Below are 56,352 nucleotides of genomic sequence, written 5' to 3' on the forward strand. Positions count from 1 at the left end.
GGTGTCCCTTCAAGGCATCAAGAACTGGGGACGTTCATCCGTACGCGGGTGGGGACGTTCACGTGTACGCCGACACCGATGCCCAGTTCGTCGCCCGCCTCATCGCCGAAACTCTCAAGAAACCGGTGCGCGAACTGGGTCCGGCAGCGGCACGGAAACTCCTGGCGACCACACCGCCGGAGCAGCCCCTCACCCACCTCGACCGGGTGGATTGCCTGACCCTGCCCGCCCGCTCCGGCGAGCTCCGCGCCCGCCTTTACCACCCGGACGGCTCGCCGCCGTCCGCGGGCCCACGCCCGGCGCTGATGTATCTGCACGGTGGCGGATTCGTGCTCGGCACCCTTGACGGAGTCGACGAGGTCTGCCGCGCGATCGCCGCCCGGTCCGGGTGGGCGGTGTTCTCCCTGGAGTACCGGCTCGCGCCGGAGAACCCCTATCCGGCAGCGCTCGACGACTGCTTCGACGCGCTCGCCTGGCTGCGCCGGTCGGCTGCCGGGTTCGGCATCGATCCGGACATGATCGCCGTCGGGGGAGATTCCGCGGGCGGCAATCTGGCCACCGCACTCTGCCTCAAGCTTCGGGACCTCGGCCTCGCTCAGCCCGTGTCCCAGGTGCTGGCCTACCCCGCCGTCGACGATTCGTTCGCCACCCCGTCCTGGACCGAGTTCGCCGACGCACCCCTGTTGACCGGCGCGGACGCTCGCTGGTTCTGGGAGCAGTACCTCGGACCGGACCATGCGGGAGCGGTCGACCACCTCGCGGCCCCGATGCACGCCGAATCGCTGCGCGGCCTCCCGCCGGCACTCGTTCTCACCGCCGCGGTCGACCCGCTTCGCGACGATGCCGAGGCGTATGCCGAGAGGCTGCGGTGCGACGGCGTCGAGGTGACCGCGACCCGCTGCGTCGGCGTGTTCCACGGCTTCTTCACCGAGGTGGGCGTGTTCGCCAGGACGGACGAGGCGATCGCCCAGGTGGCGCGCCACCTGCGGGACGTCGCCGACGCGTGAGCATGCGCGGCCGCGCAACTCGATTCGCATTCGACTATTGACCGCCACTCGGGCCGCTGACTAGGCTGAGTTGGTCATACGACCAAGTCAAATGACTCATACGGGCTCCTCGGCGTACCGAGGGTGAACGGCCCCCCGCCGCAGCTGACGGCCGGATGCCGCCCGCGTTTCGACTACCCGAAGGCAGATGCATGACTGACAAGACTCCAGCCGCCGCCCCCGTCGTTGACGTCCTCTGTGTCGGTGCGGGATTCTCCGGCCTCTACGCCGCCTACAAGGTCGCCGAGAAGGGCTGGACATTCGCCGGATTCGAGGTCGCGCCCACCGTCGGCGGCACGTGGTACTGGAACACGTACCCCGGTGCGCGGTGCGACGTCGAGAGCGTCTATTACTCGTACTCGTTCAGCGAAGAGCTTCAGCAGGAGTGGACCTGGAGCGAGCGCTTCGCTCCGCAGGCCGAGATCCTCAGCTACATCGATCACGTCGCGGACCGCTTCGACCTGCGAAGGCACTTCAGCTTCAACACCCGGGTGACCTCGGCGACCTGGCTCCCGGACGAGAGCCTCTGGGAGGTGACCCTCGACTCCGGCGAGACCCGGCGGGGTCGCTATCTGCTCGCCGGCTCGGGAGGCCTCTCGACGCCCAAGGACTTCGACGTGCCGGGCCTGGAGAACTTCACCGGGACCACGGTCTCGACGAGCCGGTGGAACATCCCGCTGAGCGATCTGGCGGGCAAGCGCGTCGCCGTGATCGGCACCGGATCGTCCGCGGTGCAGTGCATTCCGCTCATCGCCGAGGTCGCCGAGCACCTCACCGTGTTCCAGCGCACCCCCAACTACGTCTTCCCGGCCCGGAACGCCCCGCTGTCGGCGGATGTCGTCGACGAGATCAAGAGCAGTTACGCGGCGATCCGCGAGGAGTGCCGCCACTCGCTCGGCGGCATCCCGGACCGCATCCCGGATGCCGCGGCGTTCGACGTCTCCGACGAGGAGCGGAGCGAGCGCTATGAGAAGGCCTATGAGCGCAGCGGATTCACCGGCGTCGGCGGCGAGTTCTCCGATCTGCTGACCGACGCGAGGGCCAATGAGACCGCGGCGGAGTTCGTGCGCGAGAAGATCCGCCAGATCGTCCAGGACCCCGAGACCGCCGCCGTCCTCGAGCCCCGCTTCCACGCACTCGGCGCCAAACGCAGCTGCTTCGGCACCGACTACTACGAGACCTTCAACCGCCCGAACGTCTCGGTGGTCTCCCTGCGCGACAAGCCCATCGAAACCATGACGAGCGACAGCATCGTCACAGCGGGCGGCTCCTACGAGGTCGACGCCATCGTGATGGCGATCGGATTCGACGCCTTCACCGGCCCTCTGTTCGCGCTCAACATCTCGGCCCCGGAGTTCGGCAGGCTGCAGGACGCGTGGAGCGACGGAGTCAGGACGTACCTGGGCATCATGACCGCCGGGTTCCCGAACTTCTTCATGATCGGCGGACCGCAGAGCCCGGCACTGGCGAGCAATGTCGTGGTCACGATCGAGCAGGCCGTCGGCTGGATCACCGATCTGATCGGACACGCGAGGGCGGAGGGCGCCGAAGTCGTCGAGCCGACGGCCGAAGCCCAGAACGACTGGGTGAAGATCACAGAGGACACGGTGAACCAGACGCTGTACGCGACCACCGACTCCTGGTACCGGGGTTCGAACGTGACCGGCAAGCCGACGACCTTCCTCGGCTATGTGGGCGGCGTCGGCAAGTACCGCCGGATGTGCACCGACCTCGCCAAGCACGGCTACCCCGGCATCGGGCTCGACGGCGCGACCGTCGCCCGCCGTATCGGCCGCATCGACGAGGAGATCGCATGAAGGTCGTGCACCAGCGCTATGTCGCCCACTCCGAGGCGCACTACGCGGGAAACCTGGTCGACGGGGCCTTCGGGCTGAAGCTGTTCGGAGACGCCGGCACGCACCTGGCGATCACCATCGACGGCCACGAGAGCCTGTTCGCCGGGTACGCGTCGGTCGAGTTCCTCGCCCCGGTCCGCGGCGGCGACGTCGTCGAGGCCGAGGCCCGCCTGGCGTCGAAGGGGACCCGAAGCCGGACCGTCGACTTCGAACTGCGCGTCATCTGCCGCACGGTCGACGACACCGGCCGGGCCGAAGTGCTGGCAGAGCCCATCGTCGCCACACGGGCACGAGGAACCGCCGTCGTTCCGGCCGGCGCCGGAACGACGGCACGGTGACCGTCGGGGGGAGGGCCCTCGACGCGTAGACGCACGTCGCGGTGGGGCGTTGTATCCCCCTTTCCAGGCAGGGAGTTCGGCCTGGCCCGGTCCGCGGCGATGCGGGATCAGCGGACCGGCAACGGTGGTCGCCGACGGCGACCACCGTTGCCGGTCCGACGGCGTCCTCGGCGCCACACGGCGGCCGGGCAGGATTCGGTCTCCACGATCGTCGGCGGCTGTACGTCGCCGCGCCGGCGCCTACGTCGACGCCGTGACCTACGAAGGTGGCTTCTGCGCCCCGAGCCGGTCGTCGCCGGCACGCGCTCCGGGGTTTCGGCTCGCTACTTCTGGGCGTGCGCGCCCAGGAGGCCCACCACGTTGAGGAACACGTACGCGCCGACAACGTAGAAGAAGACCCGCCAGGCAACGCCCTTCACCTCGGATTGGTCCCCACAGGCAGCTGGATCGTGGCCGGGGCAGGCACGACCGTGCCCGCCCCGGCCACCGCGTGCTACGCCGCCCTGCCCCTTCCTCCGACGTCCACGGCCTGTCGAGAAGGGCGCGGCGCTTCCGCAGACCTCCTGCTGCCGAGCCACCCGAGCAGGAAGGCGGCCGGGACGGAGATCAGGCCCGAGGTGTGGAACGGGTACCAGTCGAAGGCCATGTCCGGCCACAGCGCGTACTCGGTCCCGGAGACGGTCGGGGAGAAGAAGGTGAGGACGGTGCACAGCGCCAGTCCCCCATACACGGACCACACCAGTCCTCGGCGGTTGAACCCCGGCCAGAAGAAGGAGTAGATCAGCACGGGGAAGACGCAGGACGCCGCGACGCCCAGCGAGAACGTGACCAGGAACTCGACGGGATAGCGGTGGACGGAGGCGGACAGCGACACCCCTCCGACACACAGGACGGCGACGCCAACGCGAAGGGCCCACACCTCGCCCGTAGCGGTGAGGGGGCGCTTCGTCCGGGTGAGGACGTCGTGCGTGAGAGAGACCGCGGCGGCGAAGCTCACGCTCGTCACGGCCGTCAGCACGGCGAGGAACGCCACACACGCCACGACGGTGATGAGGACCACGCGTGCCGTCGATCCGTGGTCGAGGACACCGGAGGCAAGGAGGATCGGGGCCGCCTGACCGTTCGCGTCGACCGCGCCGATCGCCTCGCCTCCGACGACGGCCGCCGCCGCGAATCCGGTCGTGATCAGCAGGAGGTAGAAGGCGCCCGTCAGTCCCACGGCGATGCTCGTGGCCCGTCGGGCCGCCCGCCCGCTCCGTGACGCGGCGACACGGAGGATCAGGTGCGGCATCATCGCCATGCCCAGGACCACGACGACGTGGTCGCTGATCGTATTCAGCGGGCCGAGGCCCGCCGTGTGCGCCCAGAGCCCCCGGCTCAAGTACCTGTCCGGAGCCGCGCTCTGCTCCACCGCAGCCGAGAGCAGGCCGGCGGGGCTCCAGGAGAACTTGTGCAGGGCGAGCAGAGTGACCACCGCGAGCGTCACCAGCGTGACGGGCACCTTGACGACCTGGACGAAACTGGCGCCCCTCAGGTCGGCCACCGCGGCGAAACAGGCCACGAGGCAGCCCATCAGAATCGTGCAGGCCACCTGGGCCCTGTCGCTCGACATGCCGATCAGCAGCGCCGCGCTGATGCCGGCGGCCCGCAGCTGGACGATGAGCAGCGGGATCGTGATGACGAGCGTCACCACTGCCGCCGCCGTGCGCGGTCCCTGGCCCGACGCCCGCAGGGAGAAGAGGCCACCGAGCGTGTAATGACCGCTGTCGCGGATCTTCCGGGCGAGGAGGAGCAGGACACCGAGCGCGATGACGCTGTCGACGGCGGAGGCGAGCCCGTCATAGCCGAAAAGGGCGATTGCCCCCGACGTCGCGAACAGGGTGACGACGGTGATGTACTCGCCCGCCAGGGCAAAGCCGTTGAAGGCCGGCGAGAGGGACCGGTCGGCGGTGTAGAGCGTTTCCGGACGTTCGTCCGGGCTCGCGAGGGTGAAGGTCCACAGCAGGTACAGCCCGATGAAGATCAGGAAGGCGCTGATCACGGGGCCCCTGGCGGCCGAGCCGACCGGATCGAGTACGCCCGAGCTCAGGAGGAGCGGAGTCGTCACCGGCTCACCATCCCGACTCTCGTACGGCGGCGGGCGGTTGGGAAGCCGGTGACCGCTCACCGGGATCGCACAGACGCGTGGACCGGTTCTCGTACCACCACGCACTGCCGAGGAAGACACCGAGTTGCAGGAGGCCCCATACGACGCCGAGCGTGAGGCGTCCGTGCACGTGGAATCCGGTGAGCGCGGTGGAGCAGGACAGCGCGACGCCGATGCCGAGGGGCACCGCGTTGACGTTCAGGAACGTTCGCCCGACGTGCCGGTCGGCGCCCTCCGGGCCGTCACCGCGTCGGGGCTCGGGCGGTCGGGCGGCAGGAGCCGGGACGGAAGGGAAGCGCACGGAGCCTCCGGGTAGTTGGGGTGATAGGTGAAGTGACGGCGACCGGTTCGGGACGCGGGGCTCCGGCGGACGTCGGCGTATCGCCCTGCGCCGGGCCGTCCACCGGTCGGGGGTCCCTTGCCGCCGACGGGTCGGGCGGTGCCGTCGGTTCTACGGGCCTTACGACTCCGTCAACCCCCGCGCCGCCGCGCCCAGGAACACGCCGGCGGCTGCCGGAGTGGCGACCCGCCGGTCGTCCTCAGCCGCTCTCGGTGGCGGCGATCCACGCGTCGTAGAACGGCGGCATGCTGGAGGCCGGCCGCGTGAAGTGCGGGGAGCGCTTCTCACGGAAGGCCGACACCCCCTCGGCCCCGTCGCCGATGCTGGAGTAGAACATCGCCAGGGACTCCACCCGATGCGCGTCCTGCGGCCGTTCCAGAGTCGCGTTGCGGACCGTCATCTGCCGGGTCAGCGCGGTGGCCACGCGCGAGCGGCCCAGCGTCCATCGGTCCGCCAGCGCGCGAGCCTCCTTCATCAGGCGCTCGGGGTCGTGGACCACGTTCGCGAGGCCGGTGGCTTCAGCGGCCTCCGCGTCGAGGATCTCGGCGGAGTACAGCAGGTCCAGCGCCGTGGGCAGGCCGACCAGACGGGGCAGGAACCAGGTCGAGGCGGCCTCCGGCGTGATGCCCAGCCGGCCGAAGACGAGGCCGAACCGCGCGGTCGTCGACATCAGCCGGGCATCCATCGCCAGCGTCATGGTCGCCCCGATCCCGACGGCGGGACCGTTGATCGCCGCGATCACGGGCTTCCGGCACGCATGGATCGCCAGCGTGACCCTGCCACCGGTGTCCCTGACCCGGCGGATATCCGGGCTGTCCAGATCGCTCATGTCGGCGAACGTGGGCGTGCGGGACTCGTCGAGCCCGAACACGTTGCCGTCCGAGCCGAGGTCCATGCCGGCGCAGAACGCCTTGCCCGCACCGGTGACGATGACGGCCCGCACGTCGTCGTTCTCGTTCACCTCGGTGAACGTCCGCTCGAGCTCCCCGGCCATCGTCGGTGTGAAGGCGTTCAGGCGGTCCCGCCGGTCGAGGGTGACGGTGAGGACGCCGTCGTCGATGCCGTGATGAAGGGTGGTCCAGGTCATCAGGGGGTGCTCCTGCTTCGTACGGCGGGCGGCATGGCCGGGTTCATCCGCGGAGGTCGGCGAGCCGACCGATGATCTTCTCGGCGTCGGCCACGATGCCGCTGACGATCTCGTCGCAGGTGGCCACCGACTCGATGAGCCCCTGCGCCTGACCGGCCCACCACAGGCCGTCGTCCATGTGCCCCTGCTCGAGCACGCGGGTGCGGCCCCGGGCGCCGGAGGCCAGCTCGGCGACGTCCTCGAAGACCGCTCCTGGACGCTTCGACCGGGCGACGATCTCCTCGGAGATCGCGTTGCGCGCGACCCGACCGGTGTTCCCGAATTCCCGGAAGACCAGCTGGGTGGCCCGTTCGTCGTTGGCCACGATCTGGTCCTTCACGTTCTGGTGCACCGGCGCCTCCGCACTGGCGACGAACCGGGTGCCCATGTTCACGGCGCAGGCCCCGAGCGCGAGGGCGGCGGCGAGACCGCTGCCGTTCGCGAAGCCACCGCTGGCGATGACCGGGATGTCCAGCCGCCGCACGGCAGCGGGAATGAGCACCAGGCCGGGGATGTCGTCCTCGCCCGGGTGCCCCGCGCACTCGAAGCCGTCGACGCTGACCGCGTCCACGCCGAGGCTCTGCGCCTTGACCGCGTGCCGCACGGCCACCGCTTTGTGGATCACCTTGACACCCGCGGCCTTGAAGGCGGCCACATGCTCGGCCGGGTTACTGCCGGCCGTCTCCACGACCCGTACGCCGCTCTCGATGATCGCCGCCCGGTACTCCGCGTAGGGCACTGGCTTGAGGGTGGGCAGGATGGTCAGGTTGACGCCGAACGGCCGGTCGGTCATCTCGCGGCACCGCGCGATCTCCCGCTCCAGCTCCTCCGGCGTGGGCTGGGTCAGCGCCGTCAGGAAGCCGAGCGCGCCCGCCTCGGCCACTGCGGAAATGAGGTCCGCGGTGCCCACGCCGGTCATCCCGCCGCAGACGATCGGATGATCCACTCCGAACAACTCGGTGAAGGTATTCGAAATCATGAGTGAGGCCGGCCAGGGCCCTCTCCGTTCTCCAGCCGTCGCCGTACGCGAGCCCCACGGCGACCTCCCTGTCGCCGTCGGCTTGGCAGGCCGAGAGCGAGATTCGATCTCGAATCGGATTTGAGTTTAGAGCTACCTGGTGAGGAACTGTCAAGGTCCCACCGGGGGCGCGAGCGCCCCAGCCGTCCGCTGAAGCCGCCGCCGCCAGAGGCGACGGCCTCGCCACCCGCTGGGCCACTGCCGTCCGCACAGGCGGGCGACACGCTCCTTGGATACGTTTCACTCATGGAGAAGGACGTCTCCGCATTGCTCGGCCGCCTGGCGCATGAGCTGAGACCACGCTCGAATCAATGGGCCGACCTCCTGATGGAGCGCATGCGCGGCGAGCTTCCCGAACTGTGGCAGCACGAGGGCCTCGCTCAGCTCGCACTGAGGGAGACGGCCGACCACGTCACGGCCTTCCTGGACGCCCTGGAGCACGGCCGCGACGTGACCGAGGCCCAAGCGCCCGCCTCCGCCCTGGAACTCGCCCGCAGGTTCGCCGAGGGCGGGGTACCGATCAGCAAGCTGCTCCGCGCCTACCGCCTCGGGCACGTCGGCCTGCTCGAGCTGCTGCAGGAAGAGGCCGCCCGGCTCACTGACGACTGGCAGCTGTCCAACGCCACGACCCTCCGGCTGATCTCAACGGCATTCCACTACGTCGACCGCAGTTCGGAGCAGGTGGTCGCCGCCTACCAGGAGGTACGCGACCGACGGATGCAACGCAGGCTCATCCTGACCAACGAGGCGAGCAGGCGGATCGGGACCACACTCGACACCGCCCGTACCGCCCAGGAGCTGGCGGAGGTCGGCGTCGACCACTTCGCCGACCTCGTCACCATCGACCTCCTCGACTCCGTCCTCCGCGACGGGGAGCCACAGCCGCCCACGGACGCACCGGTGCTGCGGCGCATCGCCCAGCGTTCCGTCCTGGACAACTCTCCGGACTCCCCGGTCGGCACGGGTCGCTCGCACACCTACCCGGCAGAGTCGGCGCCGGCGGAGGCACTGGCCACGGGACGGCCCATGCTGCTACGGGTCACGGCACCGGACGCCCCCGCTCCTCCGTCGGCGCCGCTCGGCCTGCCCGACTTCGGCATCCACTCGGTCCTGCTGCTGCCCCTGCACGCGCGGGGGGCCACCCTGGGCCTTGCCCAGTTCGCCCGCGATCGCACCGCCGCGCCGTTCGACGACGACGATCTTCTGCTGGCACAGGAGATCGCGGCTCGGGCGGCGGTGTACATCGACAACGCCCGCCGGTACACCCATGAGCACACCACCGCACTCACCCTCCAGCGCAGCCTGCTACCGAAGGGCCCGGTGGAACATTCCGCGGTCGAGACGGCCTCCCGCTACCTGCCCAGCGGGTCCCGAGCAGGCGTGGGCGGTGACTGGTACGACGTGATCCCGCTGTCCGGCGCCCGGGTCGCCCTCGTCGTGGGGGATGTCGTCGGGCGCGGCCTGCACGCCGCCGCCACCATGGGCCGCCTGCGCACCGCCGTCCGCGCCTTCGCCGACATCGACCTGATGCCCGACGAACTCCTCACCCATCTCGACGACGTGGTCATCCGTCTCCAGAAGGAGGAGGCCCGCGAGGACGCCGAGATCAGCGCCACCTGCTTGTACGCGGTCTACGACCCCGCCACCCGTCTCTGCTCCCTCGCCAGCGCCGGGCACGTACCACCGACCGTGGCGACTCCCTCGGCCGGTTCCAGGGCGGTCGACTTCCCGGACCTGCCCATCGGTCCGCCGCTGGGGCTGGGCGGACTTCCGTTCGAGACAGCCCAGTGGGAACTGCCGGAGGGCAGTCTGCTCGCCCTCCACACCGACGGCCTCATCCAGGGCCGTGCGCGCGATGTGGGCGCCTCGCTGACGCTGCTGAGCGACGCCCTCGCACAGGGGTCACGGTCCTCGATGTCGCCGGACGAGATCTGCGACCGGTTGCTGACCACCTTGCTCCCGGGACGCCCCGCCGACGACGTGGCGCTCCTGGTCGCGCGCACCCGGGCACTCGACCCCAGCCACGTCGCCACGCTGCACCTCCCCTCCGACCCGGCAGCCGTCTCCGGCGCCCGCCGCTTCACGACCGAGACACTGACCGCCTGGGGACTGGACGAGCTCTCCTTCGCTACGGAGCTGATGGTCAGCGAACTGGTGACGAACGCAATCCGCTACGGCAAACCACCCGTCCACCTGCGGCTCATCTTCGAATCCACCTTGACCTGCGAAGTCTTCGACACCAACAGCACCGCCCCCCACCTGCGCCGCGCCCGGACCTTCGACGAGGGCGGCCGCGGCCTACTGCTGGTCGCCCAGCTCGCCGAGCGCTGGGGCACGCGACATAGCCGCGAGGGCAAGGTCATCTGGGCGGAGCAGGCGCTCGAATAGCCGCGCCTGTCGTCACCGGGCGCCGCCCATCACGCCGCGGCCTCAAGTGGGCCTCATCGACGACAAGAGCTTGACGGCATTTCTTTACGAGTTAAACTAGAACTCAATTCGAGGTCGACTCTCGTCCGCGAAAACCTCCGGGCCGAGCCGGAGGCCGCGACCCTACGCCGGGCCAGGCCGTCACCTTCCCGACCGCGCGCCGGGACGGCCGCGCGGTCACGACGACGCCACGGTGGGCACGCCGTAGGCGTCAGCCGCGCCGCCCTGGCCCTCCGGAGGCGTACGTCTCGAGGTAGGCGGTGACGAGGCGGCGAGCTTCGGCGATCGTGGCGTCGTCACCTGCCGGAGAGCGCCGGAACGCAACATCGAAGAGCCGACTGCCCACCTCGAAGGCGAGCAGCAGCGGCAGCACGGGCGTGCCGGCGGGGACGAAGCCCCGCTCGACAAGGTGGCGCCAGAGCCGCTCCGCCTGCGCCTCGTCGAAGGCCCGCACCAGTTCGTCGAGCGTCTCGTGGCGTCCCGCGAACCACAGTTCCGTGCAGCTCGAGTGCCGACGGAAGTAGTCGAGATGCAGGTCGATCATGACGTCGACGGCCTCGGGCAGCGTCTGCGCCCTCGGGTTGTCCAGGGCGGCGCCGATCAGCGCGTCGAGCTCGCTCATGTGCTGCTTCAGGAGCTCGGCGTCGACCTGATGCCGGTCGGGGAAGTAGTGGTACATGGAGGCGGTCGGGATGCCCGCACGTTCACCGATGGCCTTGAGCGTGGCGGCCTCGTAGCCCTGCTCGTCGAGCAGTGCCGCGGCGGCGTCGAGGATGGCGCGCCTGCGCTCCTTCCCGCGGCGCTGTACCACGGTCGGGCGAGTCGATGGCGGGGTCGTCGGTTTCTTCTCGAACACGATTCGAGATCGTATCAGTAACGCTCCCGATTTTCACGTGAACCAAGGTTGACAGGTCCCGTACGGCCCGTAGAGTCGAATCCGAATCGAGATCGATTATGCGTCTCGGCCAGGCACCGGTCGCGAAAGGTGCGGCCGCGCTTGTCCACGGCGATTTCCGCCCGGGCGACGTGCTGATCGACGGTGACGATCGGCGCCGTGCCGTCATCGGCGGGGAGATGGCCACGGTGGGCGACCCGATCACCGACCGGGCACTGATGCCGCTCCATGCCTGGCTGGTCGGCTCCAAGGTCGCGCTCGGCGCCGGACTCGTCCCACTCAAGGAACACTGAACATGCACTTCGCCTTCGACCCGCGCACCGAACTGCTCCGCGAGAATCTGCTCGACCTGATGTGGAGTCACGTCCACGCGGCGGAGCCGGTGTTCCAGCAGCAGCTCAGCGCTCTCGACGACCGCTGGGCCTGGGACTCGGTCCCGGTCCTCGGCGACCTCCAAGCCGAGGCCCGCCGCCGTGGCCTCTGGAATCTCTTCCTCCCCGGTGACGTTGGGGGCGGCCTGACCAACCTGCAATACGCGCCTCTCGCCGAGATCAGCGGCCGCTCGCCGGAACTCGCGCCCGCCGTCCTCAACTGCGCGGCTCCGGACACCGGCAACATGGAAGTGCTCTCGATGTTCGGCACCGAGGCACAGCGCAAGGAGTGGCTGGAGCCGCTCCTCGCCGGCGAGATCCGTTCCGCGTTCGCCATGACTGAACCCGACGTCGCCTCCTCCGACGCCACGAACATCGCCACGTCAATCGTGCGTGACGGCGAGGACTACGTGATCAACGGCCGCAAGTGGTGGATCACCGGAGCGATGAACCCCAACGCCCAGGTGTTCATCGTGATGGGCAGGACCGACCCCGAGGCCGACCGGCACCGACGGCAGTCGATGGTCCTCGTACCCCGGGACACCCCCGGCCTTGAGATCAGGCGCGCCATGGAAGTCTTCGGCTACGACGGCCACGACCACGGCGGCCACGCGTAGATGGTGTTCCACGACGTACGCGTACCGACCTCGAACCTCATCGGGCAGGAAGGCGACGGATTCGCGATCGCCCAGGCCCGACTGGCCCCGGGACGGATCCATCACTGCATGCGCTTCATAGGCGTCGCCGAGCGGGCCATCGAGCTGATGTGCGCCCGCGCCGAGGAACGCGTGGCCTTCGGCAAGCCGCTCGCCCGCCAGGGTGTGATCCGCGACTGGATCGCGGAGTCCCGGGTGCGGATCGAGCAACTGCGCCTCCTGGTGCTCAAGACCGCCTGGCTGATGGACACCGTCGGCAACAAGGGCGCCCACACCGAGATCCAGGCCATCAAGATCGCCACGCCCCGGACGGTCCAGTGGATCCTCGACAAGGCGATCCAGACCCACGGCGCGGCCGGCCTCTCCGTCGACTTCCCGCTCGCCCGCGCCTACGCCGGCATCCGCTCCCTGCGCTTCGCCGACGGTCCCGACGAGGTGCACAAGAACGCCCTCGCCCGCGCCGAACTCAGCCGAAGGGCCGCGGCGGGCGACGGTCGAGCGGCGGGAGTCGACACATCGCAGCACCTCATCACCGCGGCCAGGAAGCACCCGTGACGAGCGGCCTCCAGCCAGACCCCGTCCGCGGAACCAGCGGCTGTGCGTGGTGCCCGTCGGCGATCTGTTCCATGCGGTCTCGGCCGGGCGGTCAACAAGCGAACTGTGCCCACCTCGGCGTGCCCCGAGCACCCGGTCCATGCCCAGCCCGATCCTGGGCGCCCGTCGACCGCTCAAGGCGAGTTGGTCCCAACTTGTCCCCGAAAAACGATCAAGGGGCCGTTTCAGATTGCTCTGAAACGGCCCCTGACCTGCGACTCTTTCGAGTCGGGACGACAGGATTTGAACCTGCGACCCCTTGACCCCCAGTCAAGTGCGCTACCAAGCTGCGCCACGTCCCGATGCGCGGTGACGGGTGGTGTTCCCGTGTGTTCGCGCAGGTAGAACACTACCTCACGCCAAGCCGTGCGAAGTCGGTGCCGGACGGGTCATGTTCAGATGGGAGGGTGAACGAGACGCGAGAGCAGAGCGGACGCGACCGCGATCCGGAGGGCCGGGCGCGCAGCGCGCGGCCGCGGGACGGCCTGGGACGCCCGCTGCCGTACGGGGCGGACGGGGTCGCCCGCCAGCCGGAGGGCGTGGTGCGCACCCCGGAGGAGACCCTGCGCGAGGCGCAGCGGCTGCTGGACGCGGGGATGCCGTTCCACGCGCACGAGGTGTTCGAGGACGCGTGGAAGTCCGGCCCGGAGGCGGAGCGGGCCCTGTGGCGGGGGCTGGCCCAGCTGGCGGTGGGGCTGACGCACGCGGCGCGCGGCAACGCGTCGGGAGGTGCGACGCTGCTGCTCAGGGGCGCGGGCGGGATCGAGGCGTACGCCGGGGCGCGCCCGTACGGCATCGACGTGACCGGGCTGGTGGCCTGGGCCCGGCAGCTGGCGGACCGGCTGGCCCGCCACCCGGAACCGGTTCCGGCGGCGGCCTCGGCACCCCGGCTGCGCGGCGGCTGACTTCAGGCCGGCTGGAGGAGGTCCCAGCGGTTGCCGTACAGGTCCTCGAAGACCGCGACCGAGCCGTACGGCTCGTGGCGCGGCTCCTCGAGGAACCGGACGCCGGCGGCTGTCATCCGCGCGTGATCCGCCGTGAAGTCGTCCGTGTGCAGGAAGAACCCGACCCGGCCGCCCGTCTGGTCACCGACCCGCTCGCGCTGGTCGCCGTCCTTGGCCCGGGCGAGGAGAAGTGCGGTGGAGCCGGTGCCGGCTGGGCGGACCACGACCCAGCGGGAGCCGTCGGAGCGCGGTGTGTCCTCGATCAGCTCGAAGCCCAGGGCATCGGTGTAGAAGCCGATCGCCTCGTCGTAGTCCCGGACGACGAGAGTCACCAGCGCGATATGAGCCATGACGTCATTCTGGCTCACCCGTGACGAGGACCGCTTCGAGCGTGCGGGGGCCGTGGACGCCCTCGACCCGGTCCAGCTCGATGTCGCTGGTGGCCGAAGGGCCCGAGATCCAGGTGAGCGGGCGGGTGGGGTCGAGGCGTTCGAGGGCCTGCGGTACCGAGCCGACGACCTGTTCCGGTACCCGGATCACGCAGATGTGGTGATCCGGGACGAGGGTGATCCGGCGACGGCCCTGGTCCGGGCTGCCGTCCAGGACGAGGGTGCCCGTCTCGGCGATGGCCACCGCACACCCGGTGACGACGCTGTCGACGGCGTCGAGCTGGTGCGGCGTCGCGTCCGCGCGGTCGTCGACCCGGACCGGGCCGGCGGCCGACAGCCACCGGGGCGGCAGCCCGGGCGGCACCAGGACCGTCCGGGAACCGCGCTCGGCGAGCAGCCGCGCGAGCAGTGGCGCCAGTCCGGCCGCGTCCGTGCGGTGCACGACCGCCCGGTAGTCGGCGAGGTTCTCCGCTAGCAGGTCGACGGTCTCCGCCGTGCCACGGTCCCCGTGGACGGGGAGATAGTCGCGCGGCACCGGCGTGCCGTCCCGCTCCACGCCGTCCAGTGCCCGCCGCACCCGGCCGAGCACGCGTTCCCTGCTGTTCACGTGGTACGTCCCTCGCTCCGGGTGCGCCGCCACCAGTCGCGGAACGACTCCGCGGGCAGCTCGGGCAGTTCACGGGTGGCGCTCCAGGCCCGGCCCGGGCGGCCGGGCAGCCGCCTCGGGTGGATGCGGCGGGTACGGGACGCCAGCCGCTCCCCCGCGCGCAGAGCGGCCGGGTGGTCCAGCGTCCAGCGGGCCGCCCGCATCGCGACGCGCTCGGCCGCGTGGCCCTTCGCCGGCTTGATGGTCACCTTCACCCCGTCGCGGGTGACGGGGCCGCCCTGGACGACGCGTTCGCGCAGGTGGACCAGGACCTCGGGGATGTCGATGGCGACCGGGCAGACGTCGTAGCACGCCCCGCACAGCGACGAGGCGTACGGCAGCGAGGCGTCGATCTCGCTGCCGGTGCCGCGCAGTTGGGGGCTGAGGATCGCGCCGATCGGGCCCGGGTAGACCGAGCCGTAGGCGTGCCCGCCGGCCCGCTCGTACACCGGGCAGACGTTCAGACAGGCCGAGCAGCGGATGCAGCGCAGGGCCTGCCGCCCGACCTCGTCGGCGAGGGTGTCGGTGCGGCCGTTGTCCAGCAGGACCAGGTGGAAGGCCCGCGGACCGTCGCCGTCGGCCCCCTTCGACGGACCCAGCCCGGTCCACATGCTCGTGTACGGGTTCATCCGCTCGGCCGTCGAGGACCGGGGCAGGGTCTGCAGGAACACCTCCAGGTCCCGCCAGGTCGGCACCACCTTCTCGATGCCCACGACCGAGATCAGCGTTTCGGGGAGGGTCAGGCACATCCGCCCGTTGCCCTCGGACTCCAGGACGACCATCGTCCCGGTCTCGGCGACCATGAAGTTCGCCCCCGAGACGCCGACCTCGGCGCGCAGGAACTTCTCCCGCAGGTGCAGCCGGGCGGCCTCGGCCAGCTCGGCCGGGGTGTCGCCCAGGCCCTCCGGGGCCGGCCGGCCCCAACGCCCCATCTCGCGGCGGAAGATGTCGCGGATCTCGCCGCGGTTGCGGTGGATGGCCGGGACCAGGATGTGCGAGGGCCGGTCATGACCGAGCTGCACGATCAGCTCCGCGAGGTCGGTCTCGTACGCGGCGATGCCCTCCGCCTCCAGCGCCTCGTTGAGGCCGATCTCCTGGGTGGCCATCGACTTGACCTTGACCACCTCGCGCCGGCCCGTCGCCCTGACAAGGTCCACGACGATCCGGTTGGCCTCCGCGGCGTCGGTCGCCCAGTGCACGGTGCCGCCGGCGGCGGTGACCGACTCTTCCAACTGGACCAGGTACCGGTCGAGATGGCGCAGCGTGTGGTCCTTGATCTGCTTGCCCGCCTCGCGCAGCTGCGCCCAGTCGGCCAGTTCCGCCACCGCCCCGGCTCGCTTGTCGCGGATCGTGTGGGTCGCGTGCCGCAGATTGCCGCGCAGCCGCTCGTCCCGTACGGCGTCGTGGGCGGCCCGCGGGAACGACGGCATGCCGAGGTACGTACCGCTCACGGGTGGGGCTCCTCTTCGGTGCTCGCCAGGATCTCCGCGAGATGTACCGCGCGCAGCGGCGCTCCCTGGCGCCGCAGGGTGCCGCCGATGTGCATCAGGCAGGAGTTGTCGGCCCCGCAGAGCACATCCGCGCCGGTCGAGACGGCGCTGCGTACCTTGTCCGCGCCCATGGCCGCCGAGACGTCGGCGTTCTTGACGGCGAACGTGCCGCCGAACCCGCAGCACTCCTGCGCGCCCGGCAGCTCGACGAGCTCCAGTCCCCTGACGGCCTCCAGCAGCTTGCGCGGGCGGTCGCCGAGGCGGAGCAGCCGCAGTCCGTGGCAGGAGGGGTGGTAGGTGACCTTGTGGGGGTAGTACGCGCCGACGTCCGTGACGCCGAGGACGTCCACCAGGAACTCGGTGAGCTCGTACACGCGCGGGACCAGCGAGCCGGCCAGCTCGGCGAGCTCCCCGCCCCGGCCCTCGGCGGCAGCCTTCCGGCCGATCCGCGGGTAGTTGTCGCGGACCATCGCCGCGCAGGATCCGGACGGGGTGACCACGTACGGGTACCCCTCGAAGGCGCGGGCCGTCCGGCGGACGAGTGGCTCGGTCTCGTGCCGGTAGCCGGTGTTGTACTGCGGCTGGCCGCAGCAGGTCTGTGCGGCGGGGAAGTCGACCTGGACACCGAGCCGTTCCAGCACCCTGACGACGGCGATCGCGGTGCCGGGAAAGAGCGCGTCGTTGACGCAGGTGACGAACAGGGCGACGCGCATGGTCGGCAGGATATGCCGGGGCCCACCAGCCCGGGTAGCGGCCAGGAGGGGGGCATGGGGCAGACTCGACGGCGTGAGAAAGATCTATGTCATCGGCATCGGGGCGGGCGACCCGGACCATCTGACGCTTCAGGCGGTCAAGGCGCTGAACAAGGCGGATGCGTTCTTCATCCTCGACAAGGGGGAGGAGAAGTCCGACCTGACCCGGCTGCGGCGCGACATTCTCGACGCGCACATCGAGGACCCGTCGTACCGTCTGGTCGAGGCGCGCGATCCCGAGCGGGACCGCGGGACCTCCGACTACTCCCCCGCCGTGGACGACTGGCGGCGCCGGCGCGCCGACCTCTACGAGCGGTTCATCGCGGACGAGCTGGCCGAGGACGAGTGCGGGGCGTTCCTGGTGTGGGGCGATCCCGCACTGTACGACTCCACGCTCGGCATCCTGGAGGAGATCCTCGACCGGGGCGCGGTGGCCTTCGAGCACGAGGTGGTGCCGGGCATCAGCAGTGTCTCCGCGCTGCTCGCCAGGCACCGGACCGGGCTGAACCGGGTCGCGCGCCCCGTGCAGATCACCACCGGCCGGCGGCTCGCGGAGGGCTGGCCGGAGGGTGTGGACGACGTGGTCGTGATGCTGGACGCGCGGCAGGCCTTCACCCGCCACCTCGACCAGGACCTCGTCATCTACTGGGGGGCCTACGTGGGCACCCCGGACGAGATCCTGGTGTCGGGGCGGCTCGCGGACGTCAGCGACCGGATCGAGGAGCTGCGCGCCGAGGCCCGGGCCCGTAAGGGCTGGATCATGGACACCTATCTGCTGCGGCGCGACTGATCCGGCCGGATCCGCTCGATTCGGTCGAGCGCGTCCGCCGCGCCGGTCACCACGGTGACCCCGGCGGGCGGCGCGGGACGGCGCACCACCACGACGGGCAGGGCGAGTTCGCGGGCGGCGGTCAGCTTGGCCGCGGTGGCGTGTCCGCCGCTGTCCTTGGTGACGAGGACGTCGATGTCGTACGTACGCAGCAGCTCCCGCTCCCCCGCGACGGTGTACGGACCCCGGTCGAGGACGGTCCGGATGTGCCGCGGCAGCGGCGGCTCGGGCGGCTCCACCGACCGTACGAGGAAGCGGAGTCGGTCGAGGTCCGCGAAGGCAGCCAGCCCCAGCCGTCCGGTGGTGAGGAAGACGCGCGTGCCGAGTGCGGGCAGCAGGGCGGCGGCCCCGGCGAGCGAGTCCGCCCAGTGCCAGCGGTCGCCGGGACCGGCTTGCCAGCCGGGGCGGCGCAGCGCGAGCAGTGCGGTGCCGGTACGGGCAGCCGCCTCGGCGGCGTGGGCGCTCATCCGCTCGGCGAACGGATGCGTGGCGTCCACCAGGACGGCCACCTCGTGCGTGCGCAGCCAGTCGGCGAGTCCGTCGACGCCGCCGAATCCGCCGATCCGGACCGCTCCGGGCGGCATCCGGGGTTCGGCGACCCGGCCCGCGAGGGAGCTCGTCACCCGCAGGCCGGGTCGGTCTGCCAGGTCCTGTGCGAGCCGGCGGGCCTCGGCGGTGCCGCCGAGGATCAGCACATGGGCGGTCACCGGGGCGGGCCGCGGGCCGGTCATGGGCGGCGGCCGGCGAGCAGGGCCGCGAGGCCGCCGGCCAGGTGTTCGTACTCGCGTGGGTGGTTGTAGATCTGCGCGCAGATCCGCAGTCCCCCGCCGCCCGGCCAGGGCCACACCAGGACCCGGGTGCGCAGCCGGTCCGCGATCTCCCGCAGCAGAGCGTGCGCGCTGTCGCGGGTCTCGGCGACACCGGGCGGCAGCCGCAGCGCGCGCATCGCGACGCCTTCGGAGTACGGCAGCGGGCGCAGCCCGGCGCGTTCGGCCAGCAGGTGCTGCCCGTACGCGGCGAGGGCGGTGTTGTGGGCGCGCACCTTCGGCGCGTCGAGCCGGGCCAGCAGGTCGAGCCCGTCCGGGGCGGCCAGCCAAGGGGTGTAGTCGATCGTGCCGCGCCATTCGAGCGCGCGGGGGAAGCCGTGGTGGTCCTCCCAGGAGGGGGCGAGCGGGCGGATGTGCGCCCGCCACCGGGGGGCGACCGCGAGGACGGCGGTGCCCCGGGGTGCGTACGCCCATTTGTGGAGGTTGCCGAACCAGAAGTCGGGGGCGCCGGCGAGCGGGTCCGGGAGCATGCCGGGGGCGTGCGCTCCGTCGACGACCGTGGTGACCCCGCGCTCGGCGAGGTCCGCGAGCAGCCGCTTGCCCGCGACGACACGGGCGGTGGGCGAGGTGATGTGGTCGAGTACGGCGACCCTGGTCCGGCCGGTGACGGCGGCCAGGACCCGGTCCCGTACCGCGTCCTCGTCGGGCGCGTCCGGGCCGAGGGACACGGTCCGCAGCCGGGCCCGGCGGGCCGCGGCCTGGCTGACGGTGCCGTAACCGTGGTCGGTGACCAGGATCTCGTCCTCGGGGTCCAGGCGCAGGGAGTTCAGGACGACGTTGATGCCCTCGGTGACGTTGGGGATCAGCGCGATGCCGTCCGCCTCGGCCCCCAGGTGGGCGGCGATACGCGCCCGTGCGGCGGCCACCCGGTCCGGTACGGCGAGGTGGAAGGCGTCGGGGTCGCGCTCCTGCTCCTCGCGCAAGGCGTCCTGGACCGCCTGGACGGGGACCGGGACGGTGCCGAAGGAGCCGTGGTTGAGGTGGGCGACGGCGGGGTCGAGCCGGAACAGGTCGGGCCCGCCGGGAAATTCAGGACCACCGGGAAAGGAGTGCGGCATGGTGGCTTCAGGGTAGCCACCATGCCGTCGTCCCACCTCTGGCACCCTGGTGGTGCGGCCGCCGCTCAGCGGTAGGCCGCCTGGCCGGTGAGCGCCTGGCCGATGACCAGCGTGTGGATCTCGCTGGTGCCCTCGTAGGTGAGCACCGACTCGAGGTTGTTGGCGTGCCGCAGCGGTGAGTACTCCAGGGAGATTCCGTTCGCGCCCAGTACGGTCCGGCACTCCCGCGCGATGGCGATCGCTTCGCGGACGTTGTTGAGCTTGCCGACGCTGATCTGTTCGGGGCGGATGCGGCCCTGGTCCTTGAGCCGGCCCAGATGCAGCGCGAGCAGTGCCGCGTTACCGAGGGACACGCTCATGTCGGCGAGCTTCCGCTGGGTCAGCTGGAAGGCGCTGATCGGCTTGCCGAACTGGATCCGCGAGTCGGCGTACTCGATGGCCGCCTGGAGGGAGTCGCGGGCCGCGCCGACCGCGCCGAAGAGGATCCCGAAGCGGGCCTCGTTCAGGCAGGCGAGCGGGCCGCGCAGGCCCTTGGCCTCGGGGAGCCGGGCGGAGTCGGGCAGCCGTACGTGGTCGAAGTACAGCTCCGAGGTGAGGGAGGCACGCAGCGACATCTTGTGCTTGATGTCCTGGGTGGTGAAGCCCGGGGTGCCGCGCGGCACGAGGAACCCGCGTATGCCCTCCTCGGTCTGGGCCCAGACGGTGGCCACATCGGCGATGCCGCCGTTGGTGATCCACATCTTGGAGCCGTTCAGGACCCAGTCGCCGCCGTCCCGTACGGCCCTGGTGCGCATGCCGGCCGGGTTGCTGCCGAAGTCGGGCTCGGTCAGGCCGAAGCAGCCGATGGCCTCGCCGGCGGCGAGTCGCGGCAGCCACTCCTGCTTCTGCTCTTCCGATCCCCACTTCCAGATCGAGTACATCGACAGCGAGCCCTGGACCGAGACGAAGCTGCGGAAACCGGAGTCCGCGGCCTCCAGTTCGAGGCAGGCCAGACCATAGGAGACAGCGTTGGTGCCGGCACAGCCGTAGCCGTCGAGGTGCATGCCGAGTACCCCGAGCTTGCCGAGTTCGGGGGCGAGTTCCCGGGCGAAGTGCGCGTTCTCGAACCATTCCCCGATGTGCGGGCGTACCCGGTCCTGGAGGAACCTGGCGACGGTGGCCTGGATCTCCCGCTCCTCGTCGGTGAGAACGGAGGAGATGTCCAGCAGGTCGAGGGGGTCCTTCATCGGCTTGGCGCCGCTCATCGTGTGCTCCTGAAAGGGGTGGTGAGGGGTGGTGAGAGATTCGAGGGGACGGGCGGCGGGGTCATGATTCCGAGTCCAGCCAGGCCGTGATCTCGTCGGTGTGCTCGCCCAGCCGGGGCGGGCGGCGTGCGTAGCGGGGCGGGGTCCCGGAGAGCCCGATGGGGTTGGCCACGAAGTCCATGGGCGGTCCGTCGTCGCTGATCGTGGCGCGCGGGGCGAGGCCGAGCTGCTCGGCCAGGTCGAAGGCCTGGGCCAGGTCGTTCACCGGGCCGCAGGGCACGCCCAGCGGGGTGAGGTGCTCGAACCAGTCAGCGGCGGTACGGGTGGACAGCGACTCCGCCAGCAACTGGGCGAGTTCGGCGACGTGGGCCACCCGGTCGGTGTTGGTGGCGAAGCGGGGATCGTCGGCGAGTTCCGGGACGTCCAGCCCCTGGCACAGGGCCGCGAACTGGCGGTCGTTGCCGACGGCGACCACGAGGGGCCGGTCCTTGGTCGGGAAGACCTCGTAGGGCGCGATCGACGGGTGCCGGTTGCCCAGGATCCCGGGCACGTTCCCGGCGAGGGTGTAGCCACCGGCCTGGTTGACCAGGCTGGACAGCAACGCGGACAGCAGGTTGATCTGGACGTGCTGGCCCTCGCCGGTGGCGTCGCGGTGGCGCAGGGCGGCCAGTACGCCGGTAGCGGCGTGCAGTCCGGTGAGTACGTCGACGAGGGCGACGCCGGTCTTCACCGGCTGCCCGGGGGCCGGGCCGGTGACGCTCATCAGGCCGCCGACCGCCTGGATCAGCAGGTCGTAGCCGGGCAGGGCGGCGCCGGCGCCGAAGCCGGTCACCGAGCAGTAGACGAGGCCGGGGTTGAGCGCGTGTGCCTGCGCGTGGCCGAGCCCGTACTTGTCCATGGTGCCGGGCCGGAAGTTCTCGAACAGCACATCGGCCCGGCGCACCAGTTCCGTCGCCCGCCGGCGGTCGGTCTCGTCGCGCAGATCGAGCGCGACGGAGCGCTTGTTGCGGTTGACGGAGAGGAAGTACGTGGCCTCGCCGTGAGCGTGCGGCGGCCCCCAGGCGCGGGTGTCGTCACCGGTGGCCGGGTGCTCGACCTTGATGACGTCCGCGCCGAGGTCGGCGAGCAGCATCGTGGCGTACGGAGCGGCCAGGACGCGGCCGAAGTCGGCGACCACGACGCCGGCCAGCGGGAGCCGGGGCGATTCGGTCACTGCATCCCTCCCTGGGAGCTGCGCAGGTAGACGGTCTTGGTGGTGGTGAAGAACTCGCGGGCCGCGCGGCCCTGCTCCTTGGGGCCGAAGCCGCTCGCCTTCACCCCGCCGAAGGGGACGTGCGGATCGGCGCCGGCGGTCTCGGAGTTGATGTGCAGGATGCCGACGTCGAGCTGTCCCACGGCGGCGGTCACGGCCCGCAGGTCGCCGGTGAGGACGCTCACCCCGTCCCGCGCGGCGCCTTCCGTCACCGCCTGCTGGATCTCGTCCCGGGCCTGCCGCCGGACCTGCCGCTCCGCGCGGGACACGGCGCTGCCTGCGTTCTGCTGCATGGGGTTTCCTGTTCCGTGTCCTGAGGCGGTCATTGTGTGCACCTCAGGTCGGCCTGCGCAGTGGACGAGATGGAGTGAGGGGAAGGGACGGGCCGCGCCAGTCCGTCCAGTCCGTCCAGTCCGTCCATGGCCCAGAGATGCCGGCGTCAGGCCGCGCCCTGCCACGCGGCCAGCGCGAGCAGCAGTTCGGCGCGGACGTGCGCGGAGTCGAGATCCACGCCCAGCAGGGCGTGGATCCGCTCCATGCGGTTGCGCAGGGTGTGGCGGTGGACGCCCAGCGCGGAGGACGCCGACTCCCACTGCCCGTGGTGTTCGAGGAAGGCGCGCAGCGAGTCGAGCAGCTCGGTCCCGTTCTCCCGGTCGTAGGCGGCCAGCGGGCGCAGCCGGGTGTCGGACAGCACCTCCAGCACCGCCCTGGTCTCGGGTGTGGACAAGAGCACCTGACCGGCCAGCGACTCGAACGTGACGAGGTCCGGCCGCCCGCGCGCCTGGCCGGCCGCCGCGGCGTTCATCGCCTCGCGCAGGGCCGCCGGACCGGCCGTCAGCTCGTGCGGGTCGCTGAGTCCGGCCCACGGGCGCGGCCGCAGCCCGGCAGCGGCACCCGCCACGATCGCCCGGGCCGTGTCGGTACCGTCGCCGGGCAGCAGCAGCGCGGCACACCCTTCGCGCTCGGCGCCGAAGCGGGGCAGGCCACGCCCGGCGAGGTCCTGGCCCGCCGCGTCCAGGGCGCGTTGCGGGCTGCCGCCGCGCAGGACCAGGACACGGATGCCTTCGTGTACGGGGAATCCCGCCTCGGTCAGGTGGTCACGGGCGGCCGGCTCGGGGACCGTACCGTCCAGGACCATCCGCAGGAACAGGCTGTTGACCCGGTTCTGCTCGTCCCGCAGGCGCAGCGGCTTCTCCGCCTCCAGCGCGAGCAGCGAGGCCGCGTGCCCGAGGAGCAGGTGGTCGACGGGTGTCGGCTCCCGGTCGGAGACCAGCACCAGCCGGCCGTGCGAGCGCGGGCCCACCCGTACCTGATGGGTGACCACGGCGCCGTGCGGACCGGTGCTCACCGTGGTGGCCGCCTGCTCCGCGGACCGCAGCCCGGCGAGGATGCCGGGCTCGGGTCCGGCGGCGGCAGAGGGGTGCGCGGCGCGCACGGCGCCGGCGTCGTCCAGCAGCAGCACGCTCGTCCTGGTGGAAACGGCCAGTTCTCTGACCACGGCCTGGGCGCCACCGTGCAGCGCGGCCCGGGTCATCCGGGGCTGGACGCGGGAGGCCTGGACCACGCTCTCGTACTGCAGCTCGGCGAGCCGTTCCATGACGGCCTTGGTGATCGCCACGAACGGCGTGGGCAGCGGCACCTCCAGCAGCGGCAGCCCCGCTTCCTCGGCCGCCTCGACGAGGGCCGGCGGGACGTGCTCGTGCGAGAGCCCGGTGCCGAATCCGAGGGCTGCCACTCCGATGTCCGCCAGGCGCCGCACATAGCGCCGGCAGTCGGCTCCGGACCCGGGCAGCCGGAGACCGGTGGTGAGCAGCAGCTCTCCCCCGCTCAGCCACGGGGTGGGATCGGACAGTTCGATGCTGTGGGCCCAGTCCACCTCCCGGTCCAGCCCGTCCCGCCCGGCCAGCACCGTCAGCCGCAGCTCGCGCCGGGCCACCAACCACCGGATCGGTACGCCCATGCGTTCACCACTCCATGCGTTGAGATCCAAAGCTAGATGTTAGTGGTGGACGGCGTGGGCTCGGTGGGGGCCGCCTCGGGCGCGGCTTTGGGGATCGCGTCGTCGTACGGGGCGTCGCTGCGCCCGTAGGAGCGGTGCACCAGCATGTAGACGATTCCGGCGCCGACGACGACCACCCCTGACAGCGGCACGATGTAGTTGTCGTACCAGGGGGCGTCCGGTGTACGCGGCCAGCACATGTTGACCACGGCGAGGATGCCGTAGGCCAGCGCCGCGATGTTGACGGGCAGACCCCACTTGCCGAGCCGGTACTTCCCGCTGGGCTGCCAGCCCTTCAGCCGGGCGCGCAGCGCGGCGAGCACGACCATCTGGAAGCCGAGGTAGATGCCGAGGGCGGCGAAGCTGATGATCTTGGTCAGGGCGTCGGTGGAGATCTTGGAGCCGATGACGATGAGGGCCGGAACGATCGCGGCCACCAGGAGTGCGTAGGGCGGCACGTGCCGGGCCTGCGAGAACTTCCGCAGCAGTCGGCTGCCCATGATCATGTCGTCGCGGCCGTAGCTGAACGCCAGCCGGCTGGCCGCCGCCTGCAGGCTCATGGCACAGGAGAGGAACGAGATCAGCACGATGCCCAGGACGACCTTGGAGGCGACGGGGCCGAAGGCGGAGTCCAGCAGCGTGGTGACGGGGTCGGCGTCCCGGCCGGCGACGACCGCCGGGATGTCGGCCACGGAGAGCACCAGCGCCAGGCAGACGAAGGTGGCCGCGGCGCCGCCGATGTAGATGGTCCGGCGCATCGCCTTGGGGATCAGGCGGCCCGGGTCGGGGACCTCCTCCGCCACGTCGCCGCATGCCTCGAAGCCGTAGTACTGGAAGACGCCGATCAGGCCGGCGGCCGCGAACGCCCACAGATAGCTGTGGCTGCCCTGCGAGCCGAAGGAGTCGAAGAGCACGCCGAGGTCGTGGTGGCGGTGCGTCAGCAGCAGCCAGCCGCCGACCGCCAGGGCTCCGACGATCTCGGCGGCGAAGCCGATGACCGCCGCCGTCGACAGGACGCGGGTGCCCAGGAAGTTCACGACCGTGGCCAGGGCGAGGATTGCCAGGGCGCAGACGATGGTGGTGTTGACCGTGGGTGTGAAGCCGAAGGCCGCGGCGATGTACGGGCCGGCCCCGTACACCACGCTGGCGATCGTCACCAGCAGCGCGATCAGGTAGACCCATCCGGTCATCCAGGCCCACCGGCGCCCCCACAGCCGGCGCGCCCACGGGTAGACACCGCCCGCGACCGGGAACTGGGCCACGACCTCGCTGAACACCAGGGCGACGAGCAGCTGCCCGATGCCCACGATGAGGAAGCTCCAGATCATCGGCGGGCCGCCGGTGGCCAGGGCGAAGGCGAACAGCGAGTAGACGCCGACCACGGGCGACAGGTAGGTGAAGCCGAGCGAGAAGTTGGCCCAGGGGCTCATGTCCCGCTTGAACTCGGACTGGTAGCCGAGCGCCGCCAGGTGGGCGGCGTCGCTGTCGGCGTGGTCCGGTGCGGTGGTGGGGCTCATGCAGGCTCCCGTTTTCTCGTACCGAAGGTGTGCTCACACCAAAGGAGGGCGGTGAGAGAGGTTCTGGAAGGCGTGATCTGTGGCGTGACCTGCCGGGCCGCGGGCGCGGCTGGCTACGATGAGGGACGCCACGTGCTCGCGAGTGCCGAAAAACTACAAGCACGTGGGTTATGGCACAAGGGCCGTGCGCGGGCGTGATGACGGGTGCGACGCGAGGAGGAGGAGCAGTGGCAGCAGAGGGCGCACCGCTGATGCGTGCCACCCTGATCTCTCCCCTCACGGCGGCGGGGCGGAGTGACGAGGTCGTCCAGCGGATCAGCGAGGCCATCCACCTGGGGCTGGTCGTCGACGGCGAACAGCTGCCCACCGAGGTGGAGTTCGCCAACCAGCTCGGGGTGTCGCCGATGACCCTGCGGGAGGCTCTGGCCGTACTGCGCGATCAGGGGCTGGTCGAGACCCGCCGCGGCCGCACCGGCGGCACGTTCGTCCGCCGGCCGGCGAATCCGCCGCTCAGGCCCCTGGAGGAGCGGATCCGGTCCACGACCGTCTCGGAGCTCCGCGACCTGGCCGACGAGCAGTTCGCCGTGTCCGGCGCCTCGGCCATGCTGGCTGCCGAGCGCGCCTCGGCGGCCGGCCTGCGGCGCCTGCTGAACCTCGTCGAGCAGCTGTCGCGAGCCGACGGGCTGGGCGCCCGCATCAGGGCCGACAGCCGGTTCCACATCGAGGTGGCGATCGCTTCGCAGTCGGAGCGGCTCACCCGGCTGGAGGTGAACCTGCAGTCGGGGACGGCCGGGCTGCTCTGGCTGTCGTACGAGCCCGAGTCGGAGCTGGACACGGTGGTGGCCGAGCACCACGCCATCGCCATGGCGATCGCCGAGGAGGACGGCGAGCGGGCGCGCCTGCTGGCCGAGCGCCATGTCCGGCGCAATCTGCGCCGGCTCATCGACCTGCATCTGCGGGCGGCCGAGCGAGAATGTGTGGAGGTGCCCGATGGTGTCTGAGAGGACCACGCCGCACGAGGGGCCGCACGCGGGTGCGGACTCCCCGGCGGCAGTGCTCGCCACCCTGCTGGAACGCGTGCGCGACCTGCTCGGAGAGGTCTTCTCCGGCCCCGAGGCCGTCGCCGCCGAGGTCGTCCGGCGCCGCCGCGCGGCGATGGCCTCGCACGACGTGCTCAGCGCGGCACATCTGGCCGGCCTCAGACCCACCGTCGTCGAGCAGTTGACCGCGCAACCGTGGGCGGACGGGCTCGGCTTCCTGGCGGCACGGCAGTTGCTGCCGGACCGCGAGCGGCACATCGCGTGGTGGCAGCGCGGCGCGGCGGACTTCGTACCGCTGCGGCTCAACCTCGACCCGGCCTGCGTGGACGTCTACGACTACTTCGAGATGGAGTGGTACGCGGCCGCACGTGACCACTCCCGGCACGCGGTGTTCGGCCCGTACGTGGACTACTCCGGCGCCGACCGCTACGTCTGCACCTTCACCGTCCCCGTGGTCGACGAGGTCTTCCTCGGCGTGGCCGGGACGGATCTGCGCATGAGCGACCTGGAGTCCAGGCTGCTGGTCCTGCTGCGCGGCGCCGGCTACGACGCGGTGCTGGCCGGCGCGGAGCGGCAGGTGGTCGCTGCCAACACCTCGCGCTGGCTGGTCGGTTCGAGGCTGCCGCGGATGCCCCAGGCGCGGCACGGCGTGTTCCTCGCCGCGGGCGAGGTGGGGCTGGACAGCGGCTGGGTGCTGGCCCTCGCCGCTCGCGAGTAGCCGGAGCCTCCACCGAGGCCGTCGGAGCTAGGGCCTGTCCGGCGGATCAGGGCCGGATAGGACGCGGCGTCTGGTGCGGTGCATCGCAAGGCGCCGGACAGGCCCCAGAGCTCCGGCGGCCTTTTCGCGTGTACCCCCTTGACTTTTAAACTCTGCCTTTAGAGTATTTCGCCCACCTGCTTGCCCGACAGATGGTTGGAGGCCCCGTGACGGGCACCGCACTCGACGCAGCACCGTACTTCGACGTCGCCGACCCGAGCTTTTCGATCAAGTCCGCCGCCGTGTACGAAGCACGCGAACGCAGCTGGTACGCGCGGACCAACTACGGTCTGGCGGTCCTTCGTTACGACGAGGTCAGCCGGCTGCTCAAGCACCCCAAGCTCCGCCAGGGCAGCGCCGCCTGGCCGGCCCACAACGGCATCACCGAGGGACCGTTCGCCGACTGGTGGTCCGGCTGGGTGCTCAACAAGGAGGGCGAGGCACACCACCGGCTGCGCCGGCTGATGAACCCCGCCTTCTCGCCCAGGCTCATCGGCGGCCTGGTGCCGCGGTTCCAGGCGCTCGCCACAGAGCTGATCGACGGCTTCCCGGAGCCCGGCCACTGCGAGTTCGTCTCGGAGTTCGCCGAGCCCTACGCGGCACGGGTGATCGCCCTCATGCTCGGGCTGCGCGAGTCCGAATGGCCGGTGATCGCCCGCGAGTCCGCCACCATCGGACTGGCCATGGGGGTGACCTTCCGCCAGGACCTGGCGAAGATCGAGGCGGCCCTGGCGAACCTCTACGCCTACGCCGACGAACTGATCGCCGCCCGCCGCCGGGAGGAGCGCGACGACTTCGTCTCCGCGCTCGTGCGCGCCCACCGCGACTCCGACAGCCTCAGCGACAGCGAGCTGCGAGACGGCCTGGTGCTGCTGATCTTCGGCGGCTTCGACACCACCCGCAACCAACTCGGCCTGGCCATGCAGACCTTCCTGCGCCACCCCGACCAGTGGCGGCTGCTCGCCGAGCGGCCGGAGCTGGGCGGCAAGGCGGTCGAGGAGGTGATGCGGGTGAATCCCACCACCACCTGGGTGACCCGCGAAGCGCGGGAGGACTTCACCTTCCAGGACCTCGACATCGCGGCCGGCACCACGGTCCACCTCTTCAGCGAGTCCGCGGGCACCGACCCCAGGGTGTTCGGCGCGTACTCCTTCGACATCGCGGCCGACCGCAAGCCGCACTTCGGCTTCGGCGGCGGTGCCCACCACTGCCTCGGCCACTTCGTCGCCCGCAGCGACATGAGCGAGGCACTGCCGCTGCTCGCCCGGCGCATGCGGGATCTCCGCATCGACGGCCAGGACGCGTGGCTGCCCGACTCCGGCAACACCGGCCCGGTCCGGCTGCCCATCGCCTTCACCCCGGCCGCCTGAACAGCCCCACCTCAACAGCCCCGCGACGGAAAGGAAAACCCCATGCAGGTCATCGTCGACCTGGCCAAGTGCCAGGACCACGGCCAGTGCGCCATCGCCGCGCCCGTCGTCTTCCGGATGGACGACGAGGGCAATCTCGTCTTCGACGGCAACCCCGACGAATCGCAGCGCTTCGAGGTCGAGGAAGCCGCAGACGTCTGCCCCGTCCAGGCCATCCTGGTCCGGGACTGATGTGGCCGCCCACACCGCCGCCCACATCGCCGTCGTCGGCGGCTCCCTGGCCGGCCTGCGTACGGCGGAGCAACTGCGGGCCGCCGGGCACACCGGTCCCCTCACCGTCCTCGGCGACGAACCCCACCTGCCGTACAACCGCCCGCCGCTGTCCAAGGAGGTACTGGCCGCACCGGGCGGATCCTCCGCCGCGCAGCTGCACACCGCAGTGGCCTTCCGGCGCCGGGCGCTGGTCGACGATGTCGACTTCCGGACCGGCCGGCCCGTTGTCGCCGCCGACCTACGGCAGGGCCGGCTCACCCTGGCGGACGGCACCGAGGTCGCCTACGACGGCCTGGTGGCGGCCACCGGGCTGCGGCCCCGCCGGCTCCGGCTGCCCGGCCCCCGGAGCGGCCGGTACGTCCTGCGCACCCTGGAGGACTGCGTCGCCCTGCGCGGTGTGCTGCGCCCGGAGGCCAGGGTGGTGGTCGTCGGCGCCGGCTTCGTCGGCTGCGAGGTCGCCGCGACCGCGCTCGGGCTGGGCTGCCGGGTCACCGTCGTCGAGCCCACCGGTGCGCCGATGAACCGCGTCCTGGGCGGCCCGCTGGCGCAGGCCGTCCAGTGGCACCACGAGGCGGCCGGGATCCGCTTCCGTACCGGTCGCTCCGTCGCCGGCGTCCTCGGCACCACGGAGGTCACGGCCGTCGACCTCGACGACGGCACCACACTCGGGGCCGACGTCGTCATCGAGGCCGTCGGCTCGGTCCCCAACACGGACTGGCTGGCCGGCAATGACGGGCTCGACCTCAGCGACGGCGTCCTGTGCGACAACCATCTCCGGGCCGTCGGTGCGGACCGGCTGGTCGCCGTCGGCGACGTCGCCCGCTTCCCCAACCCGCTCTTCGACGACCGGCCCCGTCGCGTGGAGCACTGGTCCATCCCCGCCGACACCGCCAAGCGTGCGGCAGCCACCCTGACCGCTCAGCTCGACGGCCGCGCACCCGGTCCCGCCCCCTTCGCCCCGGTCCCCTCGTTCTGGAGCGGCCAGCTCGACCTGCGGTTCCAGAGCTTCGGATCGCCGGCCCTCGCCGACGAGGTCCACCTGCACGAGGGCGACCTCGACCACCTGCGGGCGGGCGTCCTGGCCACCTACCACCGACGGTCCCGGCACGTGGGCACCGTCGCGATCAACCTCCCGCCCGCCCGCCTGCGCGAGCTGCGCGAGGCCTTCACCGCCCTCGAACCCGCCGTCTGAACCTCCCCCTGCGAGGAACCCCATGACGATCACCGTCATCCCCGGCGCGACAGCGCTGGACCGGCACCGCGAGCGCAACACCGACCAGGCCGCCATCGAGTCGGTCCGGGCCCGGATCGCCGCGGGCGGCGTGCAGTACCTCTACTACCAGGCCGTCACCATCTCCGGCCGGGTCGTGGGCAAGGTCGTCCCGGCCGAGCACCTCGCCCGCAACGTCGAGAACGGTGTCCAGCTCCACCGCACCGCCGTGTCGGACCTCCAGACCGACCGGGCCGGCCACCTGCTCGGCGGTGGCGCCGAGGCCGCCGAGTTCACGGCGGTCCCCGACCTGGACACCTTCGCCGTCCTGCCCTGGGACAGCAGCGTCGGCCGCTTCTTCTGCCGGCTCTACGAGCCCGGCCACCGGCCGGACGTGGGCGGCCGGCCGCTGGCCACCGACGTACGCGGCAACCTCATCCGCCTCCATGCCGCCTTCACCGCCCGCACCGGCCTGGAGCTGCGCAGCGGCTGCGAGCCCGAAATGACCTGGACCGGCCCCGGGCTGGACGCCCGCTTCCGCCCCGGCTCCAGCCCCGCGTACCACGTCGATCATCTGGAGCGCTACCGCCCCATCTACCAGAAGGTGATCGCCTACGGCCGGGCCCTCGGGCTGGACATGATCGAGGGCGACTACGAGGACCCCGGCCAGCTCGAGCTGAACTGGATGTACGACCACGCGGACCTGACCGCCGACCGGCTCGTCGTCTACCGCCAGATCTGCCGCCAGGTGGCGCGCGAGCTCGGCGTCACCGCGAGCTTCATGCCCAAGCCGGCCACGGGCATGATGGGCAACGGCTGCCACCACAACCTCAGCCTGTGGCGCGGTGGCGAGAACGTCCTGGCCGATCCCGGCGTGCGCGAACTGCACCTGACCGAGACCGGCAGGCACGCCCTCGGCGGCATCCTCTCCCACGCCGCCGGCGCCATGGCGGTCATGGGCTCGACGGTCAACTCCTACAAGCGGTACTGGGACTCCGGCCAGTTCGCCCCCTCCCGGATCAACTGGGGTTTGGACAACAAGACCTGCACGGTGCGCCTGTCGGCCAACGGACGGCTGGAGTTCAAGCTGCCGGACGCCATGGTCAACCCGTACCTCTCGCATGCCGTCCTGCTCGCCGCCATCGAGGACGGACTGAACCACCGGACCGATCCCGGACCGGCCCAGCGCGGGTCCGGCCACCCCGGCGACACCCGGTTCGGCAAGCTGCCGATGGCCCTCGGCGAGGCGCTGGAGGCCTTCGCCGCCGACCCGGTCGTCAAGGAGGCTCTTGGCCCCGAACTGGCCGATCTCTACGGCGAGTTCAAGCGGGACGAGTGGGCTCGCTTCTGCGGCGCCGTCACCGACTGGGAGCACATGATGTACGCGGAGGAGGCCCCGTGACCGCGCCCCTGCGCCTGGCCTGCATCGACTCCGAGGCCCCGCCGCTGTTCCACCTCGCCGACCCGGTGACCGGACGGCGCGGCTACGAACCGGCCGTCGGCGAGCTGCTCGCCGACGAGCTCGGCCGCCCGCTGGAGTGGGTGTGCCTGCCGTGGGCCGAAATGATTCCCGCCGTCCAGCGGGGAGAGGCGGACGCCGTACTGTGCGGCCAGGGCATCACCGCCGCCCGCTCCGCGCAGGTGAACTTCACCCGCCCGTACGCCGTCTTCCACGAATCGGTGCTCGTGCGCCGCGGCGATCCGGTGCGCGGCGCGGCGGACCTGCGCGGCCGCCGCGTCGCGGCGATCGAGGGCAGCACCAACATGGCGCTGGCCAGGACGTTCGAGGGAGCGCTCCCGGTGGCCTTCGGCGGCGGCTCGGACGACGTCTTCGGCGACATGCTGGCGGCGCTGCGGTCCGGGGAGGTGGACGCCGTGGTCGACGACGACGTGGTGTTCGTACCCCTGGGCGAGCACCCGGACTTCGAGACGGCCTTCACCGTGCGCACCGGCAACCGCTGGGGCATCGGCGTGGCCAAGGACCGCCCCGGCCGGCTGGCGGAGCTGGACGACGCCCTCGCCCGGTTCATCGCCGACGGGCGGCTGTCCGCGGCGTGGGCCAGGTGGCTTCCCGCGCTGGAGTACCCGTTCGGCGAGAGGGCGGGGAGGTGACCGTGCGACCGCTGGTGCTCGTCGTCGGCCGCCGCGCCGCCTCCGTATCGGGCCTGCGCTTCAGCGCCACCGTCGCCGCCGAGGCCGTGTGCGATGCGGTGTTCGCTGCCGGCGGTGAACCCCTCGTCCTGCACGGCGCGGACCGGCGCTGTCTGTCCGAGCTGCCGCAGCGGCTGGCCGTGGGCGCGGGCGTGGTGCTGCCGGGCGGTGCTGATGTGAGCCCCGCCCGCTACGGCCAGGATCCGCATCCGGAGACCGAACCCGACCACGACGAGCAGGACGAACTCGACCTCGCCGTCGCCCGGGCGGTGATCGGCCGGAACATCCCGGCCCTGGCGATCTGCCGGGGCCTGCAGGTACTCAACGTCGCCTGCGGCGGCACCCTGACCCAGCACGTCCCGCGTGGCCCGGTCGAGCACCGCGACTCGCTCCACGCGGTGACGGCCGTCCCCGGGTCGCGGTTGCACGCCGTGGTCGGGGCCGATCCCTTCGACGTGTCCTCGTACCACCACCAGGCGATCGCCCGGCTGAGCCAGGGCCTGCGCGTGGTGGCACGAGCGGCCGACGGGTGCGTGGAAGCGGTGGAGCACACCGGCGCCGATGTACTCGCGGTCCAGTGGCACCCGGAGGACCTGGCGGCCACGTCCCGGCCCGACGCCGCCCTGTTCAGCGATCTGATCGACCGAGCACGCACCCGACGTACGCGCATCCGAAAGGAGGTCGCAGCATGACCGCGACCCCGGACATCCAGAGCGCCCCGGACACGCAGAGCACCCCGGACGACCGGACTCCCGACGCCGTCCGGGCCGTGGCGCGGCGCGAGGAGCTGGAGAAGCGCTTCGCCGGCCTCTCCCTCGCGACCCGGCTGTACATCGACGGGCAGCAGGTGGATGCCCTCAGCGGCACGACCTTCGAGCGGGTCTCCCCGCGTGACGGGCGGGTGATCGCCCGAGTCGCCGCCGGAGACGCCGAAGACGTCGACCGCGCCGTGGCGAGCGCCCGGCGGGCGTTCGAGAGCGGTACGTGGTCGGGGCGGCCGCCCCGGCAGCGGCGCGTGGTGCTGCAGCGGCTGGCGCGCCTGGTGGAGGAGCACGCCGAGGAGCTGGCGCTGCTGGAGAGCGTCGACATGGGCAAGCCCTACACCGACGCCCTCGCGGTCGACCTGCGCGTCACGGTCCAGGCCCTCGACTTCTACGCCGAGGCGGTGGACAAGCGGTACGACGAGGTGGCGCCGACCGACGACGGCACTCTGGCCACGATCACGCGGGAGCCGCTCGGCGTCGTCGGGGCCGTCGTGCCGTGGAACTTCCCGCTGATGATGGCGGTCTGGAAGATCGCGCCCGCGCTCGCCGTCGGTAACGCGGTCGTCCTCAAACCGGCCGAGCAGTCTCCGCTGACGGCCCTGAGGTTCGCCGAGCTCGCGACCGAAGCGGGCGTGCCCGACGGCATCCTCAATGTGGTGACCGGCTTCGGCCCCACCGCCGGCGCAGCTCTGGGCCGCCACCCCGGCGTCGACGCGATCACCTTCACCGGTTCCGGGGAGGTGGGCCGGCTCTTCCTGCATTACGCGGCCGAGTCCAACCTCAAGCAGGTGTCGCTGGAGCTCGGCGGGAAGTCTCCGCAGGTCGTTCTCCCTGACGCGCCCGATCTGGCATTGGTCGCCAGGGCCGTCGCCGGCGGCATCTTCTTCAACCAGGGCGAGGTGTGCTCGGCCGGGTCCAGGCTGCTGGTCCACCGGGCGGTCAAGGACGAGCTGCTGGATCTGGTCGTCGAGGCGGCGCTCGGGACGGTGGTGGGCGACCCACTCGACCCCCGGACCGCCATGGGCCCGCTGGTGGAGGAGAAGCACCTGCAACGCGTCCTCGGGCACGTCCGGGGCGCATTCGACGACGGCGCCCGGGCGGTGGTGGGAGGCGGCCAGGTGCTGCGGGAGACCGGCGGCTACTACCTGGAGCCGACCGTCTTCGACCAGGTCGACTCCGGCATGCGCATCGCCCGGCAGGAGGTCTTCGGTCCGGTGCTCTCGGTCATCGCCTTCGAGGACGCCGAGGAGGCCGTGCGTCTCGCCAACGGCACCGACTACGGCCTGGCCGCCGCAGTCTGGACCAGGGATCTGTCAACCGCGCATCGCATGGCGCGGGCGATCAGGGCCGGCACCGTCTGGGTCAACTGTTTCGACGAGAGCGACATCACGGTGCCGTTCGGAGGCTACGCCCAGTCCGGCTTCGGGCGCGACAAGTCCCTGCACGCGCTGGACAAATACACCCAGCTCAAGACCACCTGGATCAGGCTGTGACCTCGTCGTCCCACTGGTCCAGCAGCATCTCGCCGAGGTCGGCGTCCGGTTCCCCGGCGCCGTCGTGCAGGGGCTGTTCGGACCAGATGACCTTGCCGCGGGGGGTGTAGCGGGTTCCCCAGCGATCGGCGAACCGGGCGACGAGGAACAGACCGCGGCCGCCCTCGTCGGTGCTCTTGGCCCGGCGCAGGTGGGGGGAGGTGCTGCTGCCGTCGGAGACCTCGCAGATCAGGCTGCGGTCGTGGATCATTCGTACCCTGATGGGCTGCCTGCCGTAGCGGATGGCGTTGGTGATCAGTTCGCTGAGGATCAGCTCGGTCGCGAAGGCGATCTCCCCCAGCCCCCAGGTGTCCAACTGCCGGGTGCACGCCGCGCGGAGGGGTGCGACGGACGCGGGGTCGGAGGGCACATCCCAGCCGGCCACCTTCCCGGGGTCCAGCAGGCGGGTACGGGCGATCAGCAGGGCGATGTCGTCGCCGCGGCGCTCGGGCAGCATGTCCTCCAGCACGGCTCGGCAGGTCTCCTCCGCATTGCGCTCCGGGTGGCCGGACAGGACACTGCGCAGCATCTCCAGGCCGGTGTCCAGGTCGCGTGGGCCGTCTTCGACGAGCCCGTCGGTGTAGAGAACCAGCCGGCTCCCCTCGCGCAGACGCAGCTCGCAGGTCTCGAACGGCAGCCCGCCCCCCGCGCCCAGCGGCGGGGAGGCCGGTACGTCGGGGAAGACCACCGCGCCGTCCGGGTGGACGACGGCGGGCGCCAGGTGGCCGGCGCGCCCGACGGTGCAGACTCCACCGACCGGGTCGTAGATGGCGTACAGGCAGGTGGCCCCGGTGAGCCTGGTGCCGTCGTCCTCGGGCGCCTCGTCGACGTCGATGCGGGCGACCAGCTCGTCCAGATGGCTCAGGAGCTCGTCGGGAGGCAGATCCAGGGAGGAGAAGTTGTGCACCGCGGTGCGCAGCCGTCCCATGGTGGCCGCGGCGTGCAGGCCCTGGCCGACGACGTCGCCGACCATCAGCGCCACCCGGGCACCGGGCAGCGGGATGACGTCGAACCAGTCGCCGCCGACCCCGGCCTGCGCGGGCAGGTAGCGGTGGGCCACCTCGACGGCGGACTGCTCGGGCAGCTCGCGGGGCAGCAGGCTGCGCTGCAGGGTGACGGCCATGGTGTGCTCGCGGGTGTAACGGCGGGCGTTGTCGATGCACACCGCCGCCCGGGCAGCCAGCTCCTCGGCGAAGGACAGATCCTCCTCCCCGAACGGATCCGGCCGCTCCGAACGCCAGAAGTTGACCAGTCCCAGCACCACGCCACGGGCCCGCATCGGCACGACGACCAGCGAGTGGATGCCGTATTCCAGCACCCTTTCGGCCCGCTCCGGGTCCTGGGCCCGCCAGCCGGAAGCGCGGGTCAGATCCGGCTCCAGCACCCCGTAGCCGCTGCCCAGGACCTCCGCCATCGGCGTGCCGGACACCACGCCGATCACCTGGCCGACGGGATAGAGGGGCTGGTCGGCGTGGAGGCCCCGCACGGCCACCCGGCGCATCTCGCCGCTCGGCCCGGCCGGTTCCTCTCCACTCAGCACCGCCTCCAGCAACTCGACGGTGACGAAGTCGGCGAACCGCGGCACGGCGACCTCCGCCAGTTCCTCCGCGGTACGCACCACATCCAGCGTGGTGCCGATGCGCACCCCCGCGTCGTACAGCAGCTTCAGGCGCTCCCGGGTCACCTCGGCCCGCCCCGACAGTTCCCTCAGCTCGGTGGAGTCCCGCAGCGTCGCCACACTCCCGCCCTGCCCGCCGTAGGGGGCGGTCGGCCGGACGCTGACCGCCAGCAGCCGGTCCCCGGTCAGATGTACCTCGTCGCTCACGGCACTGCTCGACGCCAGCAGTTCGGCGGTGTGCCCCTCCAGTCCCAGACCGGTGACGTGGCGGCCCTCGATATCGGCCGGGAGATTCAGCAGCCGCCGCGCCTCGTCATTGGCCAGCAGCACCCGGCCGTCACCGCCGACGATCACCACCCCCTCACGCACCGCGTGCAGCACCGCGTCATGATGCTCGTACATCCGCGTCATCTCGGCCGGCCCCAGGCCGCGGGTCTGCCGGCGCAACCGCCGGCTCACCAGTGCCGCCCCGCCCGAGGCCACCACCAGCGCTCCGGCCGCTGTCCCCAGCACCACCGGAAGCATGCGGTCCACCGCCCTGTTCACGTCCTCGATCGTGATCCCGGCAGCCACCAGGCCGACCACCGAACCGTCGGGGCGGGGGACGGGGACGACAGACACCACGGACGGCCCGCGGCTGGTGTCGTAGGTCCGCGTGAAGGGTTCGCGCGTCCGTGTCGACTCCGTGAACCCTTCGGTGTCGCCGACGCGGGTGCCGATCCGCGTCGGGTCGGGGTGGGTGTACCTGACTCCGTCCAGGGTCATCACGCTGATGAATTCGACGTCGGTTCCCCGCCGGGCCGCCTCGGCCCGCGGCTGCAGCACCGCGGTCGGATCCGGGCTCTCCAGTGCGTCCACGACTCCCGGGGCGTGCGCGAACGAGTTGGCCGCGGCCAGCGTCGTGTGGCGAGCCTCCGCCGCGCTGTCCCGCCGGGCCTGGAGCAACAGTGCCACGACCGCGGCGGCGACGAGCAGTACCACCATCGCCACCTGCAGGAAGAAGACCTGTCCGGCGACGGTGCGCACGCTCATCAACGAAGTCAGCCGCCGCCAGGGAGAGCGCCGCGGCGACGCATCGCGGCTGCCGGGTGACGAGACCGGAGATCGGCCGGAATGTCCGATCATGCATCTATTTCTAGCATTCTCGCCATCGGGGGGCGACTGCGTGGCCGCAGGGGCCGACGACACCCTGAGGGAGAGTCAGATCTTCGTGCCGGCGCACGGCAAAGGCCGTCTCCGCCAAGCGGAAACGGCCTCTGAACTGCGACAGCACCGTCGGGACGACAGGATTTGAACCTGCGACCCCTTGACCCCCAGTCAAGTGCGCTACCAAGCTGCGCCACGTCCCGATGCTCGCTGACCAGGGGTTTCCCCCGGCCGAACGCGCACCGAAACAATACCGCACTTCCCCGGGTGGTCGCGCACCGCTTTTCGCCGCGCACACCGCGACACGGACCGCCCTTGACCTCAAGCAAACTTGAGGTTGCACGCTGGGCCGCATGACGCAGACAACGTTCGCAGGCACCTACCGTTACGAAGATCTGCCCCGCCTGATGGGGCTCATGACCGGCGACGAGAAGCACGGTCCCGCCGCCACCTCCACCCTCGACGCCCTCTGGGTGCTGTACGACCGGGTACTACGGGTGACGCCCGCGACCGCCCTGGCGGACGACCGGGACCGCTTCCTGCTTTCCAAGGGGCACGGCCCGATGGCGTACTACGCGGTGCTCGCCGCCAAGGGGTTCTTCCCGGTGGAGTGGCTGCCGGGGTTCGGCTCGTACGACTCGCCGCTCGGCCACCACCCGGACCGCGTCCTCGTTCCCGGGGCCGAGATCGGCAGCGGCTCCCTGGGACACGGACTGCCGCTCGCCGTGGGTACCGCGCTCGGGCTGCGCGCGCAGGGGCTGACCGACCCGCGCGCGTGGGTTCTGGTCGGCGACGCCGAGCTGGACGAGGGCAGCAATCACGAGGCGCTCGCGTACGCCGGGCCGGCCGGCCTGGAGCAGCTGCACACCCTGGTGATCGACAACGCCTCGGCCACCCATGGCTGGCCCGGCGGTATCGCCGCCCGCTTCGAGGCCGCCGGGTGGTCGGCCGAGACCGTCGACGGCCGCGACCACGAGGCGCTGTACGCCGCCTACACCGCACCGCATCCGGGCCGGCCGCGAGCCGTGGTCGCCCGCGTCGAGCCCAAGAACGCCTGACTCCCCGAACCGACCTCCCCTCACTGACCAAGGACTCTCGGCCATGGACACCATGCGTGAGCGTTTCACCTCCACCGTCTCCCGGCTGCTCGACGAGGACCCGCGGCTCGCGGTCGTGCTCGCCGACATCGGCGCGGACGGCTTCGAGCCTGCCCGGAGGAAGCACCCGGACCGCGTGATCAACGTCGGCATCCGCGAGCAGTTGCTGATCGGTACGGGCGGCGGGCTCGCCCTCGCCGGCATGCGGCCGATCATGCACACCTTCGCAAGCTTCCTCGTCGAGCGGCCCTTCGAACAGGTCAAGCTGGACTTCGGCCACCAGGACGTGGGCGGGGTCCTGGTCAGCGCCGGCGGTTCGTACGACTGGCCGGCCGGCGGCTTCACCCACATGGCACCCGGCGACATCGCGCTGCTCGACACCCTGGACGGCTGGACCGTGCATGTGCCCGGCCACCCCGACGAGGCCGAGACGCTGATCCGGAACGCGGCTGCCGCCGGGGACGACAAGGTGTACGTCCGGCTGTCGATGCAGGCCAACTCGGCACCTCGGCCGGTGGACGGGGCAGGGTTCCTGACCGTACGCGAGGGACGCGGCGGGGTGGTCGTCGCGGTGGGGCCGATGCTGGACAACGTCCTCGCGGCGGCGGAGGGGCTGGACGTGACCGTGCTGTACGCCACGACCGTGCGGCCGTTCGACGGCGCCGCCCTGCGGGCGGCAGCCGGCCGGAGCCGCGCGGAGGTCGTGATCGTCGAGCCGTACCTGGCGGGCACCTCGACCACGGCCGTGAGTGACGCGCTCCGCGACACCCCGCACCGGGTACTGGGGCTGGGCGTACAGCGGCAGGAGCTGCGCCGCTACGGGCAGCTGCCGGAGCACCTCGCGGCCCATGGTCTGGACGCCGCCGCGCTGCGCGAGCGGATCAGCGGCTTCCTGACCCCGTGACCCCGTGGCGGCGACGGCGTGACACCGCGCCCCCGTATCCCGGCGCCCCCGCACTCCCCGCGCCCCGTACGGCCCTCCCTCCGTACCGGATTCGCTCAGCTCGCCGCCGACCTTCCCAACTCCGGGTGCGCGTCGGCCAGTCTGCGCGGAGCGACCTGCCCCCACGAGTCGACGAGGATGGCCCGGAGTTCGTCCTCGTCCTCCAGAGCCGCCAGCCTCACGCGCAGCCAGGCGTAGTTGTCGTCGTGCCCCTCCCGCACGAAGAACTTCTCCGGCTCGGCGGCGATCAGCTCGGCCCGCTCCTCCTTCGGGCATTTGAACCCCATGGACGCGTCGTCGTCGGCGAGGGCGGCGAATATCCGGCCCGCCACGCGGAACGTGGGCATGCCCCAGGAGAGCTTCTCCGACGTGTCGGGGAGCGAGAGTGCGATCGTACGTACATCGTCGGCGGTGGTCATCCACGCCTCCGTTCCGGATGGGAACCAGGTCCAGAACGACCGTAGCCCGCCCCACTGACAGTCGCCCGGCCGCTGCACCCGTCGCAGGGCGCGCGAGCTGTTTACGCGCGCCTGCCGTGCGCCGTGGTGACCCCGACGCACCTCCGTGCGCCGGATTGGTCCGTGGCACTGCCCACTCCCCGGCGCCGCGGCGGTCAATTTCAGTCGGGAACAGGGCTGAATCGGTTCTGCCGTGCCGCCTGAACGCCCGGCGGTGATCCCCGGGGACCAGGAAGTGTCCCTCAGTGCCACCCGTCGGCGAAACCCTTTGCCGTTGGCATGTGGCGAGCGGAGTTTCTGTGGGCATGCCTGCCGTTGGGAACTTCGCCGAGGAGGCCTCACGATGGACGACGGCTACTTCACCAGTGGACGGCACCGTCAACTCCGTGCCGAGGTGAGGCAGTTCGCGGAACGGGAAGTGCGCCCCCGGATAGCCGCGATGGAGGCGTCGCGCACGGTGCACACGGGGCTGTCCCGGATGATCGCCCGGCAGGGCTGGATCGGCGCCACGATCAGCCGGGCGCACGGGGGCATGGGGATGGGGCACCTCGCCAAGACCATCATCATCGAGGAGCTCGCGCGGGTCAGCGGTGCCATGGGCGCCATGGTCCAGGCCTCCCAGCTCGGCGTCGCCAAGATCGTCCACTTCGGCAGCGAGGAGCAGAAGAAGACCTGGCTGCCGGCCATCGCGGCCGGCGAATGCCTGCCGACCATTGCGGTCACCGAGTCCGGCTCCGGCGGCCATGTCCTCGGGATGACCGCGAGCGCCGTACGCGACGGCGACGACTACGTGCTGCGCGGCCGGAAGGTGTACGTCGGCAACAGCCATGTGGGCGATGTGCACGGGGTGGTGGCCAGGACCGCCCCCGGCTCCGGGGGGCTGACCGCCTTCCTGGTCGAATCGGACCGCCCCGGGTTCTCGCTGGGCCGGCAGCAGGCGGCCATGGGGCTGCACGGGTTCAGTTTCGGCGAGCTGCTCTTCGACGACTGCCGGATCCCTGCGGGCAACCGGCTCGGCGAGGAGGGTGACGGGCTGGCCGTGGCCTACTCCTCCAGCGTGCTCTACGGGCGGGCCAACCTGACGGCCGTCTCGCTCGGCATCCACCGGGCGATCCTGGAGGAGACGACCGCGTTCTGCGCGGAGCGCGTGCGGTACGGCAAACCGCTGCACGAGCTGCCGTCGGTCAAGCTCAAGCTGGGGCAGCTGCAGTCCCGGCTGATGACGGCACGCCTCGCCGCCTATCACGCGGTTCATCTGCTGGACCACGGCCTGCCCTGCGACGCCGAGCTGATGAACGCCAAGCTGGTGAACGTGGAGTCCGCGATCGACTCCGCACGCGACGCCATGGAGATCCATGCCGCGGCCGGGCTGCTCACCGACCGCCCCATCGAGCGCTATCTGCGGGACGCCCACCACATGTTCGCTCCGGCCGGCACCTCGGACGTACAGCTGCTGCGGCTCGCCGAGGTGGCCCTCGGCACCGCCCGGGGGCAGTGGTCGGAGCGCCTCTCCCGCCTCGTACAGCGGGAGCCGGCGTACTGAGACGGAGCCGGCGTACTGAGTCGGCGTACGGCGGCGCGCACTGAGGCGCGTAGCGAGCAGGCGCACCGAGCCACCGCACCGAGGCACCGCGTCAGATTCCCCCGTCCTCCCGGCGGTGGATCTGCTCCACCAGCTCCGCCGCCATCGACTTGATCGTCTCGAGCCCCGGCCGCCCCCAGGGCCGCGGCTCTGTGTCGACCACGCAGATGGTGCCGAGCGCGATGCCCGTACGGTCGATGAGCGGCGCTCCCAGATACGAGCGGATGCCGATCTCGTCGACCACGGGGTTGCCCGCGAAGCGCGGGTAGTCGCACACGTCCTCCAGGACGAGCGCCTTGCGCCGTACCACCACGTGCGGGCAGTAGCCGTGGTCGCGGGCCATCACCCGGCCCGGTTCGGCGGCCGCGGCCGCGGCGGCGGCAGCCCCCAGGTCCGTACCGCTGTGATTGCCCGACGGGGTGTGCAGGCCGGCGAAGAACTGCCGGTTCTCGTCGATGAAGTTGACCATCGAGTACGGAGCGCCGGTCACCTCTGCGAGCCGGGCGGCGAACGCGTCGAACGCCGCGTCCGGCCGGTCACCGAGTCCCAGTCGGCGCAGCCGCTCCACACGGACGGGCGCCTCGCGGTCGATCGGGGTCAGCAGCAGATGGCCGGTCGGGTCGTACGTCATGAGAGTGCTCCCTGATTCGACGCCGTGGTGGAAGTGAGCAGGTGCTGGACGAGGGTGACCAGGGTCCTGATCCCGGAGTTGGAGAGCCGGGCGTCGCAGAGCACGACGGGGATCTCCGGCCTGAGGTCGAGGGCGGCACGCACCTCGCTCGCGTCATAGCGGTAGGCGCCGTCGAACTCGTTGACGGCCACGATGAATCCGATACCACGGCGCTCGAAGAAGTCGACCGCGTCGAAGCAGTCCTCCAGGCGGCGGGTGTCGGCGAGTACGACGGCGCCGAGCGCGCCCTCCGAGAGCTCGTCCCACATGAACCAGAAGCGCTGCTGGCCCGGCGTGCCGAACAGATACAGCACATGCCGGGCGTCGAGCGTCATCCGGCCGAAGTCCATGGCGACCGTCGTCGTGGTCTTGGACTCGACGCCCTCCAGGCTGTCGGTCGCCACGCTGACCTGTGTGAGCAGCTCCTCGGTACTGAGCGGTTCGATCTCGCTGACCGCTCCCACGAAGGTCGTCTTGCCGACGCCGAAGCCGCCCGCGACAAGAATCTTCAGGGCGGTGGGGAACAGTGTGCCGGGAAAGAGTTCAGAGCCGTCGTCGAAGGCCATCGAGTACCGCCTCCAGGAGTGACCGGTCGTCGGTCGGGTTGTCGGAGAAGCGCGGGGCCTTCGCGGTGACGGCCCCGCAGTCCACCAGGTCGGACAGCAGCACTTTGGTGACCACGGCCGGCAGCCGCAGGTGCGCGGCGATCTCCGCGACCGACGTGGGCCCCGCGCAGAGCCCGAGCGCCTGCGCGTGGTCGGGGCCGAGATGGGACTGCGGGACCGTGCCGGTGGACATCACCAGGGAGAGCAGATCGAGTGCGGTCGTCGGACGCGTCCGGCCGTTGCTGACCGCGTACGGGCGGATGAGCCGGCCGCACGCCTCGTCCAGCCACGGCCGGTCGTACGGCGTCGGCACCCTCACTGCCCCGGCACGCCGGCCGGTCCGGCCCCTTGCCTGGCCGGGGTCACGAGGTACGGCCGTACGCTCTTGACCAGCATCGCCATCTCGTAGCCGAGGACGGCCGCGTCGGCCTCGCGGCCGGCCAGTACGGCCAGACAGGTCCCGGAGCCCGCTGTGGAGACGAACAGCAGGGTGGAGTCGAGCTCGACCACGACCTGCCGCACCTCGCCGCCGTCGCCGAAGCGGGCACCGGCGCTGCGGCCGAGTGAGTACAGCCCGGAGGCGAGCGCGGCCATGTGGTCGGCGCTGTCGGTGTCGAGGCCGTGGACCGATTTCACCAGCCCGTCCGAGGAGAGCAGAACCGCGTTGCGGGTGTACGGCACGCGCTGGACCAGACCGCTCAACAGCCAGTCGAGGTCGGACACCTGGCCGGTCGGTACATCGCTCGCCATGAGGGATCGACTCCTTGGGTTAAGGGGGTGGCGGGTCTAGTGGTCGTGGTGGTCGTCGCCGTGCTGTGCGTCGTGCGCTTCGCGGGCGGGTGCCGGCTGGGACTCGGCGAGGCCGATGCCTCGCTGGAACGCCGCCATCAGGCCCGGATCGTGGGTGACCGCCTGCTCGGGGGCCTTGCGCGCGGCAGGGGCGTCCCGCAGCTGGGGAGCCAGATGTTCCTGGCTGCGCCGCTTGGGCAACTGGGGCCGGCCCATGGTGCCGCGCACGACGCCGGTGGGCCGGGGGTCTGTGGCCGGGGGCGCCACGTCGGCCGCGGAGTGCTCCGGGGTGGCCGCCGGGACGGGGCCCGGGCGCGCCCCCGCCGGGTTCGGCCGGTCGTACTGAATTCCCCGTACGGGAAGGGTGAGACCGCCGGCGCTGGTACGGGCGGCGGGGGCCGGGGGCGGGCCGGGCTGCGGTAACGGCTGCGGAGCAGCGGCGGCGGGCTGGGCGGGTGCGGGCGGTGCGGGCGGTGCGGAAGCGGACGGTGCGGACATGGACCGGGCGGAGGCGGACCGGGCGGAGGCGGGCGCGGCGGGTACCGACGGGTGGGGTTCGGCGGTCCCGTCGTGGGCGGTGCGGGGCTCGCCGGTCTCGGGTTCGGCACCGAGCAGGCCCTGCGGCAGCACCAGCACCGCCTGGATGCCGCCGTAGATGTTGCTCTGCAGGCGGACCGCGATGCCGTGTCTACGCGCCAGCGCGGAGACCACGAAGAGCCCGATGCGCCCGTCCTGGAGCAGGTGGGCGACGTTGACCAGGTCCGGGTCGCAGAGCAGGGTGTTCATCTTGTTCTGCTCGGCGACCGGCATGCCCAGGCCCCGGTCCTCGACCTCCACGGCGAGGCCGGCCGTGACGTGCTGCACGCGCAGCAGCACGGTGGTGTGCGGTGCGGAGAACACCGTGGCGTTCTCGACGAGTTCGGCGAGGAGGTGGATGACGTCGGCGACGGCGTGGCCGCGCAGCGTTCCGTCGACCGGGGGCACCAGCTTGACCCGCGAGTACTGCTCGACCTCGGCGATGGAGGAGCGCAGCACCTCGGTCATGGTGACGGGGTGGCTCCACTGACGGCGTGAGATCGCGCCGCCCAGCACCGCGAGGTTCTCGGCATGCCGGCGGATCCGGGTGGCCAGGTGATCCACATGGAAGAGGCCTTTGAGCAGCTCGGGGTCCTCGACCTCGTTCTCCAGCTCGTCGAGCAGCTGGATCTCGCGGTGTACGAGGGACTGGAGCCGGCGGGCCAGATTGACGAAGACTTCGACCTTCTGGTCGTTGCCCGCGCTGCTGGAGAGCTGCGAGGCCTGGACCACGGCGGCCACAGCCACCTCATGGGCCCGGCCCAGCTCCTGTGCGAGCAGGTCGAACTCGTCGCCCGCGGGCGGGGCCGCCGGCGTGGGCGGGGCGGGCGAGGCCGGCGTCGGGCCTCTGCGTACGGGCGGCCCCTCGCCGCGCCGCAGCTGCTCCACCACGCCGCGCAGATCGGCCTGGCCGCGCGCGCTGGAGCGGCGGAGGGCGTTGCAGCGGTCCAGGACCACCCTGGCCGAGCGGTTCGCGCCGAGCGCGGCGGCGGCCAGGGCCGCGACGGCCAGCACGGCGCAGCCGCCCAGGAGTCCCCACAGCTCGGCCGTGGGCTCGGCGGAGCCGGCCCGGAGCGTGATGAGTACGGCGGCCGCACCACTGAGCGCGGTGGCCAGGGCGGGCAGAACGGCGGTGCGGAGGAGTTGGGGGCGTATGTGGGTGTCGGGCGTCGTCGGTACGAAGCGGGCGGCCGGCCGGCCGTGCCGTCCGCCCTCCCGGCGGTCGGCGCGCGCTGCGGGTGCGCGGAGTTGAGACATCGGCGTCCTCGGAAGTGGGCCCAGCGTTGATCACCGAGCACCCACAGTAGTCGGCAAAGTCGCCCTGCCGACTGGCAGTTGAGAACTTCCGCGCCACGCTTCCCGCTCTGGTATGACGCCTCGTACGACAGCCCGAATATGCCAGTGGCTACGTGGACGTGACGGCTTCGGGCTCGCCGGTCCCGGCCGGCGCACCCCCGGCGGGCTCCCGCGTGGGATCCACGGTGGCCTCCGGCCATCCTCCGGCGGGCACCCGCGCGACGGCACGCCACCACGGCTCGGCCGGTACGCCGTCGGTGTTCGGCTCGAACGGCTCACCGGGCCGCGGCAACGCGACCGCGGCGAGCGGCGCCAGGTTGAATGTGCCCCAGTGGATCGGCAGGAGCATCCCGCCCGGACCGCCTCCCTGCAGGTCAAGGTGGGTCTGCACCCCCTGGGCAGGCGTCATGCGAATGTCTGGCCAGGCACCGGGCAGCGGCGTATAGTCCGTGTGGTTCTTGGGCCACAAGATGTTCTCAACTCTGCGTCGTAACAGTCAGAGTTGGATGTCGCGATAACTGGTCCGATGGGCAACATGGCCCAATGGCACGTATGGGGGCAGGGTTCACAGCCCGTGCCGGTCAAGAATGGTCATCAGCTTGCGCCTGCGCTTCAGCTCCGCTCGCAGGTCGGCGAGGTGGGCGGTGAACTCGGCCTCGGTGCCCAGTGCCTGGTGACAGTCACGGGCGTTGCGCAGCAGCTGCGCCATACGCTCGTACACGCGGTCCCCGGTCGGCTCCTTCAGCGGTTCGAGCAACCGCAAGTACACGACGAGTGCGTCGGCCGGGCGCGTCTCGCGCGAGAGGTCGGCGAGCCACTGCCATTGCCGGTCGTCGGCACGGCCTGACGCCTCCCGCCAGGCGGCGTCCAGATCGCCGTCATCCAGCAGCGCGTCGATCAGCACGGGACCGCTGTACCAGCCGCCGCGCTCCCGGCGGGCGTCCTCGCGCAGGACGGCCAGCGCCGCCTGCCGCTCACTCTCCCAGCAGTCCGCGGCCCGGGCGACGGCGCGCAGCTGCTGGTAGGCAACGAGCGAGCGCTCCGCTCGGAAACGGTCCTGGCGGACCGCGACTGTCTCAGCCATCCGGCCCGCCTGCGTGTAGCGGGCGCACACGTAGTCGGCCAGACGGCCGTCGACGTGAGCCTCGGATACGATGTGCCGCAGTCCGCGCTCCCCCCACGCAAGCGCCTCGTCCTCGCGACCCGCCGCGTCCAGCTCCTCGGCGATGCGCAGATGCGTGGCACCGGACGAATCCAAGTCCTTCGCATACAGAGCGACCAGCGCGTCCACATCGCCCTCCGCCCTGACCAGGCGCTCCATCAGATACCGCTCCGCCCAGCCGCGCGGGCTGCGCCGCCGCGCCTCGGCCGCCAGCTGCCGCATACTGGTCATCCCGGCCCGCCCCAGGAGGTCCGCGTAGTCGAGCGGATCGAGGTCCGTCGCGTCGTTCCATTCGCCGAGCACGTGGCCGACCAGCCACTCGGCGAGCCGCTCCGGATCCGGCCGCGCCGCCTGGCACGCCTCCAGGTGGGCCTCGGCCACCGTGGTGACGGCCTGTCCGACCACGCCGTCCGAGTCGTCGATCTCCCCGTACACCTCACCGAGCACCCGGATCGCGTCCTCGGCCAGATCGACCGCCTGCGCCGCGTGTCCGCCGGAGGTCAGGGCGCGCAGCGCGTCCGCCGCCTCCGCGACCTGACGCGCGTACCCGGGGGCATCGGCGTACTCGACGTACCCGTACCGGGCGAACGGCCGCGGATCGATCAGCGCCATCAAGCGCTCCCGGACCGTGTCGAGATCGGAGCGCGCGGCCGCGCCCCGCAGCTCCAGCCTCCGCCTCAGCTCCCGGTTACCGGCGACCAGTTCCCGCACCAGCGCGAGAAGTTCTGCTTGGGTCAGCGCCGTGAGCCACGCCTCCAGGCCAGAGGCTCGCGCCCGGGCGGCGGCCCGCTGCCGCGGAATCGCCTCCAACTGCCGCAGCACGGTCAGTCCCACCGCCACGCAGTGCTTGCAGAAGTTGCCCTCCTGCCCGTACGGGCAGTCGCACCGCCCGGAGACTCCGATGCCCCCGCCGAGGGTGAGCTCCACCTCGTAGACGTCGGTGCCGTGCACCGTGGCGGTGACCGAGCCGGCGCCTACCTCCAGGCCACTCAGCGCGTCCAGATACTCCAGCCCTCGATCGAAGGACCGAGCCCCGGCCAGGGCCCGCAGATCATCCTCGCCGAATCCCACCACGTTCCGTGCCACACCGGTATTCAACCGCTCCCGCAGAGTGGCGGGTGCGAGATCCGCCGACCTCATCAGAAACACCGGTGCTACAGGGTGGAACCCGATGGCACACGATGGCTACCGTGGAGCCATGACCGCCCAGCCCGAGATCACCCAGCGCGACCTGCGCACCAAATCCAAAGAGATCATGGACGCCGTCCAAAGCGGCCAGTCCTTCACCGTCACCCGCGACGGGCACCGCATCGGTGAGCTGATCCCCCTGCGCCGTCGCCGGCGCTTCGTCCCGCGCGGCGAGTTCGCCGCCATGTCCCGCACCGCCCCCGACATCTCCCTGGAGGCCTTCCGAGCCAACCAGGAAACCGCTGCCGAGCAGGAGCCGGACGACCCCTATGCCCGGTGAGCATCAGCCCGTCGCGTACCAGCAGGGGCTCCTCGACACCAACATCATGATCCTGCGCAAGTGGATCGACCCCGAGGAGTTGCCCGCCGAGATGGCCATCACGGCCATCACCCTGGCCGAACTCTCCGCGGGCCCCCACCAGGTGCGCGGCAACGCCGAGCAGGACGACTACGCCGAGCGCGCCCGCCGCACGGACATCCTCCAGCGCGCCGAGAACGAGTTCGACCCCCTCCCCTTCGACGCGGAAGCCGCCCGCATCTACGGCCGGGTCTGCGCGGCTGTCATCAGCGCGGGCCGCCAACCCCGGCGCCGCATTGCCGACCTGATGATCGCCTCGATCGCCGTCGCGGAGGGCCTGCCCCTGTTCACCACCAACCCGGACGACTTCAAGGGCCTGGACGGCCTACTCACCGTGGCCCCCGTCACCCGCCCGAAGGTGCTGCACGACCGGTAGGCAGCCACGGAACCAACCGCTCACGCCTTCCCTGAGCCGGGGTGGGGTCGGCGGCATGCCGCCATGCAGCAGCAGGATGATGCCTTGCGGCATGAGGGCTTCGGTCAGTTCGCCGTTCTACCTCAGCGAGGACCCCAAGACTGCCGACCGCGAAAATCCGAAAGCTGATGATTTCTGGCTCCCTCAAGAGCCCGCGCAGCCTCTCGTACAGGAAATGAAAGTCCAGTGGACGGAAGACGCGGATGACGAACAGCTCGAGATCGAGATCTTCGACATTCGCAGCGAGTGGCGGAAGCGGCGACGGAGGGCAAGTATTCTCGCCAGCCTCATGCCCCCCGCAATGCGACGCTGGTGGAAAGGCTCATCGGAGTAATCGGTCGCGTAGAGGGTATAGATTGCAGGCCGCTCTCTCGCCTCGATGTGTCCTAACGGCCCGCCGGATCTCTCCGGCGGGCCGATTCGCTGGGCCTGGCGCAACGAGTGGGACATCGCCCGGGCCTACACCTGGTGGGTAGTCAACAACCTCAACGCAGCCGTTAAGCGGGGAGGTTGTTTCACCTGGAAGTTCGGAGCCACCGTCGGCTGGGGAGTGCACGGTTGGGCACGTCCCGGCAACGTGAGCAAGAAAAACAGCCACTGCAGGCGCAGGTAGGCCAGTCGGTGACCACCCGGTGCTGGCTCGACGGGTGCCGGTGGTGTCCACGACGCCACCGGCACCCGACCCAACTCAACACAACCGCCTAATGAATCGAAGGCCTCATGCTGAATCCTTCAGGCCACCCTGATGCCCCGCTTTCACCGGACGGCGAGGTCACATTCCGGCTGAGTGCTCTCCAGATCGCGCTCCCCGTCCTTGTCGGCACGCTGGTCGGCAGCGGTCTGGTCTACGCGGCCATGGCGGCAACTTCATCCCCGATTCAATCCACCGAGCTCATCAATTGCCTTGCGGCTGCTGCGATCGCCACCGTGGTGACCCCCCTGCTGTCACGCCGCTACGGTGTGAGCCTCACCGGGGACGTCCTCATCGTCCTCGGAGACCGCCGCTCCCAGATCCCACGCGATGCCATCCACGGACTCGAAGTACGCAGCACTCTGGGCGTACGGCAAGTGTCGATAATCCTCAAGAGCGGTGGGCGAACCTCGCTGCGTGCTCCCATGTCATTCGCTGACCGACGCTTCGAGGATAAGGTGCGGATTCTTGATGACTGGGTGCAGGGAGGGATCCTAGAGGGGGCGTGATGCGTCCCGGTGATTTTCGTAAAGCAGCGGCCCTCGGCACTGCGCTTCCCCCGTGGGGCTGCGCCGAGGGCGTGTTGTCGACGGTCACGAATAGTTGATCGTCGACACCGAGGCACCGCACAACGCCTCGGCGCGCTCCAGTGGCGGCGGCACACCATCTAACGGGGAATGAGGCGGTGGCATCGTCATACGGGGCGAGCCGTCCGCCAACCTCCCCGCCCGCACCCGCACCTTGCCCACCCCGGCAGGGACGTGACCCCGGTGCCGCGGCCGCCGTCACCACAGAGCCGGAGCCGGAGCCGGACCAGGGCATTCCCTGGAAGATGCTGTCCCTGCTCGGGCCACCCGTCGTGGCCTTCCTCGGCCACGTGATACGGGTCGGCGTTACCCGGGGGCGGCAGGTCGTGGACGAACTGTCTGAGGGACTTGCCGCGCGCACACGCCCTCTCCGTTCTGCCGTCCACCAGGTGCCCGCGCGCCCGGATGGACCAGACGGGCGCATGATGGCCTCAGCGAACCGCCGCGGCGGCAGCTTGCAGGCCGCTTGTCCTGCCTCGATCCTTACCTCAGTGACCGGTGGGACGACAGTGGCATCGAGAGGAGTAACCGTGGCAATCCAGATCGGCTACCTGGTGGGCGGCCTGTCCCGAGGATCGATCAACCGGCGGCTGGCTCACGCGCTGATCGGACTGGCACCTGATGACCTGGCATTCAATGAGATCCCCATCGCAGATCTTCCGCTGTACAGCCAGGACATGGACGACGAGTTTCCGCCGGCCGCCGTAGCGCTGAAGGAGGCGATCGCGTCCAGCGGCGGGCTGTTGATCGTCACACCGGAGTACAACCGCTCGATCCCCGGCGCGCTGAAGAACGCCCTGGACTGGGCCTCGCGCCCCTACGGGTCCAACGCGCTGGCCGGTATCCCCTCCGGTGTCATCGGCGCGTCGGTGGGCTCCACGGGGACCGCTCTGAGCCAGCAGCACCTCCGCAACGTCCTGGCCTATCTGGACTCGCCGACACTGCAACAGCCGGAAGCCTTCATCCACTTCACACCGCAGCGCTTCGCCGAGGACGGCAGCATCGTCGATGACAGGACCCGCGAGTTCCTCACTGCGTGGATGAGCGCGTTCGCCGCCTGGGTACGCATCCTGCGTGACCGCCCCCGCACCTGAGCGGGCCGCAACGCAAGACGACCGTCATGCGTACCGGCGCAGTGCGAGACCGAGTCCCAGAGCGATCAGGGCGGCTGCGCCGAGCACGGCCGGACTCGCACCCCAACCCCCGACTGCGGCGGCCACACCGGCCAGTACGGGCGGACCCGCCACCTGACCGAGCGTGGAGCCCTGCATGACGGCGCCGACGGTGGTCGCCGTGGCGCGGGGCGACGGCGCGAGACGCGGGGCTGCACCGATGAGAGCGGCCGGTATGAGACCGCCGGCGAGCGACAGGACAAGCACGGAGGCGTAGCGCCACGCCAGGTGAAGGCCGTCCGCGTAGATGGCGGCCGCGGACGCTCCCATGATGACGCTGGCGACGCTCACCAGGAGCCATACCGGCACTCCCCGGCCCAGGAGGAAGCCCCCGACGATGTTTCCCGGAACGTTGAAGAGGATGGCAAGCGCCGTGAGCAGCCCGGCTGTGGCCGCAGACACGCCGTCGTCGGCCAGCAGGGTGGGCAGGAAGCCGAACACCGCCAGGAATTGGAAGGCGTAGGCGGCGAAGACTCCGGCCAGCAGGAGAGGTCCGGCAGAGGTCGCCACCGAGCGCAGGACCGGCAGCACTCGCGCACCGGCGTCGCCCCGCAGGCCCGAGCGCGGTGTGTCACGGAGGCGGCGCGTCGTCGCGGCGAGTAGCAGAGCCCACAGGGCGGGCAGCACCGCTGCCGCGATCCACAGCCCCCGCCACCCGCCGGCTCCGGAGAGGAACAGCGGCGTGACGAGAATGCCGATCGCTGCGCCCACGGGCACGAACGTGGCCCAGATCCCGAACACCAGGCCGTGATCGCGCAGCGAGGTGACGCGGAGTATCAACGAGGGCACGGCCAGGGCCGTCAGTATGAAGCCCAGCCCCTCGGTGAAACGGGTCGCCAGCAGCAGCCCAGCGCCCTGCGCCGTTGCCCCCAGCGCACTGCTCGCCGCCACGAGTACAAGCCCTGCCAGCGCTGAGCCGCGGTATCCGAACCTGTCGATCGTGGCACCCATGACGATGCCGACCACAGCACCCACCACGTTGAACGCGGCGAGCACCCAGCCTCCCGTGACCAGGGAGATTCCGAGGTCCGAGCTCAGCTCCGGGAGTGCCGCAATCCCCTTGCCGATCTGCAGCGACACCATTACGCCGGCGCCCAGGAGCAGCAGCGCGAGGAGCCAGTTGGTGTGCGCCGGTCGCGAGGAGGTGTCAGTGGGCAGTTCGGTTACGTCGTGCGCCGATTCTGCGGTGGCCATCTCGTTCACCCATGTACGGTCGAGGCCCGGCAGCGGTGAGCCACCAGGTGCGGGCTGGGGCTACTTGTGCATGTGCAACCACATGGCGAGGCGCAGGATTCCCCGAGGTGCCGGGACGGCGGGTGACAGTGGGCGAGGAGTCAGGGCCCTGGGCAGGGGCCCCGGGCAGCGGTCGGCTGCTCCCGTCCGTCCATGAGCACAGTGCAGCGGTACGGGACGCAGCGGTACGGGACGCGCTCGACGCGTTCATCGATGCCGTTCGGGTGCACCTGCACGAGCGGTGGCTGCCCAGGGACCGGCGGGTGCGAAGGCGAGCATCTTGGTCCCTTCAGTCCCTCCCGTGAGCACCGCCCAGATGCAGGGCAGGCCACGGCGAGCGCGCGGACTCACCCAGTTCCTCGTCTGGGTACTGAGCGGCCGGATGCAGGTGCCGGTACTTCCCGAGCGCCTGCTCGACAACGGCGTCGCCATCCTCGCCCTCGCCCCGCCCGGCTGCCTGTGACGGCGGGGGAGGGTCAGGTGTCGGGTTTCCGGCGGGTCCGCAGCGGTTGCACCGGTCTGATGTGACCCGGCGTCAGTATGCGGCAGGTGCGAGAAGGAAGAGCAGCGAATGACGGCCTCGGACAGTGGTTCGACGTCCGAGCGGACCAGCGGGTCCTCGACCGCGGGGCGACGGTCCTCCGATGGCTCACGACCACGGACCACAAGACCATCGCGAACATGTACCTGGTGACCTCGTTCGGCTTCTTCCTCTTCGCCGGATTGCTCGCCATGGTGATGCGTGCGGAGCTGGCAAGGCCCGGAATGCAGCTGGCGTCGAGCGAGCAGTACAACCAGCTCTTCACCATTCACGGCACGGTCATGATGCTGCTGTTCGCCACGCCCACGTTCGTCGGGTTCGCCAACGCCGTGATGCCGCTGCAGATCGGCGCGCCGGATGTGGCCTTCCCCCCCGGCTCAACGCCTTCACCTACCGGGTGCTCCTGTTCGGCGGCCTGATGGTGGTGTCGGGGTTCCTGACGAGCCTTCGCCCGCCTACGGCAGATCGCCCAGGAGCGGACCGCGGAGTTCGGGCCGCCGCCGTGGGAGCTGATCTGGACGCGGCCCCGGACACCGAAGTCGAAGGCACAGAAGAAGCAGGAGCTGCGCAAGCAGCGCAGGCGGCTCCAGGACGCCGGACGCCGCCGTCTCGCCGCCGGGGAGTCCCGCCGGCCCCGCGCCCGGTCGAACCGGATCGGCAACGCCGCCACGCGCCGCGACGAGCAGGCCCTGTCCGGGATGCGGCTCTCCACCGCCTGGCTGTGGTGACGATGCCGCACATCGTCCACCGAGTGCACCGCACGATGCTCTGCACCCGGTGCGCGATGCACGACATCGGGTGCAGGACATCCAGTGAGCCTCCGCCAACTTGAAGTTGCAGGTCAAAGTGCTGGTGTGACCGGCTCTCGGGATGCTCACGCTGGTCGTGGGCGACAGTCTGCGGAGTAGATCGTCTGGAGCCGTACGAGCTGATCGAGGAAACACGACCCGGTACTCCAGCATGATTTCGCTGGGTGGCTGGAGTGGAGCGGTCGGGGGAGGGCGTAGTACCCAGGGGGCGGGGCGTGGGACGGGCGGTACCGGCGACTAGGCTGATCATCCGTTCGAACGGTGAGGGGGAGCATGATCGACGTCGACGGGTATTTGGCCGTGCTGGGGGTGGCCCGGCCGGCGGCCCCGACCGCTGAAGCGCTATGGGCGCTGCACCGGGCGCAGGTGGAGCGGGTCGCCTACGAGACCCTCGACAACCAACTGGGACGGCCGTCGGGCATCGGCGCCGCGGAATCCGTGGCCCGGATCGTGCGCGGGCGCGGCGGCTACTGCTTCCACCTCAACGGAGCCTTCGCCGCGCTGCTGACGGCCCTCGGCTACGACGTGACCCTGCACCGGGCCGGGGTGCAGGACGAGGTCGAGGACCCCGACGGTCCGGGCGGCGACCATCTCGCGCTCACGGTGGGGCTCGACGGCGAGCGGTGGCTGGTCGACACCGGGCTCGCCGGCGGAATGTACGAGCCGCTGCCGCTGTGCGAAGGCACCTACACCCAGGGGCCGTTCACCTACGCGATGGCCCCGTCGGTGGTGGTGCCCGGCGGCTGGCGGTTCGCCCATGACCCCCGCGGCGCGTTCACGGCGATGGTCTTCGCGCCGGAGCCCGTGGAACTGTCCTCCTTCGCCGCGGAGCACGAGCGGCTGTCTACCTCCCCCGAGTCCGGATTCGTCCGGGTCCTCCAAGCCCAGCTCCGCGACGCCAAGGGCGTGGACATGCTGCGCGGCTGTGTGCTGCGCCGGATCGACTCCGAAGGCACGTACGAGCAGACCATCGACTCCGCCGACGACTGGTACGACGTACTGGCCGACGTGTTCCACCTGAACCTGACCGACGTCGACGCCCCCGCGCGGGCGGAGCTGTGGCACCGCGTCCACACCGCGCACCAGGAGTGGGAGGTCGCGGGGCAGCGTGCAACAACGCTCTGACGGGACGGTCGGCTCGCCGGTTCCTGCCCACTGTGGCCGGGCGGTCTTCTACGATCCGATACATGCTGGATCCCGAGCTGCTTGAACGGATCACCGCGCGGCGCGCGGAACTGGACGAACTCGAAGAACAGCTGGCCAAGCAGCTGGCAGAGGTACGGGCCGAGCGGGACGAACTCGCCGTCGCTGAGCGTGTCCTTGAGCGAGTGAGCGAACAGCTCGCCAACGAACGCGTCTCGGCCACGCCGACGCCCGGGCAGGTGGGCGGCCAGGCGGTGATGCTGATCCCGCACCGCGCACCGGGTGTGGAGGAGGTCACGCTTCCGCCGGACTTTCAGCGCATCCTCGCCGCCGTGCGGCAGGCCGCCGGACCGGTCATGGCCCGGCAGATCGGCGAAGTGCTGGGAGTGGATGTCAGCGTGCGGGCCAAGCTGGAACCGCTGCGCGGGAAGCTGGTCAGACTGGCCGACCGCGGCTGGCTGCGGAAACTGCCCGACGGCCGGTTCACCACCCGCCTCTGACCAGGCATGCCGCAGCCCGCAGCGGGGCGCCGCAGGCGTAACCGGAGTGCCCCCGGCTGCCGTTGGACCTGTGTGACGAAAACCAAAGAACGTGCCGAGGATACCTGTCCGCCTGTCTACCAGTGCCGTCTGCCACTGTCCACGAGCACCGTCAACCACCTCGCCGGCCTCCTGCGGCGCCACCTGAAGGCGATACGGTCCAGGTGGCGGATCCTGCCGCCCGGGAGGATCGCGGTGATCGTCCTGGCCGTGCTGCGTCACGACCAGCGCCTGGCCGACATGTCCGGCGGCAACAACGTGTCCGAGTCCTCTGTCCGCCGCTGGCGCGACGAGCTGATCGCCCTGCTCGCCGCGCAGGCCCCGCGCCTGGACCGCGCCCTGAAGAAGGTCGCCAAGCGGGGCGGGGAGGTGGTGCTGATCGACGGCACCCTCATCGCCACCCAGCGCCGCACCGGAAAGGCCGACCGGCGTAACTACTCCGGCAAACACCGCCGCCACGGCCTGCACTTCATCGCCCTGACCGACGAGATAGGCCGCCTGCTCTGGATATCCGCCGCCCGTCCCGGCCGCACCCACGGCAACACCGCCGCCCGCCGCGACCACATCCTTGCCCACCTGCGCGCCGCCGGTCTCGGGGCGCTGGCCGACCTCGGCTTCCGCGGCCTGGACAACGACGTCCGCGACCCCGTGATCGTCACCGGCTTCACCGCCAGCCGCACTCACAAGCTCACCCCCGGCCAGAAGGACGCCAACCGCGTCCTCGCCACCGGACGCGCACCAGTCGAGCACGCTTTCGCCCACCTCAAGAACTGGCGGACCTTCACCAAACTCCGCACCGACCCCGCCCGCGCCACCCACCTCCTGCACGCCCTGCTCGTCCTGACGAACCTCGAAGTCAACCGCTGACAGACGATCT

Annotated in this window: 52 protein-coding genes, 2 tRNA genes and 3 pseudogenes; 29 read left to right on the top strand and 28 right to left on the bottom strand. The window is 71.1% G+C overall.

The window, feature by feature from the left end:
- Positions 1-62: 62 nt before the first annotated feature.
- From ACWV17_RS15435 to ACWV17_RS15445, 3 genes are all read left to right on the top strand, one after another.
- Complete coding sequence (locus tag ACWV17_RS15435; protein WP_455360152.1) at positions 63-1,007, top strand: alpha/beta hydrolase; 945 nt, start codon at positions 63-65, stop codon at positions 1,005-1,007.
- 191 nt (positions 1,008-1,198) lie between these two features.
- A complete protein-coding gene (locus ACWV17_RS15440; RefSeq protein WP_455360153.1) occupies positions 1,199-2,863 on the top strand; it encodes a flavin-containing monooxygenase in 1,665 nt (554 codons plus the stop codon).
- Entirely contained in the window at positions 2,860-3,240 is a 381-nt protein-coding gene (locus ACWV17_RS15445) for a hotdog domain-containing protein (RefSeq protein WP_455360154.1), read from the top strand. The genes ACWV17_RS15440 and ACWV17_RS15445 overlap by 4 nt, the downstream gene beginning before the upstream one ends.
- A 493-nt stretch (positions 3,241-3,733) precedes the next feature.
- Here ACWV17_RS15445 and ACWV17_RS15450 read toward each other — a convergent pair whose 3' ends face one another.
- From ACWV17_RS15450 to ACWV17_RS15465, 4 genes are all read right to left on the bottom strand, one after another.
- Complete coding sequence (locus ACWV17_RS15450; RefSeq protein ID WP_455360155.1) at positions 3,734-5,347, bottom strand: sodium:solute symporter family transporter; 1,614 nt, start codon at positions 5,345-5,347, stop codon at positions 3,734-3,736.
- Positions 5,348-5,351: 4 nt separating this feature from the next.
- Positions 5,352-5,687 (bottom strand): hypothetical protein, encoded by a 336-nt coding sequence (locus tag ACWV17_RS15455; RefSeq protein WP_455360156.1) that lies wholly within the window; start codon positions 5,685-5,687, stop codon positions 5,352-5,354.
- Positions 5,688-5,925: 238 nt separating this feature from the next.
- A complete protein-coding gene (locus ACWV17_RS15460; protein ID WP_455360157.1) occupies positions 5,926-6,813 on the bottom strand; it encodes a crotonase/enoyl-CoA hydratase family protein in 888 nt (295 codons plus the stop codon).
- A 43-nt stretch (positions 6,814-6,856) separates the two neighbouring features.
- The gene (locus ACWV17_RS15465; RefSeq protein WP_455360158.1) at positions 6,857-7,831 is read right to left on the bottom strand and encodes an NAD(P)H-dependent flavin oxidoreductase; all 975 of its coding nucleotides are present in this window, start codon (positions 7,829-7,831) and stop codon (positions 6,857-6,859) included.
- 285 nt (positions 7,832-8,116) lie between these two features.
- On the opposite strand from ACWV17_RS15465, the gene ACWV17_RS15470 reads away from it, so the two are divergent.
- On the top strand, positions 8,117-10,258 hold the full coding sequence (locus ACWV17_RS15470) for an ATP-binding SpoIIE family protein phosphatase (protein ID WP_455360159.1): 2,142 nt from the start codon (positions 8,117-8,119) through the stop codon (positions 10,256-10,258).
- A gap of 250 nt (positions 10,259-10,508) precedes the next feature.
- On the opposite strand, the gene ACWV17_RS15475 is transcribed toward ACWV17_RS15470, so the two are convergent.
- The gene (locus tag ACWV17_RS15475) at positions 10,509-11,153 is read right to left on the bottom strand and encodes a TetR family transcriptional regulator (RefSeq protein ID WP_455360160.1); all 645 of its coding nucleotides are present in this window, start codon (positions 11,151-11,153) and stop codon (positions 10,509-10,511) included.
- Positions 11,154-11,251: 98 nt separating this feature from the next.
- Here ACWV17_RS15475 and ACWV17_RS15480 point away from each other — a divergent pair, with 98 nt between their 5' ends.
- Both ACWV17_RS15480 and ACWV17_RS15485 read left to right on the top strand, forming a co-directional pair.
- Positions 11,252-11,485, top strand: coding sequence for a phosphotransferase (locus tag ACWV17_RS15480; protein ID WP_455360161.1), 234 nt, complete (start codon positions 11,252-11,254; stop codon positions 11,483-11,485).
- Positions 11,486-11,487: 2 nt separating this feature from the next.
- A pseudogene (locus tag ACWV17_RS15485) lies at positions 11,488-12,693 on the top strand (acyl-CoA dehydrogenase family protein); the annotation flags it as partial.
- Positions 12,694-13,041: 348 nt separating this feature from the next.
- Here the strand turns inward: ACWV17_RS15485 and ACWV17_RS15490 are convergent.
- Positions 13,042-13,115 (bottom strand) — tRNA-Pro (locus tag ACWV17_RS15490).
- 105 nt (positions 13,116-13,220) lie between these two features.
- Between ACWV17_RS15490 and ACWV17_RS15495 the strand changes: the two genes are divergently transcribed.
- On the top strand, positions 13,221-13,718 hold the full coding sequence (locus ACWV17_RS15495; RefSeq protein WP_455360162.1) for a DUF309 domain-containing protein: 498 nt from the start codon (positions 13,221-13,223) through the stop codon (positions 13,716-13,718).
- A 2-nt stretch (positions 13,719-13,720) separates the two neighbouring features.
- Here the strand turns inward: ACWV17_RS15495 and ACWV17_RS15500 are convergent, their stop codons facing one another.
- From ACWV17_RS15500 to ACWV17_RS15515, 4 genes are read right to left on the bottom strand one after another with little or no spacing between them, the layout of a single operon-like run.
- Positions 13,721-14,107 carry a VOC family protein gene (locus ACWV17_RS15500; RefSeq protein ID WP_455360163.1) on the bottom strand — a complete coding sequence of 129 codons (387 nt, stop codon included), beginning with the start codon at positions 14,105-14,107 and terminating at the stop codon, positions 13,721-13,723.
- Positions 14,108-14,111: 4 nt separating this feature from the next.
- A complete protein-coding gene (locus tag ACWV17_RS15505) occupies positions 14,112-14,753 on the bottom strand; it encodes a LutC/YkgG family protein (RefSeq protein ID WP_455360164.1) in 642 nt (213 codons plus the stop codon).
- Positions 14,750-16,243 carry a lactate utilization protein B gene (locus ACWV17_RS15510; RefSeq protein WP_455360165.1) on the bottom strand — a complete coding sequence of 498 codons (1,494 nt, stop codon included), beginning with the start codon at positions 16,241-16,243 and terminating at the stop codon, positions 14,750-14,752. Before ACWV17_RS15510 ends, ACWV17_RS15505 begins: the two co-directional genes overlap by 4 nt.
- Positions 16,240-16,995, bottom strand: coding sequence for a (Fe-S)-binding protein (locus tag ACWV17_RS15515; RefSeq protein WP_455360166.1), 756 nt, complete (start codon positions 16,993-16,995; stop codon positions 16,240-16,242). The genes ACWV17_RS15510 and ACWV17_RS15515 overlap by 4 nt, the downstream gene beginning before the upstream one ends.
- Positions 16,996-17,068: 73 nt before the next feature.
- Between ACWV17_RS15515 and cobF the strand changes: the two genes are divergently transcribed.
- On the top strand, positions 17,069-17,824 hold the full coding sequence (gene cobF, locus ACWV17_RS15520; RefSeq protein ID WP_455360167.1) for a precorrin-6A synthase (deacetylating): 756 nt from the start codon (positions 17,069-17,071) through the stop codon (positions 17,822-17,824).
- Here cobF and ACWV17_RS15525 read toward each other — a convergent pair.
- From ACWV17_RS15525 to ACWV17_RS15555, 7 genes are all read right to left on the bottom strand, one after another.
- Positions 17,803-18,594, bottom strand: coding sequence for a cobalt-precorrin-6A reductase (locus ACWV17_RS15525; RefSeq protein WP_455360168.1), 792 nt, complete (start codon positions 18,592-18,594; stop codon positions 17,803-17,805). The two genes, cobF and ACWV17_RS15525, sit on opposite strands and share 22 nt — an antisense overlap.
- Complete coding sequence (locus ACWV17_RS15530; RefSeq protein WP_455360169.1) at positions 18,591-19,748, bottom strand: aminotransferase class V-fold PLP-dependent enzyme; 1,158 nt, start codon at positions 19,746-19,748, stop codon at positions 18,591-18,593. Before ACWV17_RS15530 ends, ACWV17_RS15525 begins: the two co-directional genes overlap by 4 nt.
- Positions 19,749-19,813: 65 nt before the next feature.
- Positions 19,814-20,992 (bottom strand): acyl-CoA dehydrogenase family protein, encoded by a 1,179-nt coding sequence (locus ACWV17_RS15535; protein ID WP_455360170.1) that lies wholly within the window; start codon positions 20,990-20,992, stop codon positions 19,814-19,816.
- 61 nt (positions 20,993-21,053) lie between these two features.
- Complete coding sequence (locus tag ACWV17_RS15540; protein WP_455360269.1) at positions 21,054-22,124, bottom strand: CaiB/BaiF CoA transferase family protein; 1,071 nt, start codon at positions 22,122-22,124, stop codon at positions 21,054-21,056.
- Positions 22,125-22,201: 77 nt separating this feature from the next.
- On the bottom strand, positions 22,202-22,537 hold the full coding sequence (locus ACWV17_RS15545; RefSeq protein WP_455360171.1) for an aldehyde dehydrogenase family protein: 336 nt from the start codon (positions 22,535-22,537) through the stop codon (positions 22,202-22,204).
- Between the two features lie 146 nt (positions 22,538-22,683).
- Positions 22,684-24,204 (bottom strand): PucR family transcriptional regulator, encoded by a 1,521-nt coding sequence (locus ACWV17_RS15550; RefSeq protein WP_455360172.1) that lies wholly within the window; start codon positions 24,202-24,204, stop codon positions 22,684-22,686.
- A 32-nt stretch (positions 24,205-24,236) separates the two neighbouring features.
- The gene (locus tag ACWV17_RS15555) at positions 24,237-25,760 is read right to left on the bottom strand and encodes an APC family permease (protein WP_455360173.1); all 1,524 of its coding nucleotides are present in this window, start codon (positions 25,758-25,760) and stop codon (positions 24,237-24,239) included.
- Between the two features lie 227 nt (positions 25,761-25,987).
- On the opposite strand from ACWV17_RS15555, the gene ACWV17_RS15560 reads away from it, so the two are divergent.
- From ACWV17_RS15560 to ACWV17_RS15600, 9 genes are all read left to right on the top strand, one after another.
- Entirely contained in the window at positions 25,988-26,761 is a 774-nt protein-coding gene (locus tag ACWV17_RS15560; protein ID WP_455360174.1) for a FadR/GntR family transcriptional regulator, read from the top strand.
- Positions 26,751-27,518: a cache domain-containing protein gene (locus ACWV17_RS15565; protein WP_455360175.1), complete on the top strand. Its 768-nt coding sequence runs from the start codon at positions 26,751-26,753 to the stop codon at positions 27,516-27,518. Before ACWV17_RS15560 ends, ACWV17_RS15565 begins: the two co-directional genes overlap by 11 nt.
- Before the next feature lie 206 nt (positions 27,519-27,724).
- On the top strand, positions 27,725-28,927 hold the full coding sequence (locus ACWV17_RS15570) for a cytochrome P450 (protein WP_455360176.1): 1,203 nt from the start codon (positions 27,725-27,727) through the stop codon (positions 28,925-28,927).
- A 42-nt stretch (positions 28,928-28,969) separates the two neighbouring features.
- Positions 28,970-29,158, top strand: a complete 189-nt coding sequence (locus ACWV17_RS15575; protein WP_455360177.1) for a ferredoxin — start codon at positions 28,970-28,972, stop codon at positions 29,156-29,158.
- Between the two features lies 1 nt (position 29,159).
- A complete protein-coding gene (locus tag ACWV17_RS15580; RefSeq protein WP_455360178.1) occupies positions 29,160-30,392 on the top strand; it encodes an NAD(P)/FAD-dependent oxidoreductase in 1,233 nt (410 codons plus the stop codon).
- Positions 30,393-30,414: 22 nt separating this feature from the next.
- Positions 30,415-31,812, top strand: a complete 1,398-nt coding sequence (locus ACWV17_RS15585) for a glutamine synthetase family protein (protein ID WP_455360179.1) — start codon at positions 30,415-30,417, stop codon at positions 31,810-31,812.
- Complete coding sequence (locus ACWV17_RS15590; protein ID WP_455360180.1) at positions 31,809-32,522, top strand: ABC transporter substrate-binding protein; 714 nt, start codon at positions 31,809-31,811, stop codon at positions 32,520-32,522. The genes ACWV17_RS15585 and ACWV17_RS15590 overlap by 4 nt, the downstream gene beginning before the upstream one ends.
- A gap of 2 nt (positions 32,523-32,524) precedes the next feature.
- The gene (locus ACWV17_RS15595; RefSeq protein ID WP_455360181.1) at positions 32,525-33,253 is read left to right on the top strand and encodes a gamma-glutamyl-gamma-aminobutyrate hydrolase family protein; all 729 of its coding nucleotides are present in this window, start codon (positions 32,525-32,527) and stop codon (positions 33,251-33,253) included.
- A complete protein-coding gene (locus tag ACWV17_RS15600; RefSeq protein ID WP_455360182.1) occupies positions 33,250-34,818 on the top strand; it encodes an aldehyde dehydrogenase in 1,569 nt (522 codons plus the stop codon). The genes ACWV17_RS15595 and ACWV17_RS15600 overlap by 4 nt, the downstream gene beginning before the upstream one ends.
- On the opposite strand, the gene ACWV17_RS15605 is transcribed toward ACWV17_RS15600, so the two are convergent.
- The gene (locus ACWV17_RS15605; RefSeq protein WP_455360183.1) at positions 34,808-37,507 is read right to left on the bottom strand and encodes a SpoIIE family protein phosphatase; all 2,700 of its coding nucleotides are present in this window, start codon (positions 37,505-37,507) and stop codon (positions 34,808-34,810) included. The genes ACWV17_RS15600 and ACWV17_RS15605 overlap by 11 nt on opposite strands.
- A gap of 243 nt (positions 37,508-37,750) precedes the next feature.
- Positions 37,751-37,824: transfer RNA gene (locus ACWV17_RS15610), tRNA-Pro, on the bottom strand.
- Positions 37,825-37,974: 150 nt separating this feature from the next.
- Between ACWV17_RS15610 and ACWV17_RS15615 the strand changes: the two genes are divergently transcribed.
- On the top strand, positions 37,975-38,679 hold the full coding sequence (locus ACWV17_RS15615; protein WP_455360184.1) for a transketolase: 705 nt from the start codon (positions 37,975-37,977) through the stop codon (positions 38,677-38,679).
- Positions 38,680-38,722: 43 nt separating this feature from the next.
- The gene (locus ACWV17_RS15620) at positions 38,723-39,622 is read left to right on the top strand and encodes a transketolase family protein (RefSeq protein WP_455360185.1); all 900 of its coding nucleotides are present in this window, start codon (positions 38,723-38,725) and stop codon (positions 39,620-39,622) included.
- Positions 39,623-39,717: 95 nt separating this feature from the next.
- On the opposite strand, the gene ACWV17_RS15625 is transcribed toward ACWV17_RS15620, so the two are convergent.
- Positions 39,718-40,080, bottom strand: a complete 363-nt coding sequence (locus tag ACWV17_RS15625) for an MmcQ/YjbR family DNA-binding protein (protein WP_455360186.1) — start codon at positions 40,078-40,080, stop codon at positions 39,718-39,720.
- A gap of 382 nt (positions 40,081-40,462) precedes the next feature.
- On the opposite strand from ACWV17_RS15625, the gene ACWV17_RS15630 reads away from it, so the two are divergent.
- Positions 40,463-41,662, top strand: coding sequence for an acyl-CoA dehydrogenase family protein (locus ACWV17_RS15630; protein ID WP_455360187.1), 1,200 nt, complete (start codon positions 40,463-40,465; stop codon positions 41,660-41,662).
- A gap of 91 nt (positions 41,663-41,753) precedes the next feature.
- Here ACWV17_RS15630 and ACWV17_RS15635 read toward each other — a convergent pair whose 3' ends face one another.
- The 7 genes and pseudogenes from ACWV17_RS15635 to ACWV17_RS15665 all read right to left on the bottom strand — a co-directional run bounded on the left by ACWV17_RS15635 (position 41,754) and on the right by ACWV17_RS15665 (position 47,885).
- Positions 41,754-42,332: a GAF domain-containing protein gene (locus tag ACWV17_RS15635; protein WP_455356760.1), complete on the bottom strand. Its 579-nt coding sequence runs from the start codon at positions 42,330-42,332 to the stop codon at positions 41,754-41,756.
- Entirely contained in the window at positions 42,329-42,937 is a 609-nt protein-coding gene (locus tag ACWV17_RS15640; RefSeq protein ID WP_455356759.1) for a GTP-binding protein, read from the bottom strand. Before ACWV17_RS15640 ends, ACWV17_RS15635 begins: the two co-directional genes overlap by 4 nt.
- Positions 42,915-43,289 (bottom strand): DUF742 domain-containing protein, encoded by a 375-nt coding sequence (locus tag ACWV17_RS15645; protein WP_455356758.1) that lies wholly within the window; start codon positions 43,287-43,289, stop codon positions 42,915-42,917. The genes ACWV17_RS15640 and ACWV17_RS15645 overlap by 23 nt, the downstream gene beginning before the upstream one ends.
- Before the next feature lie 2 nt (positions 43,290-43,291).
- Positions 43,292-43,726 carry a roadblock/LC7 domain-containing protein gene (locus ACWV17_RS15650; protein ID WP_455356757.1) on the bottom strand — a complete coding sequence of 145 codons (435 nt, stop codon included), beginning with the start codon at positions 43,724-43,726 and terminating at the stop codon, positions 43,292-43,294.
- A gap of 36 nt (positions 43,727-43,762) precedes the next feature.
- Positions 43,763-45,598: a sensor histidine kinase gene (locus tag ACWV17_RS15655; RefSeq protein ID WP_455360188.1), complete on the bottom strand. Its 1,836-nt coding sequence runs from the start codon at positions 45,596-45,598 to the stop codon at positions 43,763-43,765.
- Between the two features lie 148 nt (positions 45,599-45,746).
- Positions 45,747-46,103, bottom strand: a pseudogene (locus ACWV17_RS15660) (hypothetical protein); the annotation flags it as partial.
- 99 nt (positions 46,104-46,202) lie between these two features.
- Entirely contained in the window at positions 46,203-47,885 is a 1,683-nt protein-coding gene (locus tag ACWV17_RS15665; RefSeq protein ID WP_455360189.1) for an SWIM zinc finger family protein, read from the bottom strand.
- Between the two features lie 112 nt (positions 47,886-47,997).
- Here ACWV17_RS15665 and ACWV17_RS15670 point away from each other — a divergent pair, with 112 nt between their 5' ends.
- The 4 genes from ACWV17_RS15670 to ACWV17_RS15685 all read left to right on the top strand — a co-directional run bounded on the left by ACWV17_RS15670 (position 47,998) and on the right by ACWV17_RS15685 (position 51,132).
- A complete protein-coding gene (locus tag ACWV17_RS15670; RefSeq protein WP_455356754.1) occupies positions 47,998-48,267 on the top strand; it encodes a type II toxin-antitoxin system Phd/YefM family antitoxin in 270 nt (89 codons plus the stop codon).
- On the top strand, positions 48,257-48,721 hold the full coding sequence (locus ACWV17_RS15675; protein ID WP_455360190.1) for a PIN domain-containing protein: 465 nt from the start codon (positions 48,257-48,259) through the stop codon (positions 48,719-48,721). The genes ACWV17_RS15670 and ACWV17_RS15675 overlap by 11 nt, the downstream gene beginning before the upstream one ends.
- A 759-nt stretch (positions 48,722-49,480) precedes the next feature.
- Complete coding sequence (locus ACWV17_RS15680) at positions 49,481-49,960, top strand: hypothetical protein (protein ID WP_455360191.1); 480 nt, start codon at positions 49,481-49,483, stop codon at positions 49,958-49,960.
- 608 nt (positions 49,961-50,568) lie between these two features.
- Positions 50,569-51,132, top strand: a complete 564-nt coding sequence (locus ACWV17_RS15685; protein ID WP_455360192.1) for an NADPH-dependent FMN reductase — start codon at positions 50,569-50,571, stop codon at positions 51,130-51,132.
- A 24-nt stretch (positions 51,133-51,156) separates the two neighbouring features.
- Here ACWV17_RS15685 and ACWV17_RS15690 read toward each other — a convergent pair whose 3' ends face one another.
- A complete protein-coding gene (locus tag ACWV17_RS15690; RefSeq protein WP_455360193.1) occupies positions 51,157-52,404 on the bottom strand; it encodes an MFS transporter in 1,248 nt (415 codons plus the stop codon).
- 340 nt (positions 52,405-52,744) lie between these two features.
- On the opposite strand from ACWV17_RS15690, the gene ACWV17_RS15695 reads away from it, so the two are divergent.
- The 5 genes and pseudogenes from ACWV17_RS15695 (at position 52,745) to ACWV17_RS15715 (ending at position 56,342) form a co-directional block, all read left to right on the top strand.
- Positions 52,745-52,906, top strand: a complete 162-nt coding sequence (locus ACWV17_RS15695) for a hypothetical protein (protein WP_455360194.1) — start codon at positions 52,745-52,747, stop codon at positions 52,904-52,906.
- A gap of 77 nt (positions 52,907-52,983) precedes the next feature.
- Positions 52,984-53,426 (top strand): annotated as a pseudogene (locus tag ACWV17_RS15700) (cbb3-type cytochrome c oxidase subunit I); the annotation flags it as partial.
- A gap of 640 nt (positions 53,427-54,066) precedes the next feature.
- On the top strand, positions 54,067-54,918 hold the full coding sequence (locus ACWV17_RS15705; protein ID WP_455360195.1) for an arylamine N-acetyltransferase family protein: 852 nt from the start codon (positions 54,067-54,069) through the stop codon (positions 54,916-54,918).
- Between the two features lie 62 nt (positions 54,919-54,980).
- On the top strand, positions 54,981-55,436 hold the full coding sequence (locus ACWV17_RS15710) for a hypothetical protein (protein ID WP_455360196.1): 456 nt from the start codon (positions 54,981-54,983) through the stop codon (positions 55,434-55,436).
- A gap of 234 nt (positions 55,437-55,670) precedes the next feature.
- Entirely contained in the window at positions 55,671-56,342 is a 672-nt protein-coding gene (locus ACWV17_RS15715) for a transposase family protein (RefSeq protein WP_455360197.1), read from the top strand.
- Positions 56,343-56,352: the final 10 nt, after the last annotated feature.

Source organism: Streptomyces mabaensis, from assembly GCF_053763515.1.

What these genes read in the sequence shown, in the direction of transcription:
- ACWV17_RS15605 (WP_455360183.1), bottom strand. Translation starts at nt 37,507, where the DNA reads ATGAGCGTGCGCACCGTCGCCGGACAGGTCTTCTTCCTGCAGGTGGCG.
- ACWV17_RS15540 (WP_455360269.1), bottom strand. Translation starts at nt 22,124, where the DNA reads ATGCTGCTCGCCGACCTCGGCGCGGACGTCATCAAGGTCGAGCACCCG.
- ACWV17_RS15675 (WP_455360190.1), top strand. Translation starts at nt 48,257, where the DNA reads ATGCCCGGTGAGCATCAGCCCGTCGCGTACCAGCAGGGGCTCCTCGAC.
- ACWV17_RS15545 (WP_455360171.1), bottom strand. Translation starts at nt 22,537, where the DNA reads ATGCAGCAGAACGCAGGCAGCGCCGTGTCCCGCGCGGAGCGGCAGGTC.
- ACWV17_RS15705 (WP_455360195.1), top strand. Translation starts at nt 54,067, where the DNA reads ATGATCGACGTCGACGGGTATTTGGCCGTGCTGGGGGTGGCCCGGCCG.
- ACWV17_RS15640 (WP_455356759.1), bottom strand. Translation starts at nt 42,937, where the DNA reads ATGGCCTTCGACGACGGCTCTGAACTCTTTCCCGGCACACTGTTCCCC.
- ACWV17_RS15525 (WP_455360168.1), bottom strand. Translation starts at nt 18,594, where the DNA reads ATGACCGGCCCGCGGCCCGCCCCGGTGACCGCCCATGTGCTGATCCTC.
- ACWV17_RS15500 (WP_455360163.1), bottom strand. Translation starts at nt 14,107, where the DNA reads ATGGCTCATATCGCGCTGGTGACTCTCGTCGTCCGGGACTACGACGAG.
- ACWV17_RS15620 (WP_455360185.1), top strand. Translation starts at nt 38,723, where the DNA reads ATGGACACCATGCGTGAGCGTTTCACCTCCACCGTCTCCCGGCTGCTC.
- ACWV17_RS15470 (WP_455360159.1), top strand. Translation starts at nt 8,117, where the DNA reads ATGGAGAAGGACGTCTCCGCATTGCTCGGCCGCCTGGCGCATGAGCTG.
- ACWV17_RS15535 (WP_455360170.1), bottom strand. Translation starts at nt 20,992, where the DNA reads ATGAGCGGCGCCAAGCCGATGAAGGACCCCCTCGACCTGCTGGACATC.
- ACWV17_RS15480 (WP_455360161.1), top strand. Translation starts at nt 11,252, where the DNA reads ATGCGTCTCGGCCAGGCACCGGTCGCGAAAGGTGCGGCCGCGCTTGTC.
- ACWV17_RS15650 (WP_455356757.1), bottom strand. Translation starts at nt 43,726, where the DNA reads ATGGCGAGCGATGTACCGACCGGCCAGGTGTCCGACCTCGACTGGCTG.
- ACWV17_RS15465 (WP_455360158.1), bottom strand. Translation starts at nt 7,831, where the DNA reads ATGATTTCGAATACCTTCACCGAGTTGTTCGGAGTGGATCATCCGATC.
- ACWV17_RS15550 (WP_455360172.1), bottom strand. Translation starts at nt 24,204, where the DNA reads ATGGGCGTACCGATCCGGTGGTTGGTGGCCCGGCGCGAGCTGCGGCTG.
- ACWV17_RS15600 (WP_455360182.1), top strand. Translation starts at nt 33,250, where the DNA reads ATGACCGCGACCCCGGACATCCAGAGCGCCCCGGACACGCAGAGCACC.
- ACWV17_RS15565 (WP_455360175.1), top strand. Translation starts at nt 26,751, where the DNA reads ATGGTGTCTGAGAGGACCACGCCGCACGAGGGGCCGCACGCGGGTGCG.
- ACWV17_RS15625 (WP_455360186.1), bottom strand. Translation starts at nt 40,080, where the DNA reads ATGACCACCGCCGACGATGTACGTACGATCGCACTCTCGCTCCCCGAC.
- ACWV17_RS15670 (WP_455356754.1), top strand. Translation starts at nt 47,998, where the DNA reads ATGACCGCCCAGCCCGAGATCACCCAGCGCGACCTGCGCACCAAATCC.
- ACWV17_RS15530 (WP_455360169.1), bottom strand. Translation starts at nt 19,748, where the DNA reads ATGCCGCACTCCTTTCCCGGTGGTCCTGAATTTCCCGGCGGGCCCGAC.
- ACWV17_RS15690 (WP_455360193.1), bottom strand. Translation starts at nt 52,404, where the DNA reads ATGGCCACCGCAGAATCGGCGCACGACGTAACCGAACTGCCCACTGAC.
- ACWV17_RS15515 (WP_455360166.1), bottom strand. Translation starts at nt 16,995, where the DNA reads ATGCGCGTCGCCCTGTTCGTCACCTGCGTCAACGACGCGCTCTTTCCC.
- ACWV17_RS15555 (WP_455360173.1), bottom strand. Translation starts at nt 25,760, where the DNA reads ATGAGCCCCACCACCGCACCGGACCACGCCGACAGCGACGCCGCCCAC.
- ACWV17_RS15440 (WP_455360153.1), top strand. Translation starts at nt 1,199, where the DNA reads ATGACTGACAAGACTCCAGCCGCCGCCCCCGTCGTTGACGTCCTCTGT.
- ACWV17_RS15615 (WP_455360184.1), top strand. Translation starts at nt 37,975, where the DNA reads ATGACGCAGACAACGTTCGCAGGCACCTACCGTTACGAAGATCTGCCC.
- ACWV17_RS15585 (WP_455360179.1), top strand. Translation starts at nt 30,415, where the DNA reads ATGACGATCACCGTCATCCCCGGCGCGACAGCGCTGGACCGGCACCGC.
- ACWV17_RS15575 (WP_455360177.1), top strand. Translation starts at nt 28,970, where the DNA reads ATGCAGGTCATCGTCGACCTGGCCAAGTGCCAGGACCACGGCCAGTGC.
- ACWV17_RS15710 (WP_455360196.1), top strand. Translation starts at nt 54,981, where the DNA reads ATGCTGGATCCCGAGCTGCTTGAACGGATCACCGCGCGGCGCGCGGAA.
- ACWV17_RS15460 (WP_455360157.1), bottom strand. Translation starts at nt 6,813, where the DNA reads ATGACCTGGACCACCCTTCATCACGGCATCGACGACGGCGTCCTCACC.
- ACWV17_RS15655 (WP_455360188.1), bottom strand. Translation starts at nt 45,598, where the DNA reads ATGTCTCAACTCCGCGCACCCGCAGCGCGCGCCGACCGCCGGGAGGGC.
- ACWV17_RS15445 (WP_455360154.1), top strand. Translation starts at nt 2,860, where the DNA reads ATGAAGGTCGTGCACCAGCGCTATGTCGCCCACTCCGAGGCGCACTAC.
- ACWV17_RS15680 (WP_455360191.1), top strand. Translation starts at nt 49,481, where the DNA reads ATGCTGAATCCTTCAGGCCACCCTGATGCCCCGCTTTCACCGGACGGC.
- ACWV17_RS15630 (WP_455360187.1), top strand. Translation starts at nt 40,463, where the DNA reads ATGGACGACGGCTACTTCACCAGTGGACGGCACCGTCAACTCCGTGCC.
- ACWV17_RS15635 (WP_455356760.1), bottom strand. Translation starts at nt 42,332, where the DNA reads ATGACGTACGACCCGACCGGCCATCTGCTGCTGACCCCGATCGACCGC.